This is a genomic window from Vibrio sp. AND4, from assembly GCF_000171815.1.
Taxonomy (GTDB): domain Bacteria; phylum Pseudomonadota; class Gammaproteobacteria; order Enterobacterales; family Vibrionaceae; genus Vibrio.
In genome coordinates this window covers 461,372-519,042 of sequence record NZ_ABGR01000002.1, presented here as the reverse complement: position 1 = coordinate 519,042, position 57,671 = coordinate 461,372, and the positions used below count along the sequence as shown (strand labels likewise).

43 protein-coding genes (1 of these 43 cut by a window edge) are annotated in these 57,671 nt (G+C 43.4%); 18 read left to right on the top strand and 25 right to left on the bottom strand.

What is annotated here, in order from left to right:
* On the top strand, window positions 1–962 hold the final stretch of the coding sequence (locus AND4_RS04920; protein ID WP_009841806.1) for an acyl-CoA dehydrogenase. It extends 1,324 nt beyond the left edge of the window; only the last 962 of its 2,286 coding nucleotides appear in the window; its start codon lies beyond the left edge, outside the window; it ends in the stop codon at window positions 960–962.
* 178 nt (window positions 963–1,140) lie between these two features.
* Window positions 1,141–2,343, top strand: a complete 1,203-nt coding sequence (gene fabV, locus AND4_RS04915; protein WP_009841805.1) for an enoyl-ACP reductase FabV — start codon at window positions 1,141–1,143, stop codon at window positions 2,341–2,343.
* 103 nt (window positions 2,344–2,446) lie between these two features.
* Here fabV and AND4_RS04910 read toward each other — a convergent pair whose 3' ends face one another.
* The 7 genes from AND4_RS04910 to AND4_RS04880 all read right to left on the bottom strand — a co-directional run bounded on the left by AND4_RS04910 (window position 2,447) and on the right by AND4_RS04880 (window position 10,347).
* Window positions 2,447–4,129 carry an aspartate:alanine antiporter gene (locus AND4_RS04910; protein ID WP_009841804.1) on the bottom strand — a complete coding sequence of 561 codons (1,683 nt, stop codon included), beginning with the start codon at window positions 4,127–4,129 and terminating at the stop codon, window positions 2,447–2,449.
* A 185-nt stretch (window positions 4,130–4,314) separates the two neighbouring features.
* On the bottom strand, window positions 4,315–4,581 hold the full coding sequence (locus AND4_RS04905) for a GrxA family glutaredoxin (protein ID WP_009841803.1): 267 nt from the start codon (window positions 4,579–4,581) through the stop codon (window positions 4,315–4,317).
* 207 nt (window positions 4,582–4,788) lie between these two features.
* Window positions 4,789–5,643, bottom strand: a complete 855-nt coding sequence (locus AND4_RS04900; protein ID WP_009841802.1) for a MurR/RpiR family transcriptional regulator — start codon at window positions 5,641–5,643, stop codon at window positions 4,789–4,791.
* A 311-nt stretch (window positions 5,644–5,954) separates the two neighbouring features.
* The gene (panP, locus tag AND4_RS04895) at window positions 5,955–7,601 is read right to left on the bottom strand and encodes a pyridoxal-dependent aspartate 1-decarboxylase PanP (protein ID WP_009841801.1); all 1,647 of its coding nucleotides are present in this window, start codon (window positions 7,599–7,601) and stop codon (window positions 5,955–5,957) included.
* Window positions 7,602–7,721: 120 nt separating this feature from the next.
* The gene (locus AND4_RS04890; RefSeq protein WP_009841800.1) at window positions 7,722–8,234 is read right to left on the bottom strand and encodes a hypothetical protein; all 513 of its coding nucleotides are present in this window, start codon (window positions 8,232–8,234) and stop codon (window positions 7,722–7,724) included.
* A gap of 191 nt (window positions 8,235–8,425) precedes the next feature.
* The gene (locus tag AND4_RS04885) at window positions 8,426–9,331 is read right to left on the bottom strand and encodes a lysine exporter LysO family protein (RefSeq protein WP_009841799.1); all 906 of its coding nucleotides are present in this window, start codon (window positions 9,329–9,331) and stop codon (window positions 8,426–8,428) included.
* A 95-nt stretch (window positions 9,332–9,426) separates the two neighbouring features.
* Entirely contained in the window at window positions 9,427–10,347 is a 921-nt protein-coding gene (locus AND4_RS04880; protein WP_009841798.1) for an HDOD domain-containing protein, read from the bottom strand.
* A 369-nt stretch (window positions 10,348–10,716) separates the two neighbouring features.
* Between AND4_RS04880 and AND4_RS04875 the strand changes: the two genes are divergently transcribed.
* Window positions 10,717–11,304: a TfoX/Sxy family DNA transformation protein gene (locus AND4_RS04875; protein ID WP_043991459.1), complete on the top strand. Its 588-nt coding sequence runs from the start codon at window positions 10,717–10,719 to the stop codon at window positions 11,302–11,304.
* Between the two features lie 168 nt (window positions 11,305–11,472).
* On the opposite strand, the gene AND4_RS04870 is transcribed toward AND4_RS04875, so the two are convergent.
* Entirely contained in the window at window positions 11,473–12,021 is a 549-nt protein-coding gene (locus AND4_RS04870; protein ID WP_009841796.1) for a hypothetical protein, read from the bottom strand.
* Window positions 12,022–12,489: 468 nt separating this feature from the next.
* On the opposite strand from AND4_RS04870, the gene AND4_RS04865 reads away from it, so the two are divergent.
* Together AND4_RS04865 and serC are read left to right on the top strand one after the other, a co-directional pair.
* Window positions 12,490–13,752 carry a DUF945 family protein gene (locus AND4_RS04865; protein ID WP_009841795.1) on the top strand — a complete coding sequence of 421 codons (1,263 nt, stop codon included), beginning with the start codon at window positions 12,490–12,492 and terminating at the stop codon, window positions 13,750–13,752.
* 136 nt (window positions 13,753–13,888) lie between these two features.
* The gene (serC, locus tag AND4_RS04860; RefSeq protein WP_043991458.1) at window positions 13,889–14,983 is read left to right on the top strand and encodes a 3-phosphoserine/phosphohydroxythreonine transaminase; all 1,095 of its coding nucleotides are present in this window, start codon (window positions 13,889–13,891) and stop codon (window positions 14,981–14,983) included.
* Between the two features lie 256 nt (window positions 14,984–15,239).
* Here the strand turns inward: serC and cydC are convergent, their stop codons facing one another.
* The 6 genes from cydC to AND4_RS04830 all read right to left on the bottom strand — a co-directional run bounded on the left by cydC (window position 15,240) and on the right by AND4_RS04830 (window position 23,113).
* Entirely contained in the window at window positions 15,240–16,964 is a 1,725-nt protein-coding gene (cydC, locus tag AND4_RS04855; protein WP_009841793.1) for a cysteine/glutathione ABC transporter ATP-binding protein/permease CydC, read from the bottom strand.
* A complete protein-coding gene (gene cydD / locus AND4_RS04850; protein WP_009841792.1) occupies window positions 16,957–18,744 on the bottom strand; it encodes a cysteine/glutathione ABC transporter permease/ATP-binding protein CydD in 1,788 nt (595 codons plus the stop codon). Before cydD ends, cydC begins: the two co-directional genes overlap by 8 nt.
* A 103-nt stretch (window positions 18,745–18,847) precedes the next feature.
* On the bottom strand, window positions 18,848–19,807 hold the full coding sequence (gene trxB / locus AND4_RS04845) for a thioredoxin-disulfide reductase (RefSeq protein ID WP_009841791.1): 960 nt from the start codon (window positions 19,805–19,807) through the stop codon (window positions 18,848–18,850).
* A 241-nt stretch (window positions 19,808–20,048) separates the two neighbouring features.
* On the bottom strand, window positions 20,049–21,347 hold the full coding sequence (locus AND4_RS04840; RefSeq protein ID WP_009841790.1) for a cysteine desulfurase-like protein: 1,299 nt from the start codon (window positions 21,345–21,347) through the stop codon (window positions 20,049–20,051).
* The gene (locus AND4_RS04835) at window positions 21,325–21,963 is read right to left on the bottom strand and encodes a 2OG-Fe dioxygenase family protein (RefSeq protein WP_009841789.1); all 639 of its coding nucleotides are present in this window, start codon (window positions 21,961–21,963) and stop codon (window positions 21,325–21,327) included. The genes AND4_RS04840 and AND4_RS04835 overlap by 23 nt, the downstream gene beginning before the upstream one ends.
* Before the next feature lie 325 nt (window positions 21,964–22,288).
* Entirely contained in the window at window positions 22,289–23,113 is an 825-nt protein-coding gene (locus tag AND4_RS04830) for a DUF2797 domain-containing protein (protein ID WP_009841788.1), read from the bottom strand.
* A gap of 190 nt (window positions 23,114–23,303) precedes the next feature.
* Here AND4_RS04830 and AND4_RS04825 point away from each other — a divergent pair, with 190 nt between their 5' ends.
* On the top strand, window positions 23,304–24,638 hold the full coding sequence (locus AND4_RS04825) for a diguanylate cyclase (protein WP_043991457.1): 1,335 nt from the start codon (window positions 23,304–23,306) through the stop codon (window positions 24,636–24,638).
* 46 nt (window positions 24,639–24,684) lie between these two features.
* On the opposite strand, the gene AND4_RS04820 is transcribed toward AND4_RS04825, so the two are convergent.
* From AND4_RS04820 to AND4_RS04810, 3 genes are all read right to left on the bottom strand, one after another.
* Window positions 24,685–26,055, bottom strand: coding sequence for a DASS family sodium-coupled anion symporter (locus AND4_RS04820; RefSeq protein WP_009841786.1), 1,371 nt, complete (start codon window positions 26,053–26,055; stop codon window positions 24,685–24,687).
* A 246-nt stretch (window positions 26,056–26,301) separates the two neighbouring features.
* Window positions 26,302–27,021 (bottom strand): ElyC/SanA/YdcF family protein, encoded by a 720-nt coding sequence (locus AND4_RS04815; RefSeq protein WP_241210244.1) that lies wholly within the window; start codon window positions 27,019–27,021, stop codon window positions 26,302–26,304.
* A 181-nt stretch (window positions 27,022–27,202) separates the two neighbouring features.
* Window positions 27,203–28,891: an NAD-dependent malic enzyme gene (locus tag AND4_RS04810; protein ID WP_009841783.1), complete on the bottom strand. Its 1,689-nt coding sequence runs from the start codon at window positions 28,889–28,891 to the stop codon at window positions 27,203–27,205.
* Between the two features lie 237 nt (window positions 28,892–29,128).
* On the opposite strand from AND4_RS04810, the gene AND4_RS04805 reads away from it, so the two are divergent.
* Together AND4_RS04805 and AND4_RS04800 are read left to right on the top strand one after the other, a co-directional pair.
* Entirely contained in the window at window positions 29,129–31,483 is a 2,355-nt protein-coding gene (locus AND4_RS04805) for a helicase-related protein (RefSeq protein ID WP_043991487.1), read from the top strand.
* Between the two features lie 337 nt (window positions 31,484–31,820).
* Window positions 31,821–32,198: a hypothetical protein gene (locus AND4_RS04800; protein ID WP_009841781.1), complete on the top strand. Its 378-nt coding sequence runs from the start codon at window positions 31,821–31,823 to the stop codon at window positions 32,196–32,198.
* Between the two features lie 183 nt (window positions 32,199–32,381).
* Here AND4_RS04800 and AND4_RS04795 read toward each other — a convergent pair whose 3' ends face one another.
* Window positions 32,382–33,485, bottom strand: a complete 1,104-nt coding sequence (locus tag AND4_RS04795; protein ID WP_009841780.1) for a phosphoribosylaminoimidazolesuccinocarboxamide synthase — start codon at window positions 33,483–33,485, stop codon at window positions 32,382–32,384.
* A 1,044-nt stretch (window positions 33,486–34,529) separates the two neighbouring features.
* On the opposite strand from AND4_RS04795, the gene AND4_RS04785 reads away from it, so the two are divergent.
* From AND4_RS04785 to AND4_RS04745, 8 genes are all read left to right on the top strand, one after another.
* The gene (locus tag AND4_RS04785; RefSeq protein WP_009841778.1) at window positions 34,530–34,880 is read left to right on the top strand and encodes a hypothetical protein; all 351 of its coding nucleotides are present in this window, start codon (window positions 34,530–34,532) and stop codon (window positions 34,878–34,880) included.
* A 510-nt stretch (window positions 34,881–35,390) separates the two neighbouring features.
* Complete coding sequence (locus AND4_RS04775; RefSeq protein ID WP_009841776.1) at window positions 35,391–35,723, top strand: hypothetical protein; 333 nt, start codon at window positions 35,391–35,393, stop codon at window positions 35,721–35,723.
* A 285-nt stretch (window positions 35,724–36,008) separates the two neighbouring features.
* Entirely contained in the window at window positions 36,009–39,140 is a 3,132-nt protein-coding gene (locus AND4_RS04770) for a hypothetical protein (RefSeq protein ID WP_009841775.1), read from the top strand.
* A 13-nt stretch (window positions 39,141–39,153) separates the two neighbouring features.
* Entirely contained in the window at window positions 39,154–43,266 is a 4,113-nt protein-coding gene (locus tag AND4_RS04765) for a DUF637 domain-containing protein (protein WP_009841774.1), read from the top strand.
* A 10-nt stretch (window positions 43,267–43,276) separates the two neighbouring features.
* Window positions 43,277–44,173, top strand: coding sequence for an Imm49 family immunity protein (locus tag AND4_RS04760; protein WP_009841773.1), 897 nt, complete (start codon window positions 43,277–43,279; stop codon window positions 44,171–44,173).
* A gap of 233 nt (window positions 44,174–44,406) precedes the next feature.
* Window positions 44,407–44,730, top strand: coding sequence for a hypothetical protein (locus tag AND4_RS04755; protein ID WP_009841772.1), 324 nt, complete (start codon window positions 44,407–44,409; stop codon window positions 44,728–44,730).
* 13 nt (window positions 44,731–44,743) lie between these two features.
* On the top strand, window positions 44,744–45,082 hold the full coding sequence (locus AND4_RS04750) for a hypothetical protein (protein WP_009841771.1): 339 nt from the start codon (window positions 44,744–44,746) through the stop codon (window positions 45,080–45,082).
* Window positions 45,083–45,093: 11 nt separating this feature from the next.
* Window positions 45,094–45,441 (top strand): hypothetical protein, encoded by a 348-nt coding sequence (locus tag AND4_RS04745; protein WP_009841770.1) that lies wholly within the window; start codon window positions 45,094–45,096, stop codon window positions 45,439–45,441.
* A 204-nt stretch (window positions 45,442–45,645) separates the two neighbouring features.
* On the opposite strand, the gene AND4_RS04740 is transcribed toward AND4_RS04745, so the two are convergent.
* A complete protein-coding gene (locus tag AND4_RS04740; RefSeq protein WP_043991456.1) occupies window positions 45,646–46,038 on the bottom strand; it encodes a SulA-like leucine-rich domain-containing protein in 393 nt (130 codons plus the stop codon).
* Between the two features lie 574 nt (window positions 46,039–46,612).
* Between AND4_RS04740 and AND4_RS04735 the strand changes: the two genes are divergently transcribed.
* Both AND4_RS04735 and AND4_RS04730 read left to right on the top strand, forming a co-directional pair.
* Window positions 46,613–49,804 carry a hypothetical protein gene (locus AND4_RS04735; RefSeq protein ID WP_043991455.1) on the top strand — a complete coding sequence of 1,064 codons (3,192 nt, stop codon included), beginning with the start codon at window positions 46,613–46,615 and terminating at the stop codon, window positions 49,802–49,804.
* Between the two features lie 12 nt (window positions 49,805–49,816).
* The gene (locus AND4_RS04730) at window positions 49,817–52,720 is read left to right on the top strand and encodes a DUF637 domain-containing protein (RefSeq protein ID WP_186004044.1); all 2,904 of its coding nucleotides are present in this window, start codon (window positions 49,817–49,819) and stop codon (window positions 52,718–52,720) included.
* An 11-nt stretch (window positions 52,721–52,731) separates the two neighbouring features.
* On the opposite strand, the gene AND4_RS04725 is transcribed toward AND4_RS04730, so the two are convergent.
* The 6 genes from AND4_RS04725 to AND4_RS04700 all read right to left on the bottom strand — a co-directional run bounded on the left by AND4_RS04725 (window position 52,732) and on the right by AND4_RS04700 (window position 57,554).
* On the bottom strand, window positions 52,732–53,124 hold the full coding sequence (locus AND4_RS04725; RefSeq protein ID WP_009841766.1) for a SulA-like leucine-rich domain-containing protein: 393 nt from the start codon (window positions 53,122–53,124) through the stop codon (window positions 52,732–52,734).
* 564 nt (window positions 53,125–53,688) lie between these two features.
* Window positions 53,689–53,877 carry a hypothetical protein gene (locus AND4_RS04720; RefSeq protein WP_009841765.1) on the bottom strand — a complete coding sequence of 63 codons (189 nt, stop codon included), beginning with the start codon at window positions 53,875–53,877 and terminating at the stop codon, window positions 53,689–53,691.
* Window positions 53,878–54,052: 175 nt separating this feature from the next.
* A complete protein-coding gene (locus AND4_RS04715) occupies window positions 54,053–55,144 on the bottom strand; it encodes a J domain-containing protein (RefSeq protein WP_009841764.1) in 1,092 nt (363 codons plus the stop codon).
* 55 nt (window positions 55,145–55,199) lie between these two features.
* Window positions 55,200–55,868: an OmpA family protein gene (locus tag AND4_RS04710; RefSeq protein ID WP_043991454.1), complete on the bottom strand. Its 669-nt coding sequence runs from the start codon at window positions 55,866–55,868 to the stop codon at window positions 55,200–55,202.
* Window positions 55,869–56,023: 155 nt separating this feature from the next.
* A complete protein-coding gene (locus AND4_RS04705) occupies window positions 56,024–56,719 on the bottom strand; it encodes a DUF2786 domain-containing protein (protein WP_009841762.1) in 696 nt (231 codons plus the stop codon).
* A 151-nt stretch (window positions 56,720–56,870) separates the two neighbouring features.
* The gene (locus AND4_RS04700; protein WP_009841761.1) at window positions 56,871–57,554 is read right to left on the bottom strand and encodes a DUF3334 family protein; all 684 of its coding nucleotides are present in this window, start codon (window positions 57,552–57,554) and stop codon (window positions 56,871–56,873) included.
* Window positions 57,555–57,671 lie beyond the last annotated feature (117 nt).

The window sequence follows — 57,671 nt, the reverse complement described above, 5'->3', positions numbered from 1 at the left end:
TTCTGACTCGTAACTTGATGATCTTTGGTCAAGGCGCGACGCGTTGCCATCCTTACGTATTGAAAGAGATGGAAGCGGCGGCAAACCCTGATTCGAAAGAGGGGGCGAAACAGTTCGATGATCTGCTATTCAAACATATCAAACACGCAATGGGTAACACCTTTGGTGCGTTGGGTGCGGCACTGACAGGTTCTCGATTTGTGAAAGCGCATATGAGTGGTCCGACGCAGCAGCACTACAAAGACATCACACGCCTAAGTCGAGCTTTGGCAGTAAGTGCAGACTTCGCCATGCTGACGCTAGGTGGGGATTTGAAGCGTAAAGAGATGATTTCTGCCCGCCTTGGTGATGGCTTAAGTTATTTGTACATGGCGTCTGCAGCACTGAAGAAGTATGAAGATGAAGGCCGTCAACAAGGAGATTTGAACTTTGTTCATTATGCCGTACAGCACTGTTTATACAATGCTTCCAAGTCGCTCAATGAGGCTTATGCAAACTTCCCAGTGAAATACGTAGGTGGCGTTCTAAAAGGCTTATTGTTCCCGTTGGGGAATCACTTTAACGCACCGAGTGACGAGCTATGTGTGAGCCTAGCAGAGGCGATGATGACGCCAGGAGCTCAACGTGACCGACTGACTCATCTATGTTATATCGGGCAGAAAGAAGATGACAGTGTAGGCTTAATGGAACGTGCGTTCTTAGCGATGTACAATGTGAAGCCTTTAGAGCGTAAGCTTATGAAAGCGGCTAAAGATGGTAAAGTCGCGCGAAAAGGCCTATTACATGATCGCCTGAATCAAGCACTTGAAGCCAAGGTACTGACAGAGCAAGAAGTTGGACAAATTATCGCGGCGGATAAACTGCGTTACAAAGCCATTCAAGTTGACCACTTTAGCCACGATTTTTCAGAAGTTCGTACCAACGCGACAACGAAAAAATCGCACCTGAATTCAGCAGCATAAAGCATTTGAGTATAAACTGATAAAAGCACCTCAATCGAGGTGCTTTTTTGTGTTCAAGGCAGTCTCTCTTATGTCGAGTGATCCAACCACTTGCATTTTCTCTGAATTTTGACAGAAATTAGGTGCGAAGCAGGGCTGAACCTTTTATCCTAGCAACGTTTTTTAAAGGAAGTTGAATATGATCATCAAACCTAGAATTCGTGGATTTATCTGTACTACTACGCACCCAGTGGGTTGTGAAGCTAACGTAAAAGAACAAATTGCTTACACCAAAGCACAAGGCCCAATTAAGAACGCACCGAAACGCGTTCTTGTTGTAGGTGCATCCAGTGGCTATGGCCTATCTTCTCGTATCGCTGCGGCATTTGGTGGCGGTGCTTCAACTATCGGTGTTTTCTTTGAAAAAGAAGGCACAGAGAAGAAGCCTGGTACAGCAGGTTTTTACAACTCAGCCGCTTTCGAAAAGTTGGCGCGTGAAGAAGGTCTTTACGCAAAAAGCTTAAACGGCGATGCTTTCTCAAACGAAGCAAAACAGAAAACAATCGATTTGATCAAAGAAGACCTTGGTCAGGTGGATATGGTGGTTTACTCACTGGCGTCTCCTGTGCGTAAAATGCCAGAAACGGGTGAAACGATCCGCTCAGCACTTAAGCCTATCGGTGAGACTTATACGGCGACGGCTGTTGATACCAACAAAGACTTAATTATCGAAGCAAGCGTAGAGCCTGCCACAGAGCAAGAAATCCAAGATACAGTAACCGTTATGGGCGGTGAAGACTGGGAGCTGTGGATTAACGCACTATCAGACGCTGGCGTTTTAGCTGACGGCTGTAAAACAGTTGCTTACAGCTATATCGGTACTGAGCTAACTTGGCCGATATACTGGGAGGGAGCACTGGGTAAAGCGAAAATGGACTTAGACCGTGCATCAGCAGCGCTTAATGAAAAACTATCTGCCAACGGTGGTAGCGCTAACGTAGCGGTACTTAAGTCGGTTGTGACGCAAGCTAGCTCAGCCATTCCTGTCATGCCGCTATATATCGCAATGGTATTCAAAAAAATGCGTGCTGAAGGCGTACACGAAGGCTGTATGGAGCAGATCTTCCGCATGTTTAGCCAACGTCTGTACAAGGAAGACGGCAGCGCTGCAGAAGTCGATGAAGTGAATCGTCTGCGTCTGGATGACTGGGAACTCCGTGAAGATATCCAGCAGCACTGTCGCGATCTATGGCCACAAATCACATCTGAAAACCTAAAAGAGCTCACTGACTACGTTGAGTATAAAGAAGAGTTCTTGAAGCTATTTGGCTTCGGTATTGATGGTGTTGACTATGAAGCAGATGTTAACCCTGAAGTAGAGACAGATTTTACTCAAATTTAATCGTTTCTTACGGAATGACAAAAGGCGCTCATTGAGCGCCTTTTTTGTATCTTCAAGTTAAGTGGTAATCAACACTAGAACCAACAATGCCGATTGAAGGGTATCAACTTAGAATGATCAAGATAGTACCAGCCAGTGTCATCAAGATATTGGCAATTGCGTATGTACCAGCATAACCCAATGCAGGGATCGTTGATTTGGCGTATTCGTTCACTATGTCCATTGCTGGCGCGCATGTGCGAGCACCAATGATGGCACCAAAGAGCAGGGCACGGTTCATCTTAAGCACGTAGGCACCAACTAGGTATGCGAGTACGACAGGTAATACACTGACGATAAATGCCAAACCAATGATCTGTGGCCCAACTTGTGAAAGGTGTTCAAAAATCTTACCACCAGCACTTAAGCCGATGCCAACCATAAAGAACATCAAACCTAAGTCTTTGACCATGTTTAATGCACCCTGTGGTACATATCCAAAAGTAGGGTGGTTTGCTCGAAGGAAGCCCAAAGTTATACCAGAGAGCAATAGACCGACTGCGTTGCCTAGGCTGAATGATACTTGACCAAACGACATGGTCACCAAGCCGAACATAATGCCCAGAATAAAGAAACTACAGAACGCCAGTAAATCTGCCATTTGGCTGTGGATCGAGATGAAACCGATTTTCTCTGCAAGACCATGAACACGGCTTTTTTCACCGCTCACCTGAAGCACATCACCTTTAGCAAGGACAATATCCAAGTCCATTGGCATTTCAATTTGAGCACGCACAACGCGGTTTAAGAAGCAGCCGAACTCAGATAAGTTCAGATCGGACAGGCGCTTACCAGCAATCGCATCGCTCTTTACCACGATCTCTTCTTCAACGATTCGCAGGTCAAGTAGGTTACGATCGAATACTTCTTTACCGTTACGAAAGCTTGGGTCAAGACGCGCGTGGCTATCTGGGAAACCTACCAAAGCGATTTCATCACCTTCTTGCAGGATTGCATCGCCATCTGGATGGGCCAGAATGCCGTTACGACGAATACGTTCTATGTAACAACCAGTTTGGCGGTAAATGCCCAACTCACGAAGGTTCTTTCCATCGGTCCAATCAATCAGCTCAGGGCCAACGCGGTATGCACGGATGATTGGCAAATAAACCTTACGTTGACTAGAGTTACCTAACCCACGCTCTTGTGCGATTTGCTGAGCAGAATCGGAGAGGTTTTGCTTTTGCAGCTTGGGTAGTAGCTTGGCAAACATGATCATGCTGATCAGGCCCACCAAATAAGCCATCGCATAGCCGACCGATAGATTTTCTAATACCAGCGAAAAATCCATATTACGTGGGATAGTCGCAAGGCCGGAGTTTAATGCATCTTGCGCACCCACCAGAACAGGTGTTGCCGTCAGGGCACCTGCCATCATGCCGGCAGATAAACCAAAATCAAGGCCCATATAGTGGCTACAAAAATAGGTGAGGGCAACTGCGGAAACCAAAACAGTCATACTCAAAATAAAGTAGTGCTTGCCGTCTCGGAAAAAGATACCGAAAAAGTTGGGGCCTGCTTCAATACCGACACAGTAAATAAACAGCATAAAGCCGATAGTTAGCGCTTCTGCATTGAAAGAAAAGCCAAGGTGACCCATAACAAGAGAAGTGATGAGAACGCCAATAGAGTTACCTAGTTGTAGGCTTCCAAAGCGAATCTTACCAATCGCAAGGCCAATCGCTAATACAACGAAAATTAGAAGAATAGGGTTTTGTTCGAGAAGGTGTACGACGTCTATATTCACTGGGTGGCTCGATAAGGTGTGTGCCAAATAAAATTTATAAGAGCCTTGAATTGTAACTAAATATAAAAAAAAGATAAGTGAATTTTTTTAAGTTTTACTATTACTTAACGTAGGGGTATTTTTATTTTGGTTAATAATAAAAAAGCCGCAAAAAATAGCGGCTTTTAAACAATAAATTATTTAGATTACTCGTCAAACAGACCTAGGTGCTCTTTCGCGTAAGCTTCAAATTCATCGCAACCGCCAATGTGGTCCTGATCGATAAAAATTTGAGGAACCGTTTCTACTGGCTTACCGACGGTTTTCTCAAGGTCAGCTTTAGAAATGCCTTCAGCGTGGATGTCAACGTAACGGTAGTTGAAGTCATCACGTTTTGCTTTTAGCGTTTCTGCGTGTTCTTTTGCACGAACACAGAAAGGACAAGCTGGACGACCAAAGATAACTACGAACATAATCTGATTTCTCCTAAAATCTCTTCTTGTAAAAAGCATACACAGAGACGCTGTCGGTGCATGCTTTCATCTTTTGCGGTAACTATGCCCGATCCAGTTACGGAAATAAAGTAGCAATTAACTCTTGGCTTGATAGGTGAAAGCTATCGTGTAAATACTAATCGGGTACTAGGCTTACGTCCTTATGAACCCACCTTTATTTATGCTTTAGTACTGATTAAGCTTGTCGTATCGGCTATCTTTTAGTGCGTCTTTCACTCTTTTCAGGTTTTCACGAAAACCAGTGCCTCGGCGCAGCGTAAAGCCAGTTGCCAGTACATCGATGACCGTCATTTGTACCACACGACTTGCCATAGGCATGTATACGTCAGTATCTTCTGGTACATCTAACGTGATGGCGAGAGAACTTGCTTTTTCCAGCGGTGAATCTTTTGCTGTAATGGCGATAACCGTTGCACCATTTTCACGTGCAAGGTTCGCAATCTCAACTTGGCTCTTAGTACGACCGGTATGAGAAATGAGTACCACAACGTCGTTATCACTGCAGTTAATGCAGCTCATACGTTGCATTACTATGTCTTCAAAACAGGTAATCGGAATGTTAAAACGGATAAACTTGTTTTGAGCATCACGGGCTACTGAAGATGAAGCGCCTAAACCGAAGAATGAGATACGCTTTGCTTGAGTCAGAAGATCAACCGCGCGGTTGACTTGCATTGCATCAAGGCTGTTTTTTGCGACATCTAAACACGCCATTGTCGATTCAAAAATTTTGTGGGTGTAGGCATCAGGACCGTCGTCTTCTTCCACGTTGCGGTTAACATATGGTGTGCCATTGGCAAGGCTTTGTGCAAGATGAAGTTTAAAGTCTGGGAAACCTTTGGTATCCAGACGACGACAGAATCGGTTTACCGTCGGTTCGCTCACGTCTGCCATCTTAGCTAACGTCGCAATGCTTGAATGAATTGCAGTCTGTGGGGACGCCATAATTACTTCTGCAACTTTGCGTTCTGACTTACTAAAATTTTCAAGATTTTTTTGAATTTTTTCTAATGTATTCATAGTGTTCACAAGGGTATAGAGAACAACTCGCTGGCTCTGTTAACGAGCAGAAACCTCAGGGTTTCACTGTATAGATCAACGTTAACGAAAGCTACCAGCGCCATAAAATCAGTATAAACCCGATCCTCAATCTGGCTAAACCAAATACAGTTACTATTTCGTGAGAATTTGACAAGCCTCAAACAAAATGTTGTAAAAACTACAGAATCGGATGTGGGTTCGTTATTTTATCGTTCTTGGGGCAGAATAATGACATGTGAATTACATCAAAACGAAAGAAATTTTCAATTAATTGTCACTCATATTGTCGATTATGAATTAAGAATGACATGGACCATTTCTTCAATTTTTGCCATTAAAATCGGTGCTTGCAGAGCGATTTCGCGCTGCTCTTCCAGAACAGCAGATAGGATATCCTTAGTAGTCAGAGGGTTGGCCAAAACAACTCGGAAAACGATGGTGTTCATACGTTGCCATTGGTCTGGATTCAGCCGAGTACGAGAGACGAATGATTTACCCGTTTCACGTTGGCGCTTCTGAATAAACTGAGTGAGTTGGTTTAACGACTCGTTCAATTTCTCTTTCTGAGTGCCTTGCGCTTTTTCTAGCGCTGCGCGTATGTGAGTGGGTAAATAACGGTAAGTCAGTAGACAAAGCTCAGGCTCAGAGACTAACTCGAAGTCATCCTGCTGGTTGATAAGGTCAGCGAAGTAACGGGCTTTGGCAATACTTTGATCGATAAGCAATTCATAGCCAGGGCGGCTGATGATATGCATTGCTGCGTAAACCAGCATCGCCATGCCTGAGCGCGAGCCTTCCAGTGTGTGGCTGCCCAAGTCTTTTGAGCCCTCACGCAGAATGTATTGTGCGTGATGCTCGACAGATTTCATCGCGTCTGGATCTCTGAAAAGAACCATGCCGGCGCCCATCGGGATGTAAAGTTGTTTGTGAGCATCAATGGTCACTGAATCGGCAAGCTCAATCCCGTCAAGCAGGTAACGATGATTATTCGACATCAGAGTAGCGCCGCCCCATGCTGCATCCACGTGAAAGTGGCAATGTCGTTCACTACATACTTCGGCGATTTGAGCAAGAGGATCAACACTACCGGTCTCGGTTGTGCCTGCAACACCAACGACAGCGATAGGTTTGATGTTTTGCGCTTCAAGCTCCGCGATTTTTACTTTGAGGTCGCTAACTATGATGCGGTTATTCGCATCTGTTTTTACAGCAACCAAACCTTCTTGACCAATGCCAAGTACATCGGCTGCTTTTTTTAGTGAGTAGTGACCGCGTTCTGACACCAAAATTGCAAGTCCTTCATAGCCGTAATGCTTCATGGCTTTGAATAGACCTTCTTTTTCTACGCCTTTGAATGGACCGTCTGCTCTCAGCGCTTTGTTACGCGCAACCCAAAGAGCAGTAATATTGGCAATTGTACCGCCAGAGCAGAACGCACCGAGAGAATGTTTCGCGCTATGCATCCACTCAGCGTAGTACTTGTCATCTTGTCCATAGATAAGGCGGTGCAACATTCCAAGAACTTGGCGCTCAAGTGGTGTAAATGCTTTTGAAGTTTCAATTTTTACCAAGTTTTGGTTCAAGGCAATCATGATCTTCGACAGTGGCATTAAGAAATACGGTAGTGCAGAAGTCATGTGCCCAATAAAGCTTGGTGCAGAGGTGTGAACTGAGTGGGAGACTAAGGTATCAAGAAGGTGTTCAGTGTGGTCTGACACGAACTCAGGTTGCTCAGGGATCTGAGCAGAAGAAAAATCTTTCTCTATCTCATGTAAAGGCTTTTCTTCTGCCACGATGTGCTCACGAAGAAATTGATTCAAGTTTCGGGAGAGGCTTTCGTCGATTTTTGTCAACGTCGAATCCGGACCTTCAGGAATCGTGAAGATCTTTAACAAGCTCTCGAGGCTAACGTCAGCGGTTTTTTGTTCCTTAACCATAGCAAAGAATCTTTGTAGTTATTTTGGTAATGCGAGCGGCACAATTTAAACCAAAACGGGAGCGATGTCCCGTTTTAATTATTGAAACCCATATTGTTAAAATGAAACTTTGGTCGGGATTTATCCACACTTCTGCTTCTCAACAACAGCAATTTGTTGGTTATACTTATTAAGTGCAGATTCGATCTGTTTTGGGTGACTTAGTAAGTCAGCAAATGCAGAGCGAAGGTCATAGTTTTTAGGGTGGTTTGCCGATTGACGGTCGCTAAACGTCTTTTTCGCCGCTTGACCCAGTTCATCACTGCGCTTAGCAAGTTGTTTCACATCTTGTTGCTCTAGTTGCAACCACGCTTCAACAGTTTGTTCAGTTGCTATACGGCTGGCATCATTCTTCAAGAAATAATGCACAGCTTCACGGTTGAGTTCGAAGTGGTGTTTGCGGCCTTCTAAGAACCACTGACCAACTTCTTTCAAATCAGGGTACTGGGTGACGGTAAGGTCAACAAGGTCCTGATACCATTGCAAAGAGGCATCGATATAACCGTCATATTTGTTTACAAGACATTCTTGATCGGCAGCAAGAGTGAGAGTCGAGCTTGTAGCAAGGAGTGCTGCGACGACAAAGCGTTTCATTGTTATTCCTTTTGTTTGTAACCTTAATGAGCATAGTGCCTTGCCCGTTACTGATTACCGAACCAAAGCACGAAAGGCCTCGGTAACCAAACGATAAACCAAAAATTACTTATAAATGGAGTACTTTAAGGTCACGTAGGTAATTGAAATTTTGTCATATTGTAATAGATGTTAAAGAAGATTCCTGAGATCTAGCTAGCAAGAGATACAAAGAAAAGCATCATTACAGGAACTAATAAGCTTAAAATAAAGCCGCTGACAATCGCAATTGGCACACATCGAATGCCGCCAGTGGTTTGAATCACTGGCAGGGTAAAATCCATTGCTGTTGCGCCCGAGTAGCCAATTGCTGTTGAAGGGTAATGACGTATCAACAAGGGAATCGCAACCAGTGCGACGAGCTCGCGCATTAATTCGATCAAAAAGGAGGCTCCGCCGAAGACTGGCCCGAATGTATCGCCCATCAAAATGCCTGCCAGAGAGTACCAGCCAAATCCCGATGACATCGCTAGGGCTTGATAGAGCGGTAAGTCAAGAATCAGACTGGCAACGACTCCACCAATCATGCACGTCACAATGACCACTGAAGCGATCATGATACCTTGCTTGTTTAAGAGGATTTGCCGAAGTGTCAAACCACTATTGCGCAATTGAATACCAATAAAAAACAGTAATAGAAACAGAATCCATTCGCTTGCAGTGTCTACCCAAGAAAGTCCAATAGGGATAACTAATCCCGCAATCAAGCCGCCTCCAACAATAAGCACCAGCTTAATCGACTCTAGTAGCATTGATGAGAGAGGGAGCCTTTTTTTGTCCTGGTCGGTCTGCATAGGCAGTAGTTTATCGATGAGTGGCAGTGCCACGAGATTGGCAGTGCTTAAACAAACAAAGAACGTGCCCGCGTAGAGAAGGATAGTTTGTAGATTATTGCCGAGGTTATCTAGTGCAGCCAAGCTTAAACCCATAAGGGAAAGGATGATGTAAATAAGGTATGAAGTCGACTTATTGATTTTCTCTAGCAGTAAAGTGTGAGAAACTGGAATTAAATAGCCTACCACCAATGGTGCGAAGATAAATAGCATGCCTGAAAGCATAATACACAATGACTCCTTTCTGAGGTTTCAGCCATGAAAAGCAAATCAGAACCGTAACTGGACGATTGCACGGCTGAATGTGGATGCATCAGAAATTAGAGGCCGCTTGCAGTAAGAACCTGCTTAATTTCACTTTGGAAGTCAGTATCGCTCATATTGCTGAGGTCGTACAAGACCTCTGCGCCTGTTAGATTGAATTCAACCTCGTGATCTTCAATACGTTCATCCTGATTACGGAACATTAAGAGGTGATTCGCGATACGTGCGATATCAAGGTAGCTTACTTCAGGTCGTGATATCTCGAACTTTTCGTTAGATGAAACCTCACGAAAGTCGTTATCAAAGCCCCATTTTTCGAGTACCAGTTTGCTTGTTGCTGAGCAACGAGTTTGGAATATCTGCAGTGCGATATCTGAATCTAGATAATTGCCGCGATCAAGATAAAAATGGTACTCGTTTATTAAGCAAAACAAGCCGATGTCAGCTAATAAGCCAACCAACAATGCCTTTTCTTGTTCCAAGTGTTCATAAGTTGCGGGCTCGTGCTTACGAAACTCTTGAACGACTAACAACATGGTCGCACCAAGCTCGCGAGAAACAGCTGCGCTCTTAACTAAGATGTTATTGCATTCTTCCAATAAATTGACTGAGTTTTTTAGTTGTTCAATCGATTGAGCAGTGACTATGTCTCTTACTCTAAGAATACCAAGTCGGGACACCGCTGTTGCTAAGTCATTACAAGTGATGTTACGACGATTAAATACAACAGAATTAGCGACGCGTACGACCACGGCAGCAAGACCTGGATCTTCTAAGAGCGCATTGGCAACGTCTACGATATTCGTGTGCTCCTCAGTACAAAGCCGTTGAATTTTCAGTACGACATCAGGGATCGGAGGAAGGGAGATTTTACCCGTAGAAATAGACTGCTCTACCAGGTAAGCAAACTCAGACTCGAGTGCTTTTATAAGTTTATCTTTGTTATTAGGTAGCCAAAAAAATGATAGATGTTCCATTACGACGCTGTTCTTGAGAACTTTCCTACAGTTTACCCTCACAGATTACCCGTTATCAATTAAATCCATATCTCGTACTCACAATTGCCGTTTTCATCGTCAGGGTGCTTGATTTTTGGCGGTGCTATTGTCAAAAAAACATCATTTCAGAGAGTTTAAATGTGAAATTGTTCACATATGCGGGATTAATGGCTTGGCATATGTGACATGGATCTTAACTTATTTTTCATCGTTAAGTATGATGAAAACAGTTGGAAGTAAGGATTTAAAAAAATACTCCAACACATCTTCAATTTTTAATTCGCTTCAAGCTGCTGTTTATCTGGTGATTTTCATTAATCGGGGTAACTTATTCCAATTAAAGAGGTCATGGATATGACAGACCACGCTTTTTTTAACTATGTGAGCAATTTTAGTGAGTATCAAAAACGTTCGATGTTTGGAGGCATCGGATTATTCAGCAGAGATGCAATGTTTGCGCTGGTTAGCAACGACAGTTGCTATTTACGCGGTGGCAAAGAGCTTGATGATGAGTTTACTCATCTGAACTGTGTAAAATATAAGCACGTCAAAAAGCAAACAACGGCAACGGTAAACTACTACGATGTAACTGATCTGTTCGATTCAGGTTTTGCGGGTCTGGGTGAGTTGCTACAGAAATCGATTCATTGTTCTATCAATGAACGAGAGCATCATAAGTCTTTAGCTAGTCGACGTATACGTGATCTACCGAACATGCAGTTAACGCTGGAGCGTATGGTCAAAAAGGCAGGTATTGAAGACGTAGATACTTTCTTGGAACTCGGGCCAGTCGCGGTCTTCAAAAAAGTAAGAACTGCCTATGGGAGTGATGTTGACGTCAAGTTACTGTGGAAATTTGCTGGTGCAATTGATGGTATCCACTGGAAGTTGATTCAAGAACCACGCAGAAAACAGTTATTGGCGATGTGTGAGTAAGTCACCTGATAGAGTAACCAGTGGTGTTGACCATTTCTATTGCGTTAGGTATTTCGACAAATGAGTTTATTCATAAAAAAACCGAAGGCAGATGCTTCGGTTTTGTGTTTTTGCTTCTGATAAAGTGATCAGCAAGCTAGAGTGGCCCGTTGTTTACGAGCTTTGGCATTAGAACTTAAAGCGAGTCGTGAGCATAACTTGGTCACCGTAGAAGTCGTTAATACGCGCTTCTGCCCCCAAAGAGAATAGCTCTGTAGAATGGAAACGAGCGTAAACCGATCCAACCCAGTCATCATCATTATCGATAGATACGTAACCTGCGGTACCTCCTACCTCTAGTTGAGGACCTAGCCACTGACGTACACCAAGGTTCAGTTCCATGCCCACGTCTGTGTCGTCTGAGTGTGTTGGCTGCACAACACGCATTAGCATTTCACCGGTAAGGTCTGCCCAGTTGTTGAGTGGAGAATGGAAACCAAAACCAGCAGCTGAGTCGAAATCACCATCGAATTCAGAATCGATACGTGCAATAACGTGCGCGTTTGGGTGGATGGATTTGCTAAAGCCAGCACCGAATGTTACTGGGCTTGCACCAATGCGAGCTTCCATGTAGTCGTAGCTAAAGTTGCTCAGTGTTGCAGGAGTGTTGCTGTCGTTCGCAGCTAGAGCTTGGCTAGATGCCAGCAAAAGGCCAACGGCTAATAGTGTTTTACGCATAACTAACGATAAACCTTGTCTTGTAGTGTCATGGATCCAAGTAACCACTTGAACTGAAATCTGATTTGCCAGACATCATAATAAAAACCAAGGTGACGACCAACAAAAATATGCGGATGTTTTGTCAAATAAGGTGGTTGTGTGGTGTTAAAGCAAAAAAGTGTTACGTTGAGGACGATTTTGCACCTCTTTTGTCTTTATATTGGACATCCCTCTAAACTTATTTATCTATTATTACGTGCACTGAAGTATCGTTAGAGCGCTATAAAATGCCACGGTTTACCACATTTTGATCTTCTTTAAAAACTTGCTACCAACAAAATATCGTTAAATAAAGATAGGGTTGAGAGTGGGGTATGGTATCGGGATAAATGAACTAAAATAGCCATCAACAGTCTGAAATATTTCAATGTATTATCCTCTTTGGGTTTGGGTTAGACTGAGCACAAATACTCAATAAGTGACGTTATGGAAAATCTAAAAAAAATCGGTGCCATCGGTGGCGCTATTTCTCTTGCACTATGCTGGCCGCTAGCGGTTGGTCAGATCGGCCAATCCCTCATTGAAAAGGGCATTGCAAATATGGACGATGAGATGGTTAGGGGGGAGGTCGTGGAATACGACCGCGGTTATCTATCTTCGGTTGTCTTAATGCGTTACACAGTTCAAGATCCAGAAATCAAAGTGCAACTTGAACGTGAGGGTTTACCTACCGCATTCGATGTGACCAGCGATGTGACTCATGGCTTAACGAGCTTAAGTGCTGACTCTAAATTGGTTGATGCGGATTTCTTACCGCTGACAATGCACAGTCAAATGCAACTGAATGGTAATACTGACTTCACGCTTGATCTGGCTAGCTGGAATTACCAAAACGAAGCCCAAGGCATGCATCTTTCATCAAGCCCTGCCCAAGTGAAAGGCAGTGCAACGGTGCTCGGTGATTTGAACTATCAGCTGTCTATCCCGTCGATACAAATCGACTTTGAAAACGGTGAAGAGATTCACCTAACGGAATTGACAGGCAAAGGGAAAGGTAAGCAAGCAAAAGGCTATTGGTTAGGTGAACAGTCTTTCACACTACAAAAGCTGGATATCGTTGATGAGCAACTTGCCCCTGTTTTCCTGATTGAGAATGCAAGCTACAGTGGCAATACCTCTCTAAACGAAGCGGGTGATAAGCTCAGCACAAAGCTCGTGTTGGATGCAAAGCAAATGCGTTTGACGGACGGAACTGATGTTGACAACTTTAAGCTGGACTTTGCTGTTGGCGATGTAGACAGCAAATCGTTTAATGAGATCATGTCGATTTATCAGAGCTCACCAGATTTAGGTGAAAAAGAAACTCAAAAGCTTTTGCCACATATTGATACGCTCTTCAGCAAAGGTTTCAATCTTTCCGTAAACCAATTGTCTTTGGCTTTTGGTGAAGGTAAGTTCCGTAACGAATGGCAACTGTCTGTACCTCAAGGAACGGATAATATTACCCAAGACCCAATGAAGTTGATGACAGCAACCAGTGGTTCGCTCAATACGTACTTCTCGGATGAGCTGGTGGATCTCTACCCATTCGTTCAAGAAAGTGTTGATGAGCTGATGGTGATGGAGCTTATCGAGAAAAAAGACAACGGCTATGAGCTGAAAGCACAAATCTCGGATGGGAAGTTGAAGTTTGAAAATGGACAAGAGTTCCCTTTGATCACACTGCTTATGCCTGCCTTAATGCAATAGGACAGAGTCGTCTGAAAATTAAGTTTTTAGCTTTTTCAGTCAAAAAAGAGGTCGTAAGACCTCTTTTCTTGTTTTTATCCCTACAAAAACATGATATTAATTTCCTCATACATACTTAGCAGGAGCAATGAGCATCATGGAACAAAATGCGGAAAACGTATTTAACTTCAGTGCAGGTCCAGCAGGTCTGCCGAAAGCAGTCATGCAGCGAGCACAAAAGGAACTAATTAACTGGCAAGGTCTTGGTACTTCAGTGATGGAAATCAGTCACCGAAGTAAAGCTTTCATTAAGGTTGCTGAAGAAGCAGAGCAGGACCTTCGTGATCTGTTGAACATTCCAGACAACTATAAAGTCCTTTTTTGTCAAGGTGGTGCTCGTGCTCAGTTTGCCGCTGTTCCACTTAACCTTCTAGGTGATGCAAAGACTGCGACGTACATTGACGGAGGTTATTGGGCTGAAAGCGCAGTAGTAGAAGCAAAAAAATATTGCGAGCCAGACGTATTCAATGCGAAAACCGTCATTAACGGAAAAGCAGCCGTATTGCCAGCAATCGAGTGGAAAATCTCGCCAGATGCGGCATATGTCCACTTTTGCCCAAATGAAACCATTGATGGTATTGAGATTAATGAACTGCCATTGACGGAAAAACCAATTGTTGCCGATATGTCTTCAACCATTCTTTCTCGTGAAATTGATATTTCAAAATACGGTGTTATATACGCTGGCGCACAGAAGAATATCGGCCCTGCTGGTATCGCGATTGCTATCGTACGTGATGATCTGCTGGGTTTGGCGAAGCAAGTGCTACCAAGTATTTTGGATTACAGAGTGCTGGCAGAGAAAGAATCAATGTTCAACACGCCACCTACGTTCGCTTGGTACTTATCAGGCTTAGTGTTTAAGTGGTTGAAAGAGCAAGGCGGAGTAAAGGCGATTGAGCAAGTTAACCGTGAAAAAGCGGCGCTGCTTTACGATTATATCGATCAGTCAGACTTCTATCGCAACGGTGTTCATCCAGCCAATCGTTCGCTAATGAACGTTCCATTCCAGCTTGCGAAGCCAGAACTTGATGATACATTCCTAGAACTGGCTGATACGAAAGGGCTTAAAGCGCTGAAAGGTCACCGAGCTGTTGGCGGTATGCGTGCGTCTATCTATAACGCAATGCCACTTGAAGGTGTTCAAGCTCTGGTTGAGTTCATGCGTGAGTTTGAGCAGGAATACGCTTAAACAGTCGTAATATAAATACTCAGGCGTCGCAACAGCGGCGCTTTTTTCTTTCCGTAGTACGGCAAAGCGGAGCGCTTGGTTAGTTTTTAGCCACGACTACTGTATGGCCTCAAAGGTTTTCGCTGTGGTTATTCCCTGCAAGATCTGTTCGATAATCGACTCTTTATTTGGCAATAGAGGAATAAATTACTTGGCGACAGAGAAATAAAAAAGGGCTCATCAACGGATGAGCCCTTCGTTTTTCTCCATCTCTGCGTTACAGAGATTGCAGCAGCTGGTGGAAACGGCCTTTTTCTGCAAGCAGCACTTGGTGACTGCCTTGTTCTATGATTTCACCTTGTTCCATTAGACAGATGTTGTCCATGCTTTCTAGCCCAATCAAACGGTGAGTAATGAACACCACCGTTTTGTTGGCAAAGTGGTCTTTGAACAACGCCATTACCCTTTGTTCAGTGCGTTTGTCCAGACCTTCCGTTGGCTCATCAAGAAGCAGGATAGGGGAATCACGCAATAGAGCGCGAGCAATACCGATGCGTCGCTTCTCACCGCCGGACAGTTGACGTCCGCCATCACCCAACCAAGCGTTCAATCCCGGTTTGTCTAAGAGGTTTGCCAAATCCACTTTTGTCAAAATATCAGACAATTTCTCATCCGTAGCTTCTGGGGCCGCAAGCAATAGGTTGTCACGTAATGTGCCGTTTAGAACATCAACACGTTGGCTCACGACTGTGATTGCAGCGCGCAAATCGGATTCGCTCCAATTCTGCAGAGGTGAATCACCGATGCTCACTTGGCCTTGATTTACATCCCAGTAGCGACAAAGCAATTGAATCAGTGTTGATTTACCTGAACCTGTTTGACCGACAATTGCTGTCTTAGAGCCCAACGGCAGTGACAGCGATAAGTCTTTCAGTACTTTTTGCTGACCATCAGGGTAAGTGAAATTGACGTCATTGAACTCGATGTCCAGTGGTTTATCATTTCCACGTTTTGATACCTCAGGGAAGACAACGTCTGGCTTAGCTAAGGTGATTTCGTTTAACCGACGTGCCGACGTAAGCGTTTGACCCAAATACTGGAATGCGCCTGAGATTGGCATCAGAATTTCGAAGCTTGCCATGGTAGCAAACGCGAACAAAGCAATCCAAGGATCTGGTGCGCGGCCGCCAACACCGTCCGCTGCAAACCAGAGCATAGCAACAAGGGTTAAACCATTTGCCAGCATCAGAAGACCGGAAGCCATGCCTGCTAGGTTAGCGTTAACGAATTGGTTGGATAACAGTTGATTTTGCTTGTCTAGAATTACATTCCGATAGCGTTCTTCGGCACCAAACAGGCTCAGTTCGCTGTAACCTTGTATCCAGTCAAGCGTTGCGACGCGCAGTTGTGCCATATTTTGAGTGAGATGCTCGCCATTGTGCTTACCCAGTTTGTAGAACAGGACCGGCCATACGAGTAGCATTACGGTCAGAATACCGCCCAGCAGTAGAGCAAGGTGCCAATCAAAGAAAGCCAGAGCAACGGTCATTGACAAGATACCAAAGATGCCAACAATGACTGGGCTAACCAAGCGCAAGTAAACATGGTCCATTGCATTGACATCTGCGACCAGGCGATTCAGTAGATCCGCATCACGAAGGGTGGAGACACGGCCCGGAATGAGTGGTGCAAGCTTCTTGAAAAAGAAGAGGCGTAGGTCGGTCAATAACTTGAAGGTGGCATTGTGGCTTACAACTCGCTCTCCCCAGCGGCCTGCCGTGCGTGCCATTGCAGCCCCTCGAACGCCAGCACCGGGCAACATATAGTTGAAGGTTTCACGAGCGACAGTCAACCCTGCAACAGCTGCGGCGGAAATAAACCAACCGGACAGCGTCAAAAGACCAATAGAGGCAGCGAGCGTTAGGAACGCGAGTAACATCCCTAATGACAAGCCGAACCAGTGTTTTTTATACAGTTTTAGGTAAGGGAGTAAATCACGCATCTAAGTTCCCCTTGTCTGATTGACGTTGGGCCAGGTTGGCAGCCAACATTTCTTTAAATAAACCGTCTTGAGATGCCAAGGTTGTGTAATCACCAGATTGGACAATTTGACCATCTTGCATAACGAGAATCTGAGAAACATTTTGCAATGGCGCGAGTTGGTGAGTGATCATTAAGTTAGTCGTCGATTCGGTGTATTTACTGATGCCTTCCATAACCAGTTTTTCACTTCGTGCGTCTAAACTGGCGGTTGGCTCATCAAGTAACCAAAAACGTCCGTTTTGGAGCATGGCACGAGCAAGAGCAAGTCGTTGAGCCTGTCCAACAGACAAACCACTTGAACGGTCAGATATTTGGTAATCCAAACCATGCATCTCCACAAACTCGGCAGCGTGAGAGTCGTTGAGTACAGAATGGATTTGTTGGTCTTGAATGTCTTGCTTACCCAGGGTGATATTGTCACGAATACTGCCGTGAAGAAGTAACGGGTTTTGGCCGATCCAACTGATGGTTTCACGCCAAGTTGATAAGTCCATCTCAGATAACTCACAGTCATTGACTTTCAAGCTACCTTTATATGGCATAAATCCAAGGATGGTGTTCACTAAGCTGGTTTTACCCGCACCACTAGGACCAACTAATGCGGTGCTTTGGTTGGCATTCAAAGAGAACGAAAGGGGACCAACGAGTTGCTTACCTTCAGGGCTGAATATGACAAGATCGTTTGCTTCGATGTAGATAGCAGAATTTTGTTCGACCGTTTTGTGACCATCTTTCACTTGGTCAACGTCTAGCTCTAGGAATTCAACGATGCTTTCTGCTGCGCCGACGGCTTGCTGCTTAGCATGGTAGAAAGTGCCAAGGTCACGCAGTGGTTGGTAGAACTCAGGCGCTAGGATCAGAATAAACAAACCTGCAAACAGGGTTACGCCAGCGCCGTAGTAACCAAAGTTGAGTTCTCCGATGTAACTAAAGCCAAAATAAACCGCGGTAATGGCAATCGAAATTGAAGTGAAGAACTCAAGTACCGCTGAAGATAAGAAAGCAATCTTTAAAACATCCATCGTACGTGTGCGGAACACTTCCGATGCACCTTTTAATGTCTCGGTTTCAGATTGAGTACGGTCGAATAAGCGAATGGTTGTCATTGCTTGCAAACGATCATAAAAGTGACCGGAAAGGCGCTGTAGTGCCTTGAAGTTTTTGCGGTTTGCATCCGCGGCTTTCATACCGACCAATGCCATAAACATCGGAACAAGAGGCGCCGTAATAAGGAAAATGAGGCCAGCTGCCCAGTTGATTGGGAAAACCACCACTAGGATGATGAAAGGCACCAACACAGACAAAGACATTTGCGGCAGGTAGCGAGAGAAGAAATCTTGCATGTCTTCTACTTGCTCTAAAATCAAGGTTGCCCAACTGCCCGCTGGCTTACCCTTGATGTAAGCGGGACCAAGCTGATTGACTTTATCGAGAATCAGTTGACGAATGTAAACGCGGATTTGTTCACCACAACGATATCCCGCGATTTCGCGTCCCCATGTACAAGCTGCGCGACCGATAACGGTAACGCCCAACCCAAAGAAGTGCCAGATAAGTTCACTTTTGTCGGCATGTTCGATGATCAATTGGTGAAGAATGGAGGCGAGCAGGGCTGCTTGACCCAGTAAAAACACGCTTGATAGTACGCCTAGGCCTATCGCAACCATCAGCCAGCGCTTGGCCAACTTACTTTGTTGCTTAAGCCACTTATTCAAGCTGCTTTGCTTTTTCTTATCCATTGTGAAGGCTTAATGATAATTGTTTTAATGATGAGGTAGTATACAAAAGAAAACCCAGTGGGAATACCACTGGGTTTTAAGGATATGATGCAAATATGAAAAGTTATTTGCCAGTAAGCGCGTCTAGGAAGCGTTCCGCATCGAGTGCGGCCATACAACCTGTACCGGCTGAGGTAATGGCTTGGCGGTAGTTATGGTCCATTACGTCGCCAGCAGCAAATACACCGTCGATGCTTGTTTGCGTTGCGTTACCCTCAAGGCCAGATTGAACGATGATGTAACCATCTTTCATGTCTAACTGACCTTCAAAGATTTGTGTGTTTGGCTGGTGGCCAATCGCGATGAATGCCCCCATGACTGCCAAATCTTCTGTAGCGCCGTTGTTCACATCTTTGATACGAACACCTGTGACGCCCATATCATCTCCTAGCACTTCGTCGAGCGTGCGATCCGTGTGAAGCGTGATGTTACCGTTTTCCACTTTGTCCATCAGACGTTTTACTAGGATCTTTTCAGCGCGGAATGAATCACGACGGTGGATCAGGTGAACTTCTGAGGCAATGTTTGACAGGTACAGCGCTTCCTCTACGGCAGTGTTACCACCACCGACTACCGCAACTTTCTGATTGCGGTAGAAGAAACCATCACAGGTTGCACAGGCTGATACGCCACGGCCCTTGAATGCTTCTTCAGACTCAAGACCTAGATACTTTGCAGATGCACCAGTAGAGATGATTAACGCATCACACGTATACTCACCAGAATCGCCTCTTAGACGGAATGGACGCTGGGACAGCTCCACTTCGTTGATGTGATCGAACACGATTTCAGTTTCGAACCGTTCTGCGTGTTCTTTCATTCGTTCCATCAACGCTGGACCAGTCAGACCCTCTGCGTCACCGGGCCAGTTTTCCACTTCTGTTGTGGTCGTTAGCTGACCACCTTGCTGCATTCCAGTTACTAACACAGGATTTAGGTTTGCACGCGCTGCGTATACAGCCGCAGTGTAACCTGCAGGGCCAGAACCAAGAATTAATAATTTACAGTGTTTTACGTCGCTCATCACGGCTCCATAGAGGGCTGAACATTTCCTCTGATTGTATGGAAAATTTGTTGATTTTGAAAGGAGAAAGGCGCAGAGCTTGACGTTTGTTTTGTAACAACAAGATTGTTTAGAGAAAACGCATGAAACTTGAATACCCAAGATGCTTTTTATTCGCAGCTAAACAGCAAAAAAGCCGACAAGTTGGTCGGCCTTTAACTGAAGGATTAAAGTATCTATTTAGGGATTTGCTTTTGAGAAACTAGAGTATCGTTTCAAGGGCACTGAAAAAGCGTTCGATTTCTTTTTCGGTGTTGTAATGCATTAGCCCAACTCTCAATACCCCACCTTGTTGTGTGATTTTTAACGCATCTGTCAGTTTGTCTGCATATAGGTGGCCACTCCAAGTGTATATCTCTTGCTCTCCAAGGTATGACGCAACGTCGGCTGGGTGCAGCTTGCCAAATCGAAGCGCAAATGTTGCTGTTCTATTATTGACATTCGGCTCCCCGAATAACTCAATAGATGGAAATGCGTTTAAGTGGGTGAGAAACTTTTCTGCTAGTTGGTTTTCGTATTGCCCAATATTGTTATAACCACTTATTAATTTTTCTCGCAACCCAGTTCCACTACCTAGAGATGCTAAATAGTCGATCGTCGAAGAAAATGCGGACAAGGCTTCAAAGTTAAGAGTACCAGTCTCCCAGCAGTTTGGTGAGCATGATGGTGCAGGCTCAACCTTATAAGGGGAGTAATGCTCTAACGCGGCATGGCGTCCGTAAAAAACACCAAGGTGCGGGCCAAAGAACTTGTAAGCAGAGCCTGCAACGAAGTCAGCGCCCAGCGAAGCAACATCCATGATTTTATGAGGCAGAAGATGCACCGCATCAATAAAAACCACACTGCCATTCGCTTTGGCAAGGCGAGTCACTTTGTCAATGTCGACTATGGTGCCGGTTAGGTTACTCGCAGCTGTAACGGCGACTAGACGCGTTTTATCATTGAGTAAACCTGCATATGCTTCGAGATCGAGCTTGCAGGTGTTATCCAATATAGGTATATAGTGGACTTTCACACCTTTGTCTCGAGCGGCCATGACCCAAGAGGAGCGATTGGAACCGTGGTCAGCAGTGCTGAGGATAATCTCATCGCCTTCATTCCAATCTTGACTTATGGCACGACTAAAATGGAAAGTCATAGAAGTCATGTTCGCTCCAAAAACGATTTCTTCCTTTTTGTCCGCGCCGAATAGTGCAGCCGCCTTCATGCGACAAGTATCAACTAACTCGCCCGTTTTGCGGCTGACAGAAAAATGACCACCAAGATTCGTATTCCCTTGCTTAAGGTAGTTGCCGTAGCTCTCTATTACGCTAATAGGCTGCTGGGCACCGCCTGGACCATCAAAGTAAATCGGGGTGTGGCCCATATTTTGGCATTGCAGCGCTGGAAATTGCTCACGTAACTTATCAATGCTCACGCTAAGCGGATTTGGGTTGAACGGGGATAGGTTAAGCTGAGATGGTTTACGCTGAAATGGTTTAGGCGGTGAAGACAAAGACATCTCTTACTCCTTTTTGTCCTTCGATGTTAGATAAGGTCTCAGAAATATGATGGAAGAAACGTCGGTCGTTGAGAATAACGAATTGGTTTTCCTCAAGCACGGTGTTCATGTGTGGGTGTTGATCTACTGGGGATGTAAAGATCTGTGTGTATCCACCAGAGATGTTTTGCCTTTTCACACAGAAAATGCCGACGTACCGAAACCCATCTTGGTGGATACCCTCAGGAGCAGGCGCACTTGCTGTATCGTGATCACATGTGACGCGTATCTGGTGTACATCAACAATTGAGTGGTCATTTATTGCCCCTGTTCGTTCCATAAATGATTTTATAAGATGCTGAAATTCATCGGTTGTAATCATTTGTTGAGACATCTCAGAGAAATCGCGCTCGATGTCACCAAAGACCCGGTTTACATCAGATGATTGGATGAATTTAGAGTGGGGAAGTTTGATAACTTCTCCATTTTCAGCCTGAAAGCGCGCGTAGGAGCGGAAGCGATGGTCACTGTTTACGTATTTATCTGGGGGAAGCAGGTCAAAGTAGGGGGCTATTTTTGTTGAGACTTGTTTAGGAACTTGAAAAGCCTCGAGCAAAAATTTGTTCTCTAATTTCATCAGATATCCTTATCTTAAATTATGTTAATTTATTGTTAACATGCAATATGATATATCGCCGATGAGATAGGTTTCAACTTTATCAGCTAAAAAAAACATTAATTTCAGTTTTATTATTGCGCAAATGAAAAGTTAGAATATTTGACTAAATTTTGTCTGTTTAATGAAGCATTTTGCTAGCCTCGATTTTCCTCATGGAATTTATGACCAGTTGTACGTGATGAACTCGGGAAAGAGATAGATACGATTAAGGAGCGAGCCTCTATGGGTTACGCTCCTTTTTAATTCAAGGACTTCGGTGTTTAGTTGGCCGTTGATGAGCTTGCTATGCGCTCACTTCCACCTCGTATGAGGTAAATTTTCGCACGTTGATCACGCCAGTATCAAAGATGAGGTATTGACCTTTAATACCCTGAAGTGTGCCAGTAACCACGGGGTTCTTGTCAAAGTTGTGTGAGGTGATTTTGGTTGGATGTTGCTGAACTGGATAGCGAAGGGAAGTGATGCTCTCGCTCAACACTTCAATGGCATCATCACCATATTTCTTTTTAATTTCAGTGATTTTCTCTTCGACCAATGGTAATAGTTCTGCAAAGCGCTCATGCAATTCAATCGGATCGTTATCACCTTTTAGCAAAGTGCGCCAGTTCGTTTTATCAGCAATATGTTTAGCCAGTTCGATTTCGATCAAACCAGAGATATGACGAGTTTTTACTTTGAAGATAGGCAGACCTTGGGTCGCACCCTGATCAATCCAACGAGTTGGAATCTGGGTATGACGTGTAATACCGACTTTCAGGCTTGATGTGTTTGATAGGTAGACAAAGTGGTCCACCATACAATTTGCCTCGCCCCATTGCGGTTCACGACAGGTACCTTGTTCGTAGTGGCAAGTTTCTGGCTTCATGATGCACATGTCGCAACTCGCAAGTTTCTTCATACAAACAAAACAGTGGCCTTGTGAATAGCTTTTTTTCGTTTTCTTTCCACATGAACAACAGTAAATGTTGCCAGTATGAGTCAGGGTAAGTGTTTGACCGAGAAACGGGCTCAGGTCCATTTCTTCATCACCTACAGGAAGGCGGTAATTTACAGCACCATCGAGAGAGGCACGCATTTTGTTTAGCGTGCCAGTAGCAATTATTGACATGACATTACTCATTATTGTGTTTTTGAGCAGTATATACCGAAGTAAAGGCGAGAGGCAGAGGAAAGCGGAATTGAAATGACATTGAAGGCTTCTTTTTATCTTGATTACTGACTTTGTTTGAATTTTTTCAAAACATTTATTACATTGCATGGGGCAAATAGGATGCTATTCAGTAACTGGGTCTGTGATTATGAAGTGGATACATAAATTAGTCTTTGCATGGTCGATTTTCACTATCACCCTAGTGGCCTTATACAGTTTGCTCGGTGATACTCGCAAATTGGTTGTGACTCCAGATCGGTTTGAGCTCCACGTGACAAACGATGCAGTTGCTGGTGGCCTTAGTGAGTCTTATGTTACATATAAAAACAATAGCTTAGTGTTGAGCTGTGATCTGAAAAAGAGCCAATATGCATGGCCATACTGTGGCATTTCAGTGTATACCGATACTAAGGAAGCAACAAAAGGGCTCGATCTTTCAGGTTATCATACCGTTCACCTAAAAGTTCGCTACGAATTAGCAGGTAGTGGAGATAGCCCTAGCAAGAGTTTACGCTTGTATTTGAGAAACTTTAATTCGGCTTACTCTGAGCCAAACGATGAGTACACTATCAAATACAATGGTATGCAGTTTTCCACTTTAGATTTCATTGAGGATATTGAAATACCGATTAAAAATCTTCAAGTGATGACTTGGTGGTTAAATGATAATAATGTTGCGATTGAGCACTCCGCGCCAGAGTTTACTAATATCACTCGAATTGATATCGCAACCGGAGCTGATGCCGCACTGGGTAAACACAGAATCATCATCGATAACATTGTGTTTGAAGGAGCTTACATAGAGCAATCGACACTGTTGTTTGTGCTGTTATTTTCTTGGATGGGTATGGGTTTAGCGTTTTGTTTGCATGAGATAGGCAAGAATAAGGCCGCTTACAGCAAGGCCAGTAAACGCCATCGTCATTTAAAAAAAGTAAACAGTACGCTTCGAGCTCAAAACTTTGAATTTGCAGAACTTGCCCACCGTGATGCGTTGACTGGTGCCATGAACCGTCATGCTCTACAAAGTTGGTTAGAACAACAAGCACGACTCGTTCGGTGGGGGCATGAATTGCTATCAGTGCTTTATGTTGACCTAGATAAATTCAAACGAGTCAACGACAAGTATGGCCACCAAGTAGGGGATGATATTCTGCGAGAGTTTGTCATGGTGATAACAAGTGCGATCCAGCCTGATGATCGTTTGGTTCGTTGGGGAGGCGAAGAATTTGTTGTCTTCTGCCCAAATACCGATATCAGACAAGCGACGAAAAGGGCAGAAGTGGTGCGTCAGATGGTTGAAAAACACCATTGGGTACATGGCGAGGCTTTGACTTGCAGTGTTGGTGTCGCTCAAATGCAAGATGAACGTGTTTCAGAGACGATGGCTCGTGCGGATGAAGTCTTGTATTTAGCTAAGCGTAATGGCCGAAATCGAACTGAAGTTAATTATGGTATTCAAAAGCAATCTAAAGCAATTTGAAGCGGCTGATAAACAGCCACTCTCTTAATGTTTACCTCACTCGCTTTTACCAAAACAACCAAGTGAAAAGCGTCAGTGCGCAGATACAAGCAAGGTTTAGCACCATACCGATTCGCATCATTTCTTTCTGTTTGATATGACCTGTGGCAAACACAATCGCATTTGGTGGTGTCGCCACGGGTAGCATAAAGGCACAAGATGCAGCCACGGCTATCAGTGCTGACAAGATGACTGGTGATAGACCAAGCGCTTCTGCAATGGTGGCAAATACGGGCACCAGTAATGCGGCACTGGCTGTGTTACTCGCAAATTCAGTCAAGAAGACGACAAATGAGGCCACGGTTAAGATAGTCAGTAATACACCTGCATGATCAAGAAAGCTCGCCAGACCGTTAGCTAAGAATACGCTGGTGCCTGTTGCCTTGAGAACGTTACTAAGACAAATACCGCCACCGAACAAGAGTAGTACGCCCCAATCAGTGGTTTTCTCTATGTCTTTCCACTCTACCGCGCGCGATGCGCCAAGCAAAACAATCGCACCAATTGCCACTAAGGTATCGAATTTTGCGAAGCCCCCAAGCATGGCATTGATCGGTTTGCTGAAAATCCAGAAAGTGACGGTTAATAAGAAAATTGCGAGGGTTACCTTCTTGCCGTTTGTCCACTCAACAGGTTTGTGGTCAAGCTCAAACTGATGGCTTAAATCTGGTTTGGTCATGGTGTAAAGCACCAAGATTGCGATAGGCATAAGAATCAATGAAATCGGTAAGCCCAGTTTCATCCAATCAGTGAAATTCAGTCCAACTTCGGCTGCTGCGATGGCGTTTGGAGGACTGCCGACCAAGGTTGCGATACCACCGATAGACGCACTGTACGCGATGCCAAGCAGTACAAATAGGTAAGTACGGTGACTTTTTTTCGCATCCAGTTTACTCATTACACCCAGAACGAGCGGTAGCATCATTGCCGTTGTTGCGGTGTTAGAAATCCACATCGATAGGCCAGCACTCACACCAAACAGCATGAATACTGCAACGGACATTTTACCACGCGCAATCAGCAGCACTTTGTCGGCAATCGCTAGATCAAGTTTTTGCTTGTGAAGTGCTGCGGCAAGGGCGAAACCACCCAAGAACAAAAAAATGATTGAGTTGGAGAAGTTGTTTAACGCTGCTTGAGTGTTGAATACGCCGAAAAATACCGCGAGTAATGGGATTAATAGGGCAGTGATACTTACATGAATGGCTTCTGTTAACCAAAGCACGGCAACAAAAATCAAAAGACATAAGCCAGTTACGATTTGAGGTTCAAAGGGTAAGGTTTTGAATAGGAAAGCGAACAGCAAAACATTAGATGTCAATATCAAGCTGTTGCGTGTAAAGAACCAGTTCTTAAGTGTTACAGCGAGTGCTGTCATGGGTGCGCTCCTTTTGCATTGCCTGAGTGCCAGTTTTTTATTGTAAAACCACTGACTTGTAACTATTTATTGAGTTAAATATTACCGCGAATGCATAAGGGAATGTTGTGTTAATCAACAGTGGAGTCTAAAAATGTGAGCTCAAGAAAACTTAATGGGATGAAAGCTACCTATTTAGTTCTCATCCGTTGTCAATGATACTCAGTATCGGGTGAAAATATCAAAAGAAGCGATATTGGGGGGAAGTTATTGATCGAGGGTATCAGGCTCTTTGTCTGTGATGGTGCGCTTTTTTTCAACGGCAACAATTGGCTCTTGAGGGCCGAGGAAGCGGGGCTGGGTGTTCATGATGTATAAATCCAAAAACGCTTTCACGCGAGCCATCAGTTCACGAGCTCGCATGTTAAGTTTCTGCTTACTCGCTGTTGGCCCAGCAACCGCCAAACACTGTGCGTCGATATTGTAAGCATCAGCAATAAACAGAGCACGCTCACAATGGAAGCGTTGGGTGACGATCAAGAAACGCTCGGAGGCGAAAATCTTTTTGGCACGCACGATGGAGTCTAAAGTGCGGAAACCGGCGTAGTCCAAATGGATCACGTCTTCAGGCACCCCGGCTTTAAGTAAATCACGTTTCATTGTCCAAGGTTCGTTGTAAGAACGATGCGCATTATCCCCACTCAACAGAAATTGTCTTACTTTTCCTTTTTTATACAGTTCGATAGCCGCGTTGATTCGGTGGCTATAGTAGGTATTGAGGATTTTCCCAATGTATTTGCTGGTGCCAAGTACGACCGCAACTTCATGCTCGGGCAGTTGAACGTAGTCAGTATAAATCTTATCTTGGGCCTGAAGTGCGACCCACCTGTCTATGGCGATAACAGCGAACAAGAGGCTAAGTAAAAAGATCGACAAAGCCAAAGCCAGACGCTTCCATGAGAATTTGAGCTTCCAGTTTGACGCCATACGAGAAAACAGCAAAACGTTCGATACCCTTATTAGTATGTTTACCGCTCATCATATCTGATAGAGGTGAAAAGATAGAAGCCAATTTGTGCCAAAATATGGTCAGAATGAGAAAAAACAATAGAAAATAAAAGCCCTCGCAAAACGAGGGCTAAATTTTATACAAAAGTTGTCGAAAAACTTAGAATGCTGTGCGTTTGTAACGACGGTAAACTGGCTGCCAGAATGCCTGATCAATCGCATCGTTCAGTGCTTCATCGGTGATTTCAAGCGCGACGCCTTGTTCGATCGCTTTTTTACCAACAGCAAAGGCTATCTTCTTCGAGACCAAATGAATCTCTTCGAGTGGTGGAAGGAGAGCACCGTTGCCGTTGATTGCTAATGGTGAGCAGGTTGCCAAGGCACGGCTTGATTCCATCAACATTTCGTCCGTTACGCGCTTCGCATTCACCGCAAGTACACCTAGGCCGATACCCGGGAAAATGTAGCTATTGTTGCATTGTGCGATTGGGTAAGAGCGACCTTCATGTACTACTGGCTCAAACGGGCTACCTGTTGCGACCAAAGCCTCGCCGTTTGTCCAACGGATGATGTCGTTTGGCGTTGCTTCAACACGGCTGGTTGGGTTCGACAGTGGGAATACAATCGGACGCTCACAGTGTTTGTGCATCTCTTTGATTACTTCTTCACTGAAGAGGCCCGGCGCACCCGATACGCCGATCAGCACAGTTGGCTTGGCATTGTGAATGACATCAAGAAGTGAGAAACCGTTTCCTTCATTTTGCCACTCTTTGGTGTTGTTAAATTTCTGAACCAAGCGTTGTTGGAAATCAAGAAGGTTAGGCATGCCTTCTTGCAAAAGACCCCAGCGGTCAACCATGTAAACTTGCGAGCGTGCTTTCTGATCAGAAATCCCTTCTGATACCATTTGCGCGATGATCGCCTCTGCAATACCACATCCTGCAGAGCCCGCACCCAAGAAAGTAATGCGTTGATCAGACAGTTTAGTGCCTGCTGCTTTACATGCTGCCAGCAGTGAACCAACAGTCACGGCCGCAGTGCCCTGAATATCGTCATTGAAACAACAGATGCGGTCTTTGTATCTCTCTAGAAGCGGCATTGCGTTCTTCTGAGCAAAGTCCTCAAACTGGATCAGAGCATCAGGCCAACGGCGCTGGACGGCTTGTATAAATTCTTCTACAAACGCATCGTAATCGGCGCCTGTGATACGCGGATGACGCCAACCCATGTACATAGGGTCTGCAAGGCGTTGCGGGTTATTAGTGCCCACATCCAGTACGATCGGCAATGTGTAAGCTGGGCTGATACCACCACACGCTGTGTACAAAGAAAGCTTACCGATTGGAATACCCATGCCGCCGATCCCTTGGTCACCCAAGCCCAAGATACGTTCACCATCAGTAACCACAATCACCTTAACGTTGTGATTTGCTGCGTTGTTCAGTAGATCATCGATACGGTCACGGTTCGGGTATGAAATAAATAGACCACGACCACGACGGTAGATGTTTGAGAAGTTCTCACACGCTGCGCCAACCGTTGGCGTGTAAATGATCGGCATCATTTCAGAAATGTGGTTTTGAACTAAGCGGTAGTATAGCGTTTCGTTTGTGTCTTGGATGTTGCGTAAGTAAATGTGCTTGTCCATGTCACTTTCGAAGCTTTTGTACTGTTGGTACGCACGCTCAACTTGCTCTTGGATCGTTTCCGTTGTCTCTGGTAGAAGACCTTCCAAGTTGAATGAACTGCGTTCTTCTCCAGAGAATGCACTGCCCTTGTTCAAAAGAGGGGTCGCTAAAAGAGCCGGACCCGAATATGGGATATAGAGTGGGCGCTTGTCGTTGTTCATTGGGTGCCTTAAATGTAGGGTTGAAGGATGCGTGCAAAATTCTAACGGGTTCACTATTTAGTTGTAAACATTCGTTGGTGCACATCAACGTAATGTCGCAAAAAAATCCAATTACCGACGAAAATATCGTCACTAAGATAAAAATGCTGTCATTAATTAATCGGGAGCGATTCCTAAAGCAGGAATTTCTCACTTGGGTATAATGCCCAGTAATTCATCATTATGTTTTTATCTTTTATGTCTTCATTACCTATCGATAGCTTACACGCGGAATTTGACCAACTCGTGAACCACCATCATTTGGTGGTAGAAGCCGAAACTGGCTCGGGTAAATCCACTCGTTTGCCACTTTGGGCCGCCAAGCATGGACGAGTTTTGGTGATTGAGCCACGCCGAATTGCTTGTACATCTCTAGCCGAGTTTCTTGCCGAGCAATCTGAACAACCTTTAGGCAAGCAGATTGGTTACGCGATTAAGCTTGATACACACTACGATGATGACACCAGTGTTGTGTTCGTGACGCCTGGTGTTGCACTGCGTTGGTTCGCGGAAGACAAATTGGCTAGCTTTGATATCGTGATGGTGGATGAATTTCACGAGCGTCGCTGGGACATTGATCTCCTTACTGCGATTTTAAAGCAAGAAAAGCAACATCGTTTGATCGTCACCTCAGCGACGTTGGAAGGTAAGAAACTGGCGAGTTATCTGGATGCCAAGCGGTTGCGATCACAAGGTCGTTGTTTTCCTGTTAGCGTAACTTATCGCTCGGTGGACAGCCGTTACTTGCCGAACAAAAAAGGGTGTGAGAATGATGTAGTCCGAGCGGTAAAAGAAGCATTGCAAGACGAAGAGGGCGATGTCCTCGTTTTCTTACCGGGTCGCAAAGAGATCACCCAATGTGCGCAGATGTTGCAAAGCATTGATGACGTCATGGTCGTTAAGTTGCATGCCTCGGTAAGTGATGAAGAGCGCCAGCGTGCGTTAACGGTACAAAAGCAACGTAAAGTGGTATTGGCGACCAACGTCGCGGAAACGTCTTTAACCATTCCCAACGTTCGTGTGGTTATCGACAGTGGCCTAGAGCGCAGAACCGTGCAACGAAACGGGCGCACAGCACTGACGTTAACCAACATTTCTAAAGCCAGTGCGGCGCAGCGAATGGGACGGGCAGGCCGTGTCGTAGAAGGAGTGTGCATCCGTTTATTTGGTGAACATGCCCCACTAGAACTAGTCACTCCACCCGAACTGCACCGCGAAGAGCTTGTCGAGCCTATGTTAGCTGCCGCTTGTTGTGGTTACAGACTCTCTGAACTTCAGTTTCTTGATGCCTTACCTGAGAAGTCGCTCAATTCAGCCCACCAAACTCTGCAAGGGATGGCAGCGATAAACGAACAAGGTGATGTCACTGAGCACGGCAAAAAAGTTTATCCTCTGCCTATTGACGCTTTGTTCGCTGATTTAGTTACACGTATTCAAACCAAACCTGAAAGAGAAGCGATGATCGACTTGGCGGCGGCACTCTCTGTTCCGGCTCAGTTGTATCGATTGCAAGGGGGCGAGTTTGTCAAAGCGTTAGCGCAGGAAGAACCACATGGTTGCGACGCCTCGCTGATGGTTCGTTTGGTGCGAGGTGAGCAGCTTGTTGGTGTTGATATTGACACGTTCGCACTCAAAGAAGCGCAAGGTTTAGCGCAGCAGATGCGATCGGTATTCGAATTGCCGCAACTGGACGTGGCCTCGCGATACAAACGTGATGAGCTGACCAAAGTAATCGCCCAATTGCATCCGGAATTAGTATTTGTTCGCCGAGAACGCCGTCGTGATGCACTGGGTAATGGTTTGATGGAAATGATGGTTGGCCGCAATAGCCGTTTCCCAGACAAAAGCGAAGCCGCATTGGTGCTTGATAGTCACAGCGTGCCCGGGAGAGGCGTCAAACAGACGCTCAATCTTGCCTCTGTAATGCTGCCCATTCCGCTCAAGTTGCTGCGTGAGTTAGAACTTGGCGAGTGGCAACAAGGTGAAACTAACTATGATGAAGATGCACCACGCGCGACTATGCACTTGAACTATGCTGGGCGAACCATTTGTACCGAGTACCAAGCGCTCAACGGTGAGGTTGCGGTTCAATCTATCGCGGAGATGATTGAGGACGGAGCACTACTGCCGGGTTTTGCGCCGCAAAGAAAACAGCAAATACAACATTGGAAGATCTACAACGCACTCGGGTTAAACCAAGAACCAGTCGATAAAACCGAACTTGATGATTTGTCTTTTTCGACTTGGTTAGTGAAACAGTTAGAAACACTTGGTGTCGAGAGTGTGGAAGACATCGAATTGTTTGACGCTGATGATATTCCATTCGAAGGCATTCCAGATTGGCAGTACCAGGATTTTTCCGAGCAATTCCCACTTAAATTGGTATTGGCTGAATTAAAGCTCGACGTAGAATACTTTGTATCTCGTAAGCTGGTTCACGTTGTTTACGCCGATGGCAATCGAAAGGGCGATCCCAAACGTTGGGAGTTACCACGTTGGCCTGGGTGGAAAGTGCAGTACAAAAAAGCCAGTCGGGTGCTTGATGTGAGATAAAAAAGCCATGACGCGCAATCGATCATGGCGAAATTCGGTTCATACCTATGCCGTTTATACCCAAGCATCTTCAGGTAACTTGGGTATATACGCTAATTTCATCGGTGATTAGCAAAGGGATACATTTCCTGCTTAGGTTTGTTTTGATGTTGGCAATATTAATCCATTAGATGCATATATATGACAAGGCTGTATATTGTTTGTTACAAAGCTGGTTTTGATATTTCTTTTTGCGACTTAATTTAGGCATAACAGACCATTGTTTTATATCCTATTGCTATAGAAAAGTAATTGAACGATATTCTATATAGCTCAGTTAACAATGCCGAGGAATAGGATGGATCAACAAGGAAAGACATGCATTGAATTTGACTACACAAACTTTCTCGGAGCAACGGGAAGTAAGAAGTGGACTTTTGTAGAGGCGTTTGCCACTATCGCGCCCATTTTTGGCCTGATGTGGAAACGGAACATCGCGGAATTAAGCCAACCAGAGGATCGCTTGTGGGAAGCGGCCTTAAAATCGATGTCCTCTCGTAGGAGCGATGAATCCAATTTAGTCATTTTGGTGAAACTAGCAAAACACGAAGGGATCCATCAATTACGTGTGGTGATGCCTTATTCGTTAGACTCTCAACAGATAGAGTACATTGAATCTCGAAGCCAGCTTAAAGTTGATGCTGCAGAGCAAGATGTACTTAATTTGACCTTCTAACGTCAATCACCGGTGTTAAATAAGCAGAATTATTGACAGAGTCTTAGTGCAAGAAAAGCGCTGAAAACAAGGTGAAAGTTTTCGATTAGTCGTTATGTTGCGATCAAGATTTCAACGACGTTTAGACGGCTGTTATCCTCAAATATAAAGCGACCATTCTCTGGTCGCTTTTTTAGTTTCGAATCAGTCAATCAAACCGTATTTCTTGCTCAAAATCTCGATGATTTCAGCTTTCGGGTCGTCACTTAATTTGATGGGGTGGCCCGTGATTTTTTCCGCGATACCAATGTAGGTGCGAGAGATGTCCATTAAAGACTCTACTGGCAGTTCGTTATCGCGAGCGAGCGCTTCACGTTCTGGCATGCGCGCTTTGTTGAGAAGAATATCGGGATCTGGGAAGTGGTTTAGCAAGAACTTACGGAAGCCTTCTTTCGAGTTTTCAATAATATTACCCGCTTGGTATTCTTTCGTATCCCAAATACGTGAAGAATCCGGTGTACCCACTTCATCCATATAAATCAGCTTTTCTTGGCCTGTTGCATCGTTCACGTAGCCAAACTCAAACTTGGTATCCACGAACGTTTGGTCGATAGCCTCAAGTGCATTACTGATCAGGCTAAAGCCTTCTTTCAACAGTTTCTCATATTGCGCAATATCTTCCACGCTTGAGAAGTTAAAAGCTGCGAAGTTATCAACGATGTTCTGGCGCGTAATGTTCACATCATCTGCTTCTGGGACGCCCGGAATGCCTTTCAAAATCCCTTTGGTTGAAGGCGTCATGAGTAACTCAGGCAGAGCTTTATCTTTCTCTAAACCTTCAGGTAGTTCAATACCACAAAACTTACGTTCGCCGTTTGCATAAGCACGCCACATGGAGCCGGTGATGTATTGACGGCAAATAGCTTCAATTTTGACTGGCTTCGCTTTTTGAACAATCCAAACGAATGGGTGCGGGATATCCAAGATATGGCTGTCAGCGAGACCGTTATCTTTAAACAATTTGAACCAGTGGTTAGAGATAGCATTGAGTGCAGCGCCTTTCCCAGGAACGCCTTTTAGCCCGCCTTCGCCATGCCAAATACAATCGAAGGCTGAGATACGATCACTGATCACCATAATGGCGAGTGGCGCATCCGGAGCGACATCGTAGCCTTTTTCTTGTATTAGGCGTGCGCTGTCTTCTTCTGTTAGCCAGTAAACAGAGCGAACTTTTCCACTGTGGACAGGTTTGTTGGTACGAATTGGTAGGTCGTCATTGACGGCAAGTACTTGATTAGCAAGGCTCATTGCGACATTCCTGTTATCTTAGTCAAACGTCATAAAGAGAAGATACTCAGCGAAAAGCTTCCACTGAATAACTCGAATGAAGGCATCATACCAGAACCATGTTAACGCGCCAGAAGAAAAGCAAACGTTTGCTTTGTTCTTTGACTAAAAATGTTGAAGCCAAAGAAAAGTGCTTTTCTCTCTGTAAACCCCTCCTACAGCCTAAGTGACCGTTGATGAGCAGTGCTCTTTTGTACGCGAACGGGTTTTAATCAGGAAATACAAGATTAAAAATAGTTCTTGGCTTTAGATGGGCACAGGTGAACCTAATTAACAAGTGTCTTATTAAGCAGGTTAGAATAAATTGGAATTCTTATTTTAGGTTAATTATAAATTAGTTAAAACTAATTATTATCGAGAGGTGATAACATTATTTTACTTATGGTAATTCTATTGACTAAATTGCCGATTCCAAAACCATATATACTTTCTTATCAAGATTGAACTCAGGCTTGGTTATATTTGACATTTTATTGACGTTGGGCTTTTATTTGACATTTTAGTGTGTAAAATACCCCGCTATTATTAATGTTTGATATAGTGGATAGTTGAGCCCTAGGCCATCTATCTTTGACTATTATAATTAAAATTCATAAGGAATAAGTAATGATGAAGTTGGCGATATTATCTATGTTATTTTTTTCAATTCCAGCCATTTCTGGTTCATTTTCTAGTTCGGCCGTGCCCACTCGAATAGATATAGAACGAGGTAATGGGTTTATGTTGTATGGGAGCTTTGGTAATCCGATGAACTGCACGAAGGGAAACCAGTTTTTCATTAAGAAAACACATCCTCAGTATAGTGAGATTTACTCGACCGTATTAGCTGCATTTACCGCAAAAAAGAAGCTTGTACTTTATGCGCATTCCTGTACTCCAGTAGGTTGGTACTCTCGACCTGAAGTTACATATAACACGGTTACACCTAGTGGTACGGTGTATATCCTTGACTAATGCTTATTAGTCAAGACCAAGAATATTGATTCAATAAGTGAGATAAAAGCGATGAAAAGAGCATTAATTGCCATTTTGTTATCAGGTCTATCATTTGCAAGTTATGGCAAATATACCTGTGTCGGTGAGGTGAAAGGGCTGAGCATAGACCCTAGGAGTGGAGATGTGTTGGTTGAGAAATTAGGGCCTTTGAATTGGCCTAGATTATGTAGAGTAGGCAGCGATTTCAATGGCGTCAGCCAAGAGACATGCAGAACCATTTATTCCACGCTACTGACTGCGCAAACAACCAAAAAGGGAGTGACGCTTTGGTTTAACGATGCGAAGGATTGTAGTAATTCAAGCCATACACCGTGGGAGTGGTTAACGGGGTGGTATTTTGGGCCCAAGCTGAATGATTGAGTATTTAACGTTAAATCTGGAAAAACAACATGAAAAAAATCTTATTACTACTTTTATTATTTCCTGTTGCCGCAAGTGCAGCATATACAGCGAATTTTGTGGGTGAAGTGAAAGCGGTGCTTACTTAACCGGGAAGCACTCTTATTCTGATTCGAGTTGAAGGTATGCCTACCTCGCATCCTAAGTGCACCAATACTGACTATATGGCTATTGACCCAGCAATATCGTCAGAGTCTCGTCAACTCATTATGTCCCGATTGTTGTTGGCTTACTCAACCAAAGAAAAGATTAACATCGGGTATGACAAAGACAGTAATGCAGATTCTTGCGTTGGAAGTCGAATGAAAGTGCATCGGGTCGGCTAGATAATCTGAACTCATATTATGTACGAGCAACTTGCAGATATAGACTCGTGTTCGTCATTTAAGAGTTGGTCTGCAGCTAAAAATATAAACTGGTTTTTTGCAAGTTAATTAACTCAAATTTCAAAGAATAAAAGAAAACAAAACAATGAAAAAATGTCTACTGGCTATCGCCGTATTCGCAAGCTTATCTTCGCCTGCTTTTGCGGCTAGATGGAAAGATTCGCCGTACGTCGAAATCACGAAGTTATATCCACACAATTCAGGGTTCGCTTTTTACACGAAATACAAAGATGGGACCGTTTCTGCTTGTGATGGCGGTTTTCGCTTTGAAATCCCTGCCTCAGCACAAAATTACGATACGAAAGTCAGCGTGATTATGGCGGCTTTTATCGCAAAGAAGAAAATCCTTCTTAAATACGATGCCGACCAAACGAAAGTATGTGCAGCAGTTGTCGATCGATTCTTGGTTAAACCCTAGAACAATGGAAATTTTCATGAATCATTACTTGCGGTGCGCGTTAGTGCTGTTAGTTGGTCTGCCTGCTTATTGGTACTAGGTGGCTCAGTCACTCTAACATCAGAAAGCGGGGGTGATTTCCTAAGAATTCCTTCCCTTAAATGTCTAGTAAGGCGAACGAAACCCAGAGAAATCTGATTTCTTATAAAGAACATTCAATCAATAGATGATTCAAGACTTGTGGTGCCTGAATGTAATTAACAAGCATCACAGTAATGAGTCAATGTGACATCAGAAAGGTTAAATATGGAAACGAAGTCGGTTCGCAAATCCGTAAAAATTGCATTTCTTTCGCTTGTTTCGGCGAGCTTATTTACAGGCCACGCATTGGCATCGAGTTTTGGTCTATCAAGTAGGACCGATACTCAGGTGCGCCAGAATTCGTCGAGCAACTTCGATATTTTGGTGCCAGCGAAGGCGAAAAATGGCATTTCTTACAATGTGTTCAGTAAGTTTGAGTTAAGTGGTAAGCCTCTTACCATAGTCAATACGGATGATATTTCAGGTGGCATCCGAGGTACAGGCAAAGCAGATTTAATCGTCATTGAATCCAATAATATCTCCTTAAAAGATCAGTTTACTATTCTTGGTTCGCCAGCCGATATTCTGTTTATTACGCGCAGTGCAAGCGGCAAGCTATCTTGTGAGCAGTGTAGTTTCGATAATGTTGGCCGCGTGACAATGGCTGCTGCGACACCCAGTTACGCTTCAAACGCAAAAACCGTCAATAGTGTTGGTGATTTAACCACTGTGGGAGGCGGTAAAGTCACAGTAAAAGGTTTGGTTTCGCCAGGCCTTCAGTCACTGGAATTGATTGCCGAAAACATTGATACCTCGGGCACCATTGATACTAACTTACGTGCAGAAAATCACCCAGAGTCAGGCATGATCATCGTCGATAGGGGAAGTAAGGTAGTAGGCGCGGGTGGCATCAACATGTTTAACGGCCGTATTAAGATCAGATATGCAGATCTTGCCGTGAAATCGGCGATATTGAGCAAGGCTTGGTCGACGATCAAAGGCAAATTCCGAGCGGCCACAATAGCGGTTGCTAGCCCAAACAATATTGCGATAGATGCGGACATGAGCACCATGTCGGATGCACTTAGTACCAGTCAACATCGCGGTAAACTTTATGCGCCGACAGAAGGTATTTTTGTTCAGAACTTGGGCAAATACAAAGACAATGAGCATCAAAAAATCAACATCAGCGCTAATGCTAAGTTATCTACCGACAATCATCTGTCATTAAAAAGCTTAAACACCATAAGCATATTAAAACAGGGTAGTAAGCAAGCAAAAGTGATTGGTGGTGATATGACTTTGATTGCTCGTAATGACGTGTATCAACAGGGTTATGTTGCTGCAGATGAAGTCAAAATATCGGCAAAACGATTCATTAATAATGGCTTAGTAGAATCAGCAAACATTGATGTTCAGGCGGAAGGATCCATTTACAACAGCTTTGGCGGCAAAGTGTTGGGTAAGAACGTAACACTTTATTCAAAATCTGGAGCGGTAATTAATGGTTCTCGCGCAGATAAAGCCGTGTACCTTGACGACGCATTAACCATCGGCGGCGAGGGTTATGAGGTCAACAAACGGTTTGGCATTTGGCAGTCTTTGAAAGAACTTTCGGCGATAAAAACAGCAAGTGGCGCCAGTACTGTGTCAGCTTCTATCCTTGCGGATAATTTAAACATACAGGCGATAAGGATTGAAAACATTAATCCGTATCATCTTGTGAAAGGAGACAGTGTCAATTGGGATGCGGGTATTCGAGTCAATGGCATCAAAGCTAACCAAGTCGCGATTGAGGCAGAGCGAAGCTTGAAGCTAAGAGCCAGCGAATATGTCCTGAACTCTTCGGCTATTATAGGGCTAAATGGTGAAGGCGAATTCTTGGTTAACTCTCCGATTTTTAGTAACGAGCGTTACGAAATCAGTTTTGAGTCTTATCCATACCGTGTCGTTGAATACAGTCAAGATGACAGTAAGAAAAACGAGATAGGCCACTACAAGTCTGGTACTGAAACAAAAATCTTAACTTACTCCCCGCCGGGGCGCGTATTCTCATTTGGCGACTTTCAGTTTAGTCGTGGTGGAACAAGCGAGCCGAAAACAGTGAAAAGCAGTAAGTTATTTAATGAAGTCTCATACATGCAGATTTTTAAAGATGCACGTTTCTTTAATAGTACGATCAAAAGTATAGGTTTAGAGGTTGGTACTGATACAGAGAATACTAACTTTGAAGGTGTGACGTCATGTTTAAGGTATCGCCGTTGTAATAGAGAGTTTGTCACAACAAGAACAGAGTCAGAAACATTACTCGCTTTTAAAGGGAATGTTTCCGGTGTGAATGACAAAATTTCTGAAGGTTCCGACTTGGTTATCAGAAATATAAACTCAGTAGAGACTGATAAGCAAAGAATTATCAAAAGTATAGTAAATAACTATATTTCTCAAAACGAATCGAAGATATTTAAAAGATATAATGTTTATAATCTTCTTGAAAGCTATTCATCGACTTACAGTACCTTTACTTATGAGTATCGGTTATCAAATGTAGAAGTCGTTTCAAATGTAATAAAAGGTGAGGTTTTGCTATACACCGCTTACTCATCGAAGCCAAGTAATTGGCCTAAAGGTCAGCCGTGGTCTGATGATTATAAAGATTTAACGAATTGGGGAATTGGTCTGACTTATAAGTTCAATGTAAACTGGAAAGAGATTTACGATGAACAATTGAGAGATAAAGAATTAGGTGATACTGGGTTTACTCAGCGGCAGATAGATGCTGGCGCAGCTAACTATGCAAAGCTTTATCCAAAAATAAAGGTGTGGGGAGAAGAACAAAATTTAAATATAGATGATGCGGTGTGGTATAAATATGATCTGATAATCACAAATTCAAAAGGTTGGATAGAACAATATGGAGAGAAAATTACGATAACCTCTGATAGAAAACTTTTTTGGGGTGACTTACTCCTCGACAACTTTTCTGAATGGATAGATTTTGAAGACACTATGCCTTTAGAAGTGAAGTTGGATTTTCCAGAGTTTAAGAAATATATACCTCATGAAATTCTTAGTGCAACACAAGTCTCTCGTAATAAGAGCATTGTTTTAAGTGAGAACGATGTAAGTAAAGCTAGTAGTAATTTTGTTGTTAGTCGGCCTTTGAGACCAATAGATATCACTCATAAGTTTGGTGATATCAAAGTTTGGTTAAAGCCTGCTATTATTGACTATAAAAAAGTAAATCAAAACTACACTATTAGATATAGATATTCATATAAATTGGAGAATGGTTCTGTTTGGAAATCCAGTATTCAAAAAATTACACTTAATAAAGCCGAACTGGCCCACTATTTATAAGAGTAAAATAAAAATGAATTATAAATCGAATGAGATTATGGCAGACCTACCACCTCCATTGTGGCAAAAATGTACGTCATACCTATTAAGCTTTATCATGGTCGGTCAAATTGTATTACCTGGAGTGGCGAGTGCGGCAGAGGTGATCAATGATGCGACTATTACCACTAATGTAAATGCGTCTCCTCAGTTTTCTCGTGTTTATAACCGGGAACGTCAGTTTGAAAAAGCGTATTACATCACGAGCAACCAAGTTGAGACGGCTCAAGACTTAGTATCGTTCCACAAAACTCTTTTGAACGATAATAAATCAGGTTTGCCTGAGCCACTTATGATTCCGATAGCTGTAGGTGATATAACCGTTATATTCCCGCATTATCCGGTTGATAAAAGAATCGGTGATAAGTTCGTCCAGGCGCGCTTAATTCGTATGCAGATGCAACGCGAAATTGATCGTTTAATCTTGCCAAAAATGTCCATTTACCAGTCAGGTGCAAACCAAATTGATCCAAGGACTGAAAAGGAACAGATTAATTACTTGTACCAGAATGCGAAAAGTTTTGCGGCAAACTACTCCGTAAAATACGGTGAAAAGGTAACTCGACAACAAGTAAATACTTTCGCGCATGATTTCATTTGGCCAGAACTGCGCAATATTAATGGTGAACAAGTATTGGTTCCTGTGTTGCATTTAACCGATTCCACCATCAATAGTGCAAAAATTGCGGGTCACACTGTAGAAGTTTCAGGGGATTACGCCAACTTCCGTAATATCACTGTTAACTCGGGTACATTGCTCACACGACGTAACGCCTTTCTCAATGCAACGGATAATCTCTCTGTCGGCGAACACGCAAAAGTTATTGCAGATGAAGACCTAAACCTAAATGTTGGGGGGACCTTATTTAATACGGGTAGTCTAGAAGCCTCTAAAGGTAATGTTGATATTATTGCGCATCAATATGGCCAAAAGACGATGGTACATCGATATGCAACCAAGTATGAACAAGGGACTCGCTTAGGACAAATTGCTCAAGTGAGTGCCGATGGCACGATCTCTATTCAGACCTCTGGTGATATTAAGATCCGGGGCTCAGATATGTCGGCGAATGTTATCAAGTTGAGTGCCGGGGGGAGCATCCAGATAGAAAGCCAAGATACAACCTATTCTAGAAATGAGTGGGTCGGTGGCTATCACGAGAGAGAGTCATTCCTTGAGCACTATGGCTCCAAGCTAGAAGCAAAAGACAGCATTTTCTTGATGGCGTCTGGGCAGGTACAAATTATCGCATCGGAACTTATTGCTGACGAGGGGGTGTTGTCAATTCTTGCTTCTCAAGGAGTTCATATTCTTAACAGCTTCGATCAATACCAATCTTCTAAAAGCGGTAAAGTAGGTAGAACCTCTTTGCAAGAGAGCCAGTTCCAATCTATCGCAATCCGTTCTGCTTTAGAGGCGGGTAAGAGCGTTGTAATCGCCTCTGACTTTGGTGATATCAATTTAAAAGCGGTTAAATTGACATCACAAGAAGGGGCGAATATATCCGCGCACAGTGGAAAGGTAAATCTTCTCCTTGCTAAGGAACAGGATCACTTCTTCCAGCAAAAAGTGCATAAAAACTTTTGGCGAGTTAAGACGACCACAATTGACCGTCAAAACGACAATGCCGTGTACAACAGCATAGTCGGAGGTGTGAATATTCATGCGACCAAGGGTTTAACGCTTGAGTTGGGCATGAGAGATAACCAAACCTTGGATGAGGTGTTAGATAAGTTCCGAAAAGCACCGGATCTTCGTTGGATGGCCGAGCTGTATGATGATCCAGAATATCGTGACAACGCGGAGTTGGTATATAAAAAGCTGGTTCATATCAACAAAAAAGACACCTCACGTGCCTTAGGCCCCGGCCCAATGGCAATGATTTCTATCGCTGTGTCTATTGCATTGTCGCCTGCTGGCGGAGCCGCAATTGGGGGCTTGCAGGGAGCCATGCTTGCTGGCTTAAAAGCGATCGAAGTATCCATTGTAACTTCAGTTATCAGTTCAGTTGCCGCTGGTAACAGCTTAGATGATGCGTTAGAGGCTTTGACTGAAAAGGAATACCTAAGGTCGATAGCGACTTCTGCGATTACAGCTGGGACACTGAATTATCTGCAAACGCAAGGCTTAAATTTCTTCGAACAAGGGGCTGGAAACAGCAACTCATGGGACCCTGCTGTTCTGGCTCAGCAAGCTGGTGATGTTGTTATTCAGTCTGCTGTGAGTTCGGGTATACAGACTATTATCAACGGCGATGGCTCCAAAGATTTCTTCGACAGTTGGAAAAAATCTGCGATGCACATGGCCACCTCAAAACTCGGCGCCAAAGTAGCGAATAAGATTGGCTCGTTAACCAGTGAAGGGCGTTTTAATGAGGCAATGCGTTATGTTTCTCACGCTGCGTTAGGCTGTGCGCTCGGTGTCGCGACAGACGAAATCAATGATGCCGATGATCGCAAGAATGCCTGTACCAGTGGTGCGGTTGGTGGCGTTGTAGGCGAAGCCGCTTCGTTCATTTATACAGATGCTCTACTCAGTGATGAGCAACGCGAAATGTTAAATGCAATGAAGGAACTAGGGTTACCTTACGATGTTGACATGGAAAACTTGACTGCAGCGCAACAAGAAGCAGCAAGACAGAAACTTGAACAACTCCGATATCGTCCTACTTCAGAAGATTTTGAAAATATAAAAATCATCGCTGGCGATTCTGTCAATGCTGCCAAGTTGTCCGCCGGTCTTACCGCAATGCTTGCTGGTCTGGACGTCAATATTGCTGCAAATACAGCCGAAAATGCTGCGCAAAATAACTTTGTACCTTTCGTTATGTTATTGGTCGAAGTCGTTTCTATTGCAATGACGATATACACCGTTATTGAAACTATCCAAAATCTCAAAGATCTTGCAAAAAACTATCATACGATAACGGATGCTCAGAAACGTGCGTGGTTAATTAACAGTTCAAAGGATTTGCTCATCGAAATGGGATTGTCTCGATTAGGAGGTAAATACCTAGACTTTGATGCAAAATCCCTTCAAGAGCTGAAGGAACAATTATACGTACTTATTAAAGCTCATCCTGACTCCAATCGCCTGCAACTTGAGCTACAACCCGCTGGTGCAGGTGGCGATTTCTTAGATGATTTGCTTGAGGACCATAGCGGTATAGAAAAGCCAATTATGATGGCGAAGCTCAATGATTTGGCTGAAAACTTCAAAAGACATGACGAATATTTAGAAAATTACCCCAACTCAACGATTACTAAGGATAAAGTGGCTGAAGAGACCAAAAAAGGAAACATCCTCACAGAAAATGGGCGGTTCGCTAATAAAGATGGAAAAAGAATCAATGTGCCCGATGATGATAATTATAAGATGACAGCAGATAAGAATCGCTTTTCTGGCGATTTATATGGAGACCGTACATTTAAGGAGCGAGTGTTAGATAACCCGCTCTATGACTCTAATGACCCTGGGCGTTACCCTAAAACAGTAACAGTGGAGCAAATGGTCGAAATCAGAAAGGGTATTACTCAAGACATTAAATCATCAACGCTCAATAGGCAGCGTGCCAACGCGCTAAAGCAGCAGGCACGCGATTTAAGTGAGGCTCTGGGTGAAGCTCGTGCAATGCATACGGTTGAAAACTATTGTCAGGATTGTAAAGTTACCATGATGCGCTCAAATTATGATTATGTCAGTAACGCAAAAAACAACCAGTATGACTTTATTGCTAAAGTTGAGAGACCTGATGGCTCTTTAGAGGTTGTGAGGATAGAAGCGAAAGGTGGTGCTGGTAGCTATGGGCATGCTGTGGTCGGTGCTGACGACAGAGGTAATGTAGTCCATGCTCAGCAGGGCAGTGAGGAATATATGGGTCGAACCGACAACGAAATGAGAAAGCGTTTTGATAGTGACTCTAGAAACTCTAACCTAGACAGTAAAGCCCGTGAGGGGGTGAGAGAACTCGGTGATACACTTGCATTAATGGATAACCCTAACGTTAAGCAGAGTTACATTGCGGTTGAGCAGCGCTTTGATGCTCAAGAAAACTTAAACGATGCAGCGATTCGATTTTTTCAATAAAGAGTAATAAATGACGATACAACAATACCTGCCAATCAACTACGATGGCGCTCGGAAAGTATTCAAAGATGAGTCAGCAAACATTGCGGCTTTGACAGATAACATCACACGCAGGTTGGCGCAAAGTGAAGAGTGGAATTATGTCAACCCAGGAGATTTGGGGTTTGCAATCTACACAAGAACGTTATACCTGAATTTAGCTGACATTGACAGTGCATTGCACTCCCTCGTCGCTTGGCAGTATTTTGACTCAAAAAGTATTGAATATGCCTTACTGGAGGATGGCGAAAAGATTACGATTTCGTTACCAAATAAAGAGGTATCATTTGGTTTTCACTCCGACAGGGATCGCCGTGGGATTGAAGGCGCTCACCTGGAGATATCCATATGGCGCTCCTTGTTATGCGAAGATTTTGACAGCGCAAGACGCTTCGTTAAAATCGTGGATCACCCGCAAGTTAAATGGCGGAACGAATCTGGTGATACCTTCATTAGGTTGCTCGGGTGTGTTTTCAGCTTGAGTGATGGCGAGCCCATGGATTTGATTCAGGAGTACGTCAACCTTAGTGCTTCTGAGTCGGTGAGTCACGGTAAGCCTGATAGTGTCACCTACCTTGATTTACCAGTGATCGATGTGATGATGAAAGTATTTGGTGGCGCTAATGAAAAAACCTACCAGCAGGCGATGTACTCTGCAGTTCAAAATCACCATGAATATTGGAGCCAGCCACGTCTGGATGATTCAGAACACGGCTATTTCTCCATGCAACTGACCACCCTTGCCAAAGTCGCCTTTGCAAGGCATGGTTACCGCATTGGTTTTGAGACTGACTATGTACCAGAGGCGTTCTACACCCAACCGCTACCCACGTTGAACTATGATTTTTTAAATAAATACAAAGACTAGTTCCTATGAAATTATTGCTCACCCTGTACAAAGAAGTTTGTAACTAGGGTGAGTAATCTTATCTGGTTTTCTATAGTAAAGTCGGACGACGGTAATAAAAAACTGTAAGATCTTTTATTTGTACTCTGAAGAATTAAATTCTTTAGAGGCTTTTTTACAACCTAAAAAATGTATTTAGTAATGAAACTAACAATGAAAAACATATTGTTATTTATGGAAAGAGTATTGTAAGTATGCGTAGAGCAATTAGAACTTTTGTTATTGGGATGCTGCTTTTGTCTCCCGTGTCTTTTGGCGCGTCGACCTATTTGTCAGGGAATATCAAAAACCTAACCACAACGACACAAGGTTTAATGATTATGTTAGACACCGGCTTACCGGATAACTGCGAGGGTTCTCCTTATGGTTGGATGTTAGTTAAACAAGAATACAGTGCAATGACGTCAACCACACTGGCCCTTTGGATTGCAGACAAACGACGGGTAACTGTTTATACATCGGGCATGCAAAATGGCTCTTCATTTTGCGTGATCAACCAAGTTGATCCAGTAGGTTAATAGGGGATTAATAATGAAAAAATGTTTGCTTGTGGCCGCAATACTTGGCTCTTTTTCTTCTCACGCTGAAATTAAAACAGGGCCACCGATTGAAAAATTATACCCAGTTTCATTTTATCATGACGCTGGTGATGGCCTTTATATTGAGTTTCAACAGGGCGCTATGCCTAACTGTAACCGTAATAAGGGCGGACGACTCAGTAAATCTAACCCTAATTACAAGGAGCTTTATTCACTCCTACTGACAATGATGGCTACCAAAAATTTTAAAGGGAATATTCGTTATCAAGAAACCAATCATAAAGGTTGGTGGCATTGCTCCATCGAAGGTATTTTTGCCTTCCCTAAATAGAAAGGTTCAATATGAAAACAAAATGGTTTTTACTGCTGTGGTTTTTTTCAGTATCTGCTTTTTGTGCGGATTCCATACACTGTAAAGGCACTGTCACTGATGCTTGGATACAAAGTGATGGCTCACTAATTATTAATACCTCGTGGGCATCGTCTGTCGGTTTGTGTAGCGTCAGTAAAACTAAAAATGGTATCACGCCTGATACGTGTAAATCGTGGGTTTCAATGGCTTTGACTGCTGTGACAACTCAAAAGCCACTGATGATGCAATATTACAATCTTAAAAAATGCAGTGACATAAAGCGCTATACGGCTTCTGAGAAGCCACACTATGTCATGATAAGAGAATCACTTGATTAAAAATTCGGCAAATAAGTATGCGGCTGTTAGAGCGATTACTATCGAGTAATGTAATAAAAGCAAAGGCCCTCTTTGGGGCCTTTTTTGATCGAGCTAACTCCTGTTTTTTCAAAATAGGCCGCGATTGTCGCCTTGGCGTTGAGCTGTGAACAAAAAAAGCCTCCTTGAAGGAGGCGAGATGCAGGATGGATAACGTCGATCTTGTTAGTGGTACTTGTTCACTCTGCCTTCGACGAAAAAGACTTCACACTGATAGCGTTGCGCAATATCGCGGAGCATGGCTTGATTCATTGATGCAATCTTGCTTGATGCGACAACGGCGCTGGCGTTACCAGACTGAATAGCTTTAATCACGATTTCGACTTCAGAAAGCTGTTGAGATGGCTTGATCTGAATAATGTTTTGACAGCGGATGTGAGAAGCAGAAAGTTGCTCAAAATCAGGGCGAGGGTACTCAGCGGTAAAGAGGATCCACTGCTGTTGTTGCGACAAAACGGCCAACTTAGAAAGCAGTTGGTCAGATACGACCATAGGCTGGGTTGCCTGCGCTAATACGTTGTAACGAGAGTATGTATGAGATTGAGTTTGTAAGTGTATCTTACTGTTCCTTTATACTGGCAGAATGCTTATAAAGAAGTTTTTTTAATGCCTGGTCAGCAAACGTTATGATTTGGATTAACAGTCTTTTAATAAGAAGGGAATATAGACTAAGGTTCTTATTTTAGTTTTACGATAAATTATTTAGATTATTATTAACTTTGAGTGGAAAAACGTTATTTTGTTTATGGCACTGCTATTGGCTAAATTGTCGAAATAAGTTGTGCATATGATTTATTGTCAATATTAAAAATATGAATGTGGTATGGTTTTTGTTTGTGCTTTGTTAAAACTTTGGTTTTATTTTACATTCAAGTGTGTATGATACTCCGCTAATGTTGAAAGTCAGTTGGTAGTCTTGATAAAAATTACAATAACGTAGTTGGTCCAAACGGTGCGTCGAATATTAATTTCGCCTATTCATAAAATTAGAAGTGTTTATTAAATAAGTGAGATAAAAGTAATTAAAAATGTTGTTTTTATTTTATTATCAGTCCTTTAATTTGTAATTAATAGAAAATGTTATTACCAAGTATCACAATAATTAGTTAGTCTGACATTATAAAGGCTTAATATGGAAATGAAGTCGGTTAGAAAATCAGTAAAATTTGCACTTATTTCTCTCCTTTCGGCGAGTTTATTTACGGGCCACGCATTGGCATCGAGTTTTGGTCTATCCAATAGGACCGATACTCAGGTGCGCCAGAATTCGTCGAGCAACTTTGATATTTTGGTGCCTGCGAAGGCGAAAAATGGTATTTCCTATAATGTGTTCAGTAAGTTTGAGTTAAGTCGTAAGCCTCTTACCATAGTCAATACTGACGATACTTCAGGTGGCATCCGAGGCACAGGCAAAGCAGATTTAATCGTCATTGAATCCAACAATATCTCCTTAAAAAACCAGTTTACTATTCTTGGTCCGTCAGCCGATATTCTGTTTATTACACGTAGTGCAAGCGGCAAGCTATCTTGTGAGCAGTGTAGTTTCGATAATGTTGGCCGCGTGACAATGGCTGCCGCGACACCAAGTTATGCTCCGAACGCAAAAACCATTAATAGTGTTGGCGATTTAACCACTGTCGGAGGCGGCAAAGTCTCAGTAAAAGGATTGGTGTCGCCAGGTCTTCAGTCACTGGAATTGATTGCTGAAAATATGGATACCTCAGGCATCATTGATACTAACTTACGTGCAAACAATCATTCTGAATCAGGGATGATAATCGCCGAGCGGGGCAGTGAGGTAGTAGGTGCGGGCGGTATCAACATGTTTACTGGCCGTCTTAAAGTCAGCTACGCAGATTTAGCTGTTAGGGCTGCGACATTGAGCACGGCTTGGTCGACGATCAAAGGAAAATTTCGTGCAGCCACTATTACGATTGCGAGCCCAAATAATATTGCAATAGATGCGGACATGAGCACCATGTCGGATGCTCTTAGCACCAGTCAACATCACGGTAAACTTTATGCCCCAGAAGAAGGTATTTTTGTCCAGAGTTTGGGCAAATATAAGCGCTCGAGTCAGCAAAATATCCATATCAATGCTAACGCTCGATTGGCCAGCGACAATCACCTGTCGTTAAAAAGCTCGAGCACAATACGCATATTAAATCAGGGCAACAAGCAAGCGAAAGTGATTGGTGGTGATATAACGTTGATTGCTCGTAATGACGTGCACCAACAGGGTTATATCATTGCAGACGACGTAAAAATCTCTGCAAACCAGTTCATCAACAATGGCGTGGTGGAATCGGCAAGTATTGATGTTCAGACGGAAAAGTCCATCTATAACAGCTTTGGCGGCAAAGTGTTGGGCAAGAATGTGACACTTTACTCAAAGTCTGGAGCGGTAATTAATGGTTCTCGCGCAGATAAAACAGTGTACCTTGATGACGCATTAACCATTGGCGGTGAAGGGTATGAGGTCAACAAACAGTTTGGTATTTTGCAGTCTTTAAAAGAACTTTCGGTAATAAAGACAGCAATTGGCGCCAGTACTGTGTCAGCTTCCATTTTTGCGGATAATATAAACATACAGGCGAAAAGGATTGAAAACATCAATCCGTATCATCTTGTGAAAACCAACAGTGTCAACTGGGATGCGGGTATTCGTGTTGATGGAATTAAAGCCAACCAAGTCGCGATTGAGGCAGAGCGAAGTCTGAAACTAAGAGCTAGCGAATATGTCCTTAACTCTTCCGCTATTATCGGCCTAAACAGTGATGGCGAATTCTTGGTTAACTCACCAGTATTTAGTAACGAGCGTTACGAAATCAGTTTTGAGTCTTATCCTTACCGTATTGTTGAATACAGCAGTGACAACAATAAAAAAGATATGTCCAACTACAAGTATGGAACAGAAACAAAAATCTTGACTTACTCACCGCCGGGGCGCGTTTACTCATTTGGTGACTTCCAGTTTAGTCGTGGTGGAACAAACGACGTGAAAGAAATGGAAAACAGTAAGCTATTTAATAAAGTCTCATATTTGCAAATTTTTAAAGATTCGAGTTTCTTTAACAGTGACATCAAAAGTATCAGTTTAGCTATTGGAAGCAATTACACTAAATATGATTTTAAAGGTGTCACGGATTGCTTGAAATATCAAAAATGTAATCTTAAAGATGTTATGACTCGTACTGATTTAGAAAACTTGTTGTCTCTTAAAGGTAATGTTTCAGGGGTTAAAGGACAATTAAATAGTGAGGTTGAATTAACCGTTGCGAACATAGAGCCACTATTTCTGGATGTCAAAAAAATCATAAATAATATAGTGTCTAACTATGTCGAAAAAAACAAAGTTAGTCTAGAAGACTACTTTAATATCAACAATAAAAGTCCTTATGGTAGCATTGGTTTTTTTAATGACCTTACTGATTATGAGTTTCAACTTCATGATTTATCAAGAATAGGAGACTATGTCGAAGGAAAAGTACGGCTTTGTTATACCTTAAAAAAAGAATATCACAGTGAGGCATGGGCTGAAGCTTTTAAAGAGAAGACGTGTCACCAGAATCACAAGAAGTTAAAAGAAAACTGGAAATTAATATACGATGAATTATTAGCAAAAAGAAAATTTGGCAGTACGGGTTATACACTTAGCCAGTTGGAGGAAGCTGCAGAAAGATATTTGAGTTTCACTTTTGGTACATTTAAAACAGTAAAAGAAGCTGAAGAATATGAAAGAGCAAGACTCAATGTAGGCTTAAGTACTCCTGATGGGGCTTATTCTTTCCTTCGATCTTACACTTGGTTTATTATCGACACATCCGGTGATGAAACCGTAAATATTATAGCTAAATCTAATCGTATAGAAATTGCTTACAGGGTATTTTTCTCTTTTTACTCACCTTCCTCTGGTATGACTCCGGATGATGAAGGGATCTCTCATAAGAAAGTACAGTTAGAACTGGGTGTATTGGAAAAGTTCATTAATCATAACTCTCTAGGTGAAGAGATAAAGAACAAAAATATAGCATTGACGAAAACACAACAGATTACAGCAATCAACAACTTGTTGCGAACAATAACACCAGAAGGAAGTAAGCAGCCGATAGTAGCTGATGATGAGGAAAAATTTTCTCGAATTATTGTTTATGAATCTCATGAGGTTAACGGTAGTAATGTGAAGGTTAATTTCAAGAGAATATATCCGAGATTGATCTTGGGTGGACCAGGTAACTATTCAAGAAATAAATTGGAATATAAAAAAGTAAACGAATCAATTGTCGTTACTCAGGGACAGTTAAGTCACTACCTTGATAAATAAATGGGTTTGAAAATGGATAATATTGAAAATATGGCGGACCTATCATCTCCTTTATGGCAAAAGTGCACGTCAAACCTATTAAGCTTTATCATGCTAGGACAAATTGTTTTCCCTGGTTTCGCGAATGCGATGGAGTTGATAAACGACGGAACTAATACCGCTAATGTAAACGCGCCTCCTCAGTTTTCTCGCGTTTATGACCGAGAACGTCAGTCTGGAAAAGCGCATTATGTCACCAGCAATCAGGTTGAAAAGGCTCAAGACCTAGTGTCGTTTCACAAAGTTCTGTTGAACGATAGTAAATTAGGTTTGTCCGAACCACTGATGACCGAGAAAACAGTAGGTGATAATACGGTTATTTTCCCGGTTTATCCGGTTGATAAAATAATCGGTGACAAGTTCGTACAAGCCCGCTTAATTCGTATGCAAATGCAACGCGCGATTGATCGCTTAATCTTACCAAAAATGACCATTTATCAGTCGGGTTCAAACCAAATGAGTCCTAAGACTGAAAAGGAACAGATTGATTACCTTTACCAAAACGCCGAAAGTTTTGCGGCAAAATATTCCGTCAAATACGGTCAAAAGGCAACTCGACAGCAAGTAAATTCTTTCGCGCATGACTTTGTTTGGCCAGAACTGCGCAATATTAATGGCGAGCAAGTACTGATTCCCGTGTTGCACTTAACTGATGCGACCATTAGTCATGCAAAAGTAGGGGAGCACAGAGTTGAAGATAGGAGGGATGACGCCAAAGTCCGTAATATCACGGTTAATTCGGGGGCTCTACTGACACGTCGAAACGCCTTCCTCAATACAACAGGGGTTCTCTCTGTCGGCGAACATGTAGACAAAGACTTAAATCTAAATGGCAGAGGGACGTCATTTAATACGGATAGTGTCGAAGTTTCTAAAGGTAATGTTGAACTTATCGCAGGCCAGTATCTTCAAAAAACGGTGGTACACCGATTTGCGCCCAAGTATGAGCGAAGGGCACGTTTAGGACAAATTGCTGAAGTTAATGCCGATAGCACGATTTTTATTCAGGCCTCTGGTGATATTAAGATTCAGGGTTCTGATATGCCTGTGAGTGTTCACAAGTTAAGTGCGGATAGGAGTATTCAGGTTCTAAGCCAAAATACAATTGATTCTAGAAATGAGTGGGTCGGTGGCTATTACGAGAGAGACTCATTCCTTGAACACTATGGCTCCAAACTAGAAGCAATAGACATCATTTTCCTGATGGCGTCTGGGCAGGTGGAAGTAAACGCTTCGGAGTTGATTAACAATGATGTTGCGTTGTCAATTCTTGCTTCTCAAGGAGTACATATCCTTAACAGCTTTGAACAATACCAATCCTCCAAAAGCGGTAAGGTGCGCAGAACCTCTCTGCAAGAGAGTCAATTCCAATCAATCGCGATTCGTGCTGCTCTTGAAGAAGGCAAGAGCGTCGTCATTGCATCTGACATTGGGGATATTAAGTTAAAAGGGGTCAATCTGACCTCTCAAGAAGGCGCGGAGATATCTGCGCAACACGGAAAGGTAAACCTACTTCTTGCAAAGGAACAGGATCACTTCTTCGAGCAGAAAGCTGATAAAAATTTCTGGCGAGTTAAGACGACCACAGTTAACAGTAAGAACGACAATGCCGTTTATGAAAGCATAGTTGGTGGTGTCAATATTCATGCTGCCAAAGGTTTAACGCTTGAACTGGGAATGAGCGATAATCAAACATTGGATGAGGTATTTGATCAGTTCCGAAAAGCCCCAGATCTTCGTTGGATGGCCGAATTGTATGATGATCCAGATTATCGTCACAACGCGGAGTTGGTTTATAGAAAGCTGGTTCAAATAAACCAAAAAGACACCTCGCTTGCACTAGGTGTAGGTCCGATGGCAATGATTTCTATCGCCGTTGCTATTGAAATGAGGCCTGGCGGGAGAGCCCCAATTGGTGGCTTAGAGGATGCCATATTTGTTGGTTTGAAGGCGATTGAAATGGCCATTGTAACTTCGGTTATCAGTTCAGTGGCCGCCGATAATAGTTCAGATGATGCACTAGAAACTTTGATTGAAAAGGAATACCTAAGATCGTTAGCGACTTCAGTGATTACAGCCGGAGCAATGAATTATCTGCAAACGCAAGGTTTAACTTTCTTCGAACAAGGGGCTGGAATCAGTAACTCATTGGATCCTGCTGTTTTGGCTCAGCAAGCTGGTGATGTTGTTATTCAGTCAGCCGTGAGATCGGGTATACAGACTATTATCAACGGCGATGGCTACAAAGGTTTCTTCGACGGCTGGAAAAAATCTGCGATGCATATGGCCATTTCAAAGCTTGGCGCCAACGTCGCGAATAAGATTGCCTCGTTAACTAGTGAGGGGCGTTTTAATGAGGCTATGCGTTATGTTTCTCATGCTGCGCTAGGGTGTGCGCTCGGTGTTGCGAAAGACGAAATCAATGATGCCGATGATCGCAACAGGGTCTGTACCAGAGGCTCGATTGGTGGTGTTATTGGCGAGGTTGCCCCGTTCATTTATAGCGATGATTTGCTTAGTGATGAGCAAAGAAAAATGTTAAATGCGATGAAGGCACTAGGGCTACCTTATGAAGTTGACATGGAAAACTTGCCGGCTGTTCAACGTGATGCGGTAAGGAAGAAGCTTGAACAGCTTAAATATTCACCTACTCCAGAGGATTTTAAAAACATTAAAATCATTGCTGGTAACTCTGTCAACGCTACCAAGTTATCTGCTGGCCTTACTGCAATGCTAGCTGGCCTTGACGTTAACATTGTTGACAATACAGCTGGAAATACAGCACAAGACAAGTTTTTACCTTTAATTCTGTTATTGGTCGAAGTAATTACAAACAAAAAAAGCCTCCTTGAAGGAGGCAAGATGCAGGATGGATAACGTCGATCTTGTTAGTGGTACTTGTTCACTCTGCCTTCGACGAAAAAGACTTCACACTGATAGCGTTGAGCAATATCGCGGAGCATGGCTTGATTCATTAATGCGATCTTGCTTGATGCGACAACGGCGCTGGCGTTACCAGACTGAATAGCTTTAATCACGATTTCGACTTCAGAAAGCTGTTGAGACGGCTTGATCTGAATAATATTTTGACAGCGGATGTGAGAAGCAGAAAGTTGCTCAAAATCAGGGCGAGGGCACTCAGCGGTAAACAGGATCCACTGCTGTTGTTGCGACAAAACGGCCAACTTAGAAAGCAGTTGGTCAGATACGACCATAGGCTGGGTTGCCTGCGCTAATACGTTGTAACGAGAGTATGTATGAGATTGAGTTTGTAACTGCATCTTACTGTTCCTTTATACATGCTGTATGCTTATACAGTAGTTTGTTTTTAATGCCTGATCAACCAATTTTTATAATTTGGATTGAAATTTTTTACTCACGTTACATATGTATTTTAATTCAAGGGTATGAAAATAAAGGTTTTATCTGTTTATTTTGATAAGTTTATAAATGATGAGAAAATGTGAGCTCTGCCGTGTTTCTCTGTCCTTTGTACAGGTGAGCATTACTGTATAAACAGTGTTAGATGAGGGGGATACAGTGGTTTTTGATTGTTCAGGGCGTGCTTTTTCTGAAACGGTGGAGGGGATTTAAGAATAAATCAGCAGTGAGTGATTTGCTGCGTGCTCATTGGAGTGAACGATAGACTGGGTGTGAGTTTCTCTTTTATTGAGCCCCATTTAAAGCGATCCCCCGTCTTAAACGAATCTCTTCCTAAAGCAATCTCTTCTCAAAGTTATCTCGCTTCAAACTAAGCAATGTTGTTGGCCGGATAAGCGGCAACATGGATCAAAAAAGCGCCTACTAAAGAGGCGCCTTTGAAAATCCGTTCCATTGATTAATTTTTATTGGCTTGCTCGCTGAGCCATGCGCTCACGCATTTTTAATTCACCTTGATTGAATAGGCGCACATCGATTTTTGCGATGTCGTAGCAATCTTCGCAAGACCTGTGGTATTTGCCATCTAAGTAATCATGGCGAGTGACAAAGCTAAGTTTTTTACACCAGTCACAGGTGCCTTCTTCAGTGAACATTGATTTTCTCCCCACCTAGATAAATAAGAGTCGTTAGGTGTTATTTTCGACGCGTATTATTGCACACAAAAGATGATCGGGTTAAATGTCCGTTAATTGGTTTGAGAGGGAGATCGATTGCGAGCTTCAATGTTTGAGGGTAAAAGCTCGCAGGTTGATGACACGTAACGGGCCTTTATGCTTTTGTCATATTCTGTGAGAGTAATTTAAACGCTTGGTTCAAACGCTTCATCTCTTCTTCTGTTCCCCTTGTATCAGGGTGATAGAGCTTTGATAACTGTTTATAGCGTAATCTCACCGCTTTACTGTCTGGAATGCTGAGTGGGGTATAGCCAAACATGGCGCAAGCGATCAGAAGTTTTTGGTTATCAGACTGGGATCTAATTTTCTTAAACTCTTTAAATACCTTTTCAAGTTGTCGTTTAAGCTGCTTGTTTACAAATGTCAGCTCTTTCACTTGAGTCTCTAATTGCTGAGATTTAGCGGTCTCACTTTCTGCGAACGATTTCGATTTTTGCGTGCGTATGCGATAACCCAATGCGCCACCGATCAGTATCAAAACCACAGCCAACACACCAGCGACATACCAGATCTTAGCATCCTCAGCGTTTAGCTCCTGTTGGGGGGCGACTGTGTTTTGGCGCTCTGTATCCGATGCTCTTTTGTCGAGTTCAATAATTTCAGAAACCTGTTTTTCTCTGAGTCGATTAAAGCGATCTTCTAAAAACTGGCTGTAGGCGTGCTCCGCTTGAGGGTTTTTTAGTGCAGCCAATTGATACCAAGCCTCCACCAGTTCAGAGTTTGAAATGCCAGCTTGATGGTGCTGAATAAAATTCGCTAATAGGTAACCTCGGTCAGTCGGATCACTTAACGCGACAGAAGTAAACCAATAGATCGCCTGAGTGTCGTTGATACTGCCATTGAGGCCACGCGCGTAATCCTCTGCTAGTTGCTTTTGAGCGGGCAAATAGCCTTGAAGTGCCGATTGCTCTAGCCAATAACGAGCATCATTCGTTGACTCTTGGTCACGGTCTTGCGTCAGTTGTTGTGCGAGAGCGAATTGCGTTTCTGGTTGGATTGGGTTTTGGGAAGCAAAACCAGTATTAGTGGCGTTCGTGCTGTCGGTTGTCAGGGCACTGTCTGTTATTAAGGAACTGTCGGCAGCAAGGGTGCTCGCGGTAACAAAGATACTACTGGCTAAAAAGGCACTTAGGGTGAGGGAAACGGTGTTGGTTCTAAAAAACATGGGACGTATCAGGTCTAGCATACTTCGCTAGACCTGCTCCGGTAATTATTGTTATTACCGATATGGTGCTATCAAATTACTTCAGTGGCAAGATCTGGATCTCAACTCTGCGGTTGCAAGCACGGCCATCAGAAGTTTGGTTCGAGCAAATTGGGTTGCGCTCACCGTAGCCACGAGCGATGGCGCGACCTGCTGCAACGTTTTGTGAAACGAGGTACTGACGTACTGATTCGGCGCGACGCTCGGACAGTGTTTGGTTGTAAGAATCGCTGCCAGTGCTGTCTGTGTAGCCGTCAATCACTAGGCTTGTATCTGGGTATTCCACTAGGATTCGAGCCACGCCACGTAATGTATTGTGGATGCTTGAATCGAGTTGGTAAGAGCTTGAAGTAAAGCCAATGCCGTTTTCCATACGTAACAGCAGTTGGTTTTCGCCAACACGCTCAACTTGCACGCCTGAGTTAAGAAGAGCACGACGCAGTTCCGCTTCTTGTTGGTCGAAGTAGTAACCCACACCCGCGCCTGTTGCACCGCCCGCAGCAGCACCAATTAAAGCACCTTTACGGCGCTCTTTTGCATTATCTCCAACCGCTAGACCAATTGCAGCACCCGCAATCGCACCGATAAGCGCACCTTGAGTAGTTGAGTTTGTTTCGTATTCACCTGTGGTTGCGTTTTGGCGTTGTGTTGCTTGACAGCCAGTCAGTGCCAGCACTAGTGCGAGCGCAATAGACATCTTTTTCAAGGAAAAATCTCCGTATAAGGCGAGGCGCAACGACGCCTCATGATGGGGTGTGAATTATGAAATAGAAAATATTGATATTTGTTATGGTAACGTCAGGCAATAATAACTTTGTTCGCTTTTTCTGATGGTTGGTGATTTGGTAACCAGTCCGATGGTTATTTAGAAGTATCTCCTAACATTTTCTGGGCTTGCCCACCGTCAACACCGCGGTTAACGGACACTTTACGGCCTTTTTTTAAGCCAACTTCATAGTCTGCCGTTATGTTCTTCATTGCTTCTTTGAGTTGTTTCTTGAACGTCTCGCGATCGATATTTTTGAATTCTTTATCAATATAATTGTTGATTTTGTTTGCTGACTCTTCGTCAGGCGAGATCACAGGCAGCTTTTCGAGCGCGCCCTCTACCCAACCAGATACGAATGAGTTGACACGCCGAGTGACTTCCATAGAGGAGGTGCCAGAGCCAGAAAAGCTATTGCGGAATTGTCCGGTGCTCTCATTGAGCTCACGATAGACAATATCAAAAGCAAAGGCCGCGAAAATGGCACGGTCAGCCTCACCGATGAACTCGACACGTTTAAGCCCTTTGTGGTTCAGAAGAACCGCTTCAACACCAAACTTGGTGTTAATGCCACGAATCACTCTCAGTAGAGTTGAGCTGATGCTGGCTGGCAGCAAATGCGAAGATTGAGTTTTCCCCATTTTGATAAACTCAATATCATCTTTGTCCAAACCATATTTCAGCATGAGACGGTGCGCCATCTTGATAGCGTTGGCTGCCTCATTCACGTTGGCGGAATTACCTAGTTCTAAGCACTTGGCAATTTTTTTTAGAGCTTTTTGTTTATCCATCGACGACCAGTACCGAGAACGGAAAATTTAAGAAGTCGAGCATGTTACCTTTTTTGAGACAAAAACGGAATAACGATGGTAAGAGAATTCGTACAGAAAAAAGAAAGCCCCTTATAAAAAGGGGCTTTGGAGAGGTGGGTATCAACAGAAATTACAGTCCGAGTTGATCGAGTAGATCGTCTGCATCATTCTTATTATCCGCTGACTCAACCAGTTTTTTTTCTTCCATACTTTTGCGAGTTGCTTCAAGAATGTCGTCTGGGTTTTCGTCTTCTGTTACCTCAAACTCTTCTAATTGAATGAATTCGGTTTTGTCCATAGCAAGTTCAAGATAGAAGATATTGTTGTCTGCGGTTGAAAACGTAACGCGGTGCGCTTGTGGACGATCGAGATTGGTATCGACTTGCAGATTCACTTGTTTGTTGAGTGACAGCATCTTTGGTTGATTCTGAGTGATGTTGGTGTGCAGTTCTTTGCGGATCTTGTTAGTGAAATCTCCAACGAACTGGTTCATCAGTTCACCCAGAACATCACCCACTTCATCTGAGGTATGAGTGATGGCTAATTCTTCTTCTGGCATGCCCATGTTACGCATGTAGTTGGTGTAGAGCTCGAGGGCCGCTTTCGCGGTAAAATTAATCACAACTAGGCCGCTGAAACCGCCATCAAACAGCACAAAGCAACCAAAGTCTGGCTTGAGGCTGGTTTTATTGATCCTTTGCACCATTGCAGAGTAGTTAATTTGGGAAGAGGTTGCCGAAGTAAGAACGCCAGAAACCGACTGGCAAAGTTTTAGAAGGATATCTTCATTGGTTATGACTTTATTTTTTTTCATTCTTGGGGCTCATATTGAAAAGCAATTTCCCCCCCAATGTAAGCTATTAAGCCTTCAAAAATAAAGTATAAGTTTAAATTTTGCATCGAGATTCAGATTTGACCGCTTTTTTAAATG

Coding starts and splice junctions, on each gene's coding strand:
- fabV (WP_009841805.1), top strand. CDS start 1,141: ATGATCATCAAACCTAGAATTCGTGGATTTATCTGTACTACTACGCAC.
- AND4_RS04905 (WP_009841803.1), bottom strand. CDS start 4,581: ATGTTCGTAGTTATCTTTGGTCGTCCAGCTTGTCCTTTCTGTGTTCGT.
- AND4_RS04900 (WP_009841802.1), bottom strand. CDS start 5,643: ATGAATACATTAGAAAAAATTCAAAAAAATCTTGAAAATTTTAGTAAG.
- panP (WP_009841801.1), bottom strand. CDS start 7,601: ATGGTTAAGGAACAAAAAACCGCTGACGTTAGCCTCGAGAGCTTGTTA.
- AND4_RS04890 (WP_009841800.1), bottom strand. CDS start 8,234: ATGAAACGCTTTGTCGTCGCAGCACTCCTTGCTACAAGCTCGACTCTC.
- AND4_RS04885 (WP_009841799.1), bottom strand. CDS start 9,331: ATGCTTTCAGGCATGCTATTTATCTTCGCACCATTGGTGGTAGGCTAT.
- AND4_RS04880 (WP_009841798.1), bottom strand. CDS start 10,347: ATGGAACATCTATCATTTTTTTGGCTACCTAATAACAAAGATAAACTT.
- AND4_RS04875 (WP_043991459.1), top strand. CDS start 10,717: ATGGATATGACAGACCACGCTTTTTTTAACTATGTGAGCAATTTTAGT.
- AND4_RS04870 (WP_009841796.1), bottom strand. CDS start 12,021: ATGCGTAAAACACTATTAGCCGTTGGCCTTTTGCTGGCATCTAGCCAA.
- AND4_RS04865 (WP_009841795.1), top strand. CDS start 12,490: ATGGAAAATCTAAAAAAAATCGGTGCCATCGGTGGCGCTATTTCTCTT.
- serC (WP_043991458.1), top strand. CDS start 13,889: ATGGAACAAAATGCGGAAAACGTATTTAACTTCAGTGCAGGTCCAGCA.
- cydC (WP_009841793.1), bottom strand. CDS start 16,964: ATGCGTGATTTACTCCCTTACCTAAAACTGTATAAAAAACACTGGTTC.
- cydD (WP_009841792.1), bottom strand. CDS start 18,744: ATGGATAAGAAAAAGCAAAGCAGCTTGAATAAGTGGCTTAAGCAACAA.
- trxB (WP_009841791.1), bottom strand. CDS start 19,807: ATGAGCGACGTAAAACACTGTAAATTATTAATTCTTGGTTCTGGCCCT.
- AND4_RS04840 (WP_009841790.1), bottom strand. CDS start 21,347: ATGTCTTTGTCTTCACCGCCTAAACCATTTCAGCGTAAACCATCTCAG.
- AND4_RS04835 (WP_009841789.1), bottom strand. CDS start 21,963: ATGAAATTAGAGAACAAATTTTTGCTCGAGGCTTTTCAAGTTCCTAAA.
- AND4_RS04830 (WP_009841788.1), bottom strand. CDS start 23,113: ATGTCAATAATTGCTACTGGCACGCTAAACAAAATGCGTGCCTCTCTC.
- AND4_RS04825 (WP_043991457.1), top strand. CDS start 23,304: ATGAAGTGGATACATAAATTAGTCTTTGCATGGTCGATTTTCACTATC.
- AND4_RS04820 (WP_009841786.1), bottom strand. CDS start 26,055: ATGACAGCACTCGCTGTAACACTTAAGAACTGGTTCTTTACACGCAAC.
- AND4_RS04815 (WP_241210244.1), bottom strand. CDS start 27,021: ATGGCGTCAAACTGGAAGCTCAAATTCTCATGGAAGCGTCTGGCTTTG.
- AND4_RS04810 (WP_009841783.1), bottom strand. CDS start 28,891: ATGAACAACGACAAGCGCCCACTCTATATCCCATATTCGGGTCCGGCT.
- AND4_RS04805 (WP_043991487.1), top strand. CDS start 29,129: ATGTCTTCATTACCTATCGATAGCTTACACGCGGAATTTGACCAACTC.
- AND4_RS04800 (WP_009841781.1), top strand. CDS start 31,821: ATGGATCAACAAGGAAAGACATGCATTGAATTTGACTACACAAACTTT.
- AND4_RS04795 (WP_009841780.1), bottom strand. CDS start 33,485: ATGAGCCTTGCTAATCAAGTACTTGCCGTCAATGACGACCTACCAATT.
- AND4_RS04785 (WP_009841778.1), top strand. CDS start 34,530: ATGAAAAGAGCATTAATTGCCATTTTGTTATCAGGTCTATCATTTGCA.
- AND4_RS04775 (WP_009841776.1), top strand. CDS start 35,391: ATGAAAAAATGTCTACTGGCTATCGCCGTATTCGCAAGCTTATCTTCG.
- AND4_RS04770 (WP_009841775.1), top strand. CDS start 36,009: ATGGAAACGAAGTCGGTTCGCAAATCCGTAAAAATTGCATTTCTTTCG.
- AND4_RS04765 (WP_009841774.1), top strand. CDS start 39,154: ATGAATTATAAATCGAATGAGATTATGGCAGACCTACCACCTCCATTG.
- AND4_RS04760 (WP_009841773.1), top strand. CDS start 43,277: ATGACGATACAACAATACCTGCCAATCAACTACGATGGCGCTCGGAAA.
- AND4_RS04755 (WP_009841772.1), top strand. CDS start 44,407: ATGCGTAGAGCAATTAGAACTTTTGTTATTGGGATGCTGCTTTTGTCT.
- AND4_RS04750 (WP_009841771.1), top strand. CDS start 44,744: ATGAAAAAATGTTTGCTTGTGGCCGCAATACTTGGCTCTTTTTCTTCT.
- AND4_RS04745 (WP_009841770.1), top strand. CDS start 45,094: ATGAAAACAAAATGGTTTTTACTGCTGTGGTTTTTTTCAGTATCTGCT.
- AND4_RS04735 (WP_043991455.1), top strand. CDS start 46,613: ATGGAAATGAAGTCGGTTAGAAAATCAGTAAAATTTGCACTTATTTCT.
- AND4_RS04730 (WP_186004044.1), top strand. CDS start 49,817: ATGGATAATATTGAAAATATGGCGGACCTATCATCTCCTTTATGGCAA.
- AND4_RS04725 (WP_009841766.1), bottom strand. CDS start 53,124: ATGCAGTTACAAACTCAATCTCATACATACTCTCGTTACAACGTATTA.
- AND4_RS04720 (WP_009841765.1), bottom strand. CDS start 53,877: ATGTTCACTGAAGAAGGCACCTGTGACTGGTGTAAAAAACTTAGCTTT.
- AND4_RS04715 (WP_009841764.1), bottom strand. CDS start 55,144: ATGCTAGACCTGATACGTCCCATGTTTTTTAGAACCAACACCGTTTCC.
- AND4_RS04705 (WP_009841762.1), bottom strand. CDS start 56,719: ATGGATAAACAAAAAGCTCTAAAAAAAATTGCCAAGTGCTTAGAACTA.
- AND4_RS04700 (WP_009841761.1), bottom strand. CDS start 57,554: ATGAAAAAAAATAAAGTCATAACCAATGAAGATATCCTTCTAAAACTT.